Origin of the sequence: Metabacillus idriensis (assembly GCF_009674765.1) — a bacterium.
GTDB lineage: Bacteria > Bacillota > Bacilli > Bacillales > Bacillaceae > Bacillus_P > Bacillus_P idriensis.
Window position 1 is genome coordinate 1 of record NZ_WKKF01000012.1, and the last position, 56,801, is coordinate 56,801.

The 56,801-nt window shown below is 39.3% G+C and carries 63 protein-coding genes, 1 pseudogene and 1 riboswitch (1 of these 65 running past the window's edge); of the genes and pseudogenes, 50 read left to right on the plus strand and 14 right to left on the minus strand.

Going from position 1 to position 56,801, the window contains the following annotated elements:
• Positions 1-73: 73 nt before the first annotated feature.
• The 6 genes and pseudogenes from GJU41_RS20735 to GJU41_RS20755 form a co-directional block, all read left to right on the plus strand.
• Positions 74-448: pseudogene (locus GJU41_RS20735) on the plus strand (alpha/beta fold hydrolase); the annotation flags it as partial.
• 28 nt (positions 449-476) lie between these two features.
• Positions 477-929: an NUDIX hydrolase gene (locus tag GJU41_RS20740; RefSeq protein WP_154319460.1), complete on the plus strand. Its 453-nt coding sequence runs from the start codon at positions 477-479 to the stop codon at positions 927-929.
• 24 nt (positions 930-953) lie between these two features.
• A complete protein-coding gene (locus tag GJU41_RS25320; RefSeq protein ID WP_263596927.1) occupies positions 954-1,076 on the plus strand; it encodes a hypothetical protein in 123 nt (40 codons plus the stop codon).
• 249 nt (positions 1,077-1,325) lie between these two features.
• Positions 1,326-1,802: a DUF2975 domain-containing protein gene (locus GJU41_RS20745; RefSeq protein WP_154319461.1), complete on the plus strand. Its 477-nt coding sequence runs from the start codon at positions 1,326-1,328 to the stop codon at positions 1,800-1,802.
• Between the two features lie 9 nt (positions 1,803-1,811).
• The gene (locus GJU41_RS20750) at positions 1,812-2,039 is read left to right on the plus strand and encodes a helix-turn-helix domain-containing protein (RefSeq protein WP_070877790.1); all 228 of its coding nucleotides are present in this window, start codon (positions 1,812-1,814) and stop codon (positions 2,037-2,039) included.
• Positions 2,026-2,331, plus strand: coding sequence for a hypothetical protein (locus GJU41_RS20755; RefSeq protein WP_154319462.1), 306 nt, complete (start codon positions 2,026-2,028; stop codon positions 2,329-2,331). The genes GJU41_RS20750 and GJU41_RS20755 overlap by 14 nt, the downstream gene beginning before the upstream one ends.
• 339 nt (positions 2,332-2,670) lie before the next feature.
• Here GJU41_RS20755 and GJU41_RS20760 read toward each other — a convergent pair whose 3' ends face one another.
• A complete protein-coding gene (locus tag GJU41_RS20760) occupies positions 2,671-3,387 on the minus strand; it encodes a vanadium-dependent haloperoxidase (RefSeq protein WP_070877793.1) in 717 nt (238 codons plus the stop codon).
• A 58-nt stretch (positions 3,388-3,445) separates the two neighbouring features.
• Positions 3,446-4,366 (minus strand): S66 peptidase family protein, encoded by a 921-nt coding sequence (locus GJU41_RS20765; protein ID WP_070877794.1) that lies wholly within the window; start codon positions 4,364-4,366, stop codon positions 3,446-3,448.
• Positions 4,367-4,596: 230 nt separating this feature from the next.
• Here GJU41_RS20765 and GJU41_RS25495 point away from each other — a divergent pair, with 230 nt between their 5' ends.
• The 3 genes from GJU41_RS25495 to GJU41_RS20780 all read left to right on the plus strand — a co-directional run bounded on the left by GJU41_RS25495 (position 4,597) and on the right by GJU41_RS20780 (position 6,206).
• On the plus strand, positions 4,597-4,701 hold the full coding sequence (locus tag GJU41_RS25495; protein ID WP_170292872.1) for a DUF3953 domain-containing protein: 105 nt from the start codon (positions 4,597-4,599) through the stop codon (positions 4,699-4,701).
• A 24-nt stretch (positions 4,702-4,725) separates the two neighbouring features.
• Entirely contained in the window at positions 4,726-5,550 is an 825-nt protein-coding gene (locus tag GJU41_RS20775) for a sugar nucleotide-binding protein (RefSeq protein WP_070877795.1), read from the plus strand.
• A gap of 95 nt (positions 5,551-5,645) precedes the next feature.
• Positions 5,646-6,206 (plus strand): P-loop NTPase family protein, encoded by a 561-nt coding sequence (locus tag GJU41_RS20780; RefSeq protein ID WP_070877796.1) that lies wholly within the window; start codon positions 5,646-5,648, stop codon positions 6,204-6,206.
• Between the two features lie 341 nt (positions 6,207-6,547).
• Here the strand turns inward: GJU41_RS20780 and GJU41_RS25325 are convergent, their stop codons facing one another.
• Together GJU41_RS25325 and GJU41_RS20785 are read right to left on the minus strand one after the other, a co-directional pair.
• Complete coding sequence (locus GJU41_RS25325) at positions 6,548-6,670, minus strand: hypothetical protein (RefSeq protein WP_263596928.1); 123 nt, start codon at positions 6,668-6,670, stop codon at positions 6,548-6,550.
• A gap of 2 nt (positions 6,671-6,672) precedes the next feature.
• On the minus strand, positions 6,673-7,038 hold the full coding sequence (locus GJU41_RS20785) for a winged helix-turn-helix transcriptional regulator (RefSeq protein WP_070877797.1): 366 nt from the start codon (positions 7,036-7,038) through the stop codon (positions 6,673-6,675).
• A gap of 119 nt (positions 7,039-7,157) precedes the next feature.
• Between GJU41_RS20785 and GJU41_RS20790 the strand changes: the two genes are divergently transcribed.
• From GJU41_RS20790 to GJU41_RS20855, 14 genes are all read left to right on the plus strand, one after another.
• The gene (locus GJU41_RS20790) at positions 7,158-7,652 is read left to right on the plus strand and encodes a lactoylglutathione lyase family protein (protein WP_070877798.1); all 495 of its coding nucleotides are present in this window, start codon (positions 7,158-7,160) and stop codon (positions 7,650-7,652) included.
• 130 nt (positions 7,653-7,782) lie between these two features.
• Complete coding sequence (locus GJU41_RS20795; RefSeq protein WP_070877799.1) at positions 7,783-8,358, plus strand: class I SAM-dependent methyltransferase; 576 nt, start codon at positions 7,783-7,785, stop codon at positions 8,356-8,358.
• Between the two features lie 2 nt (positions 8,359-8,360).
• Complete coding sequence (locus tag GJU41_RS20800) at positions 8,361-9,047, plus strand: response regulator transcription factor (RefSeq protein WP_139149142.1); 687 nt, start codon at positions 8,361-8,363, stop codon at positions 9,045-9,047.
• The gene (locus GJU41_RS20805) at positions 9,044-10,114 is read left to right on the plus strand and encodes a HAMP domain-containing sensor histidine kinase (protein ID WP_154319463.1); all 1,071 of its coding nucleotides are present in this window, start codon (positions 9,044-9,046) and stop codon (positions 10,112-10,114) included. The genes GJU41_RS20800 and GJU41_RS20805 overlap by 4 nt, the downstream gene beginning before the upstream one ends.
• A 131-nt stretch (positions 10,115-10,245) precedes the next feature.
• Positions 10,246-10,324: riboswitch (ZMP/ZTP riboswitch) on the plus strand.
• A 62-nt stretch (positions 10,325-10,386) separates the two neighbouring features.
• On the plus strand, positions 10,387-11,586 hold the full coding sequence (locus GJU41_RS20810) for a phosphoglycerate dehydrogenase (protein WP_070877802.1): 1,200 nt from the start codon (positions 10,387-10,389) through the stop codon (positions 11,584-11,586).
• 443 nt (positions 11,587-12,029) lie between these two features.
• Positions 12,030-12,692 (plus strand): C40 family peptidase, encoded by a 663-nt coding sequence (locus tag GJU41_RS20815; protein WP_070877803.1) that lies wholly within the window; start codon positions 12,030-12,032, stop codon positions 12,690-12,692.
• Positions 12,693-12,945: 253 nt separating this feature from the next.
• Positions 12,946-13,617 (plus strand): HAD hydrolase-like protein, encoded by a 672-nt coding sequence (locus GJU41_RS20820; RefSeq protein WP_154319499.1) that lies wholly within the window; start codon positions 12,946-12,948, stop codon positions 13,615-13,617.
• Positions 13,618-13,725: 108 nt separating this feature from the next.
• Positions 13,726-14,157, plus strand: coding sequence for a VOC family protein (locus tag GJU41_RS20825; protein ID WP_070877805.1), 432 nt, complete (start codon positions 13,726-13,728; stop codon positions 14,155-14,157).
• 126 nt (positions 14,158-14,283) lie between these two features.
• Positions 14,284-14,598, plus strand: a complete 315-nt coding sequence (locus GJU41_RS20830; protein ID WP_154319464.1) for a hypothetical protein — start codon at positions 14,284-14,286, stop codon at positions 14,596-14,598.
• Positions 14,599-14,665: 67 nt separating this feature from the next.
• The gene (locus GJU41_RS20835) at positions 14,666-15,484 is read left to right on the plus strand and encodes a metallophosphoesterase family protein (RefSeq protein WP_224771457.1); all 819 of its coding nucleotides are present in this window, start codon (positions 14,666-14,668) and stop codon (positions 15,482-15,484) included.
• Between the two features lie 51 nt (positions 15,485-15,535).
• A complete protein-coding gene (locus GJU41_RS20840) occupies positions 15,536-16,351 on the plus strand; it encodes a lipid II flippase Amj family protein (RefSeq protein WP_070877807.1) in 816 nt (271 codons plus the stop codon).
• Between the two features lie 186 nt (positions 16,352-16,537).
• Positions 16,538-16,969 carry a MarR family winged helix-turn-helix transcriptional regulator gene (locus tag GJU41_RS20845; protein ID WP_175443528.1) on the plus strand — a complete coding sequence of 144 codons (432 nt, stop codon included), beginning with the start codon at positions 16,538-16,540 and terminating at the stop codon, positions 16,967-16,969.
• A 44-nt stretch (positions 16,970-17,013) separates the two neighbouring features.
• Complete coding sequence (locus GJU41_RS20850; protein ID WP_070877809.1) at positions 17,014-17,649, plus strand: nitroreductase family protein; 636 nt, start codon at positions 17,014-17,016, stop codon at positions 17,647-17,649.
• A 35-nt stretch (positions 17,650-17,684) separates the two neighbouring features.
• The gene (locus tag GJU41_RS20855) at positions 17,685-17,981 is read left to right on the plus strand and encodes a putative quinol monooxygenase (protein ID WP_070877810.1); all 297 of its coding nucleotides are present in this window, start codon (positions 17,685-17,687) and stop codon (positions 17,979-17,981) included.
• 67 nt (positions 17,982-18,048) lie between these two features.
• Here the strand turns inward: GJU41_RS20855 and GJU41_RS20860 are convergent, their stop codons facing one another.
• Positions 18,049-19,407 (minus strand): YfcC family protein, encoded by a 1,359-nt coding sequence (locus GJU41_RS20860; RefSeq protein ID WP_154319466.1) that lies wholly within the window; start codon positions 19,405-19,407, stop codon positions 18,049-18,051.
• A 400-nt stretch (positions 19,408-19,807) separates the two neighbouring features.
• Here GJU41_RS20860 and GJU41_RS20865 point away from each other — a divergent pair, with 400 nt between their 5' ends.
• The 11 genes from GJU41_RS20865 (at position 19,808) to GJU41_RS20915 (ending at position 29,997) form a co-directional block, all read left to right on the plus strand.
• On the plus strand, positions 19,808-20,560 hold the full coding sequence (locus tag GJU41_RS20865; RefSeq protein ID WP_154319467.1) for an ankyrin repeat domain-containing protein: 753 nt from the start codon (positions 19,808-19,810) through the stop codon (positions 20,558-20,560).
• 229 nt (positions 20,561-20,789) lie between these two features.
• On the plus strand, positions 20,790-21,569 hold the full coding sequence (locus tag GJU41_RS20870) for a sugar phosphate isomerase/epimerase family protein (protein WP_154319468.1): 780 nt from the start codon (positions 20,790-20,792) through the stop codon (positions 21,567-21,569).
• Positions 21,557-22,504 (plus strand): sugar kinase, encoded by a 948-nt coding sequence (locus GJU41_RS20875; protein ID WP_154319469.1) that lies wholly within the window; start codon positions 21,557-21,559, stop codon positions 22,502-22,504. The genes GJU41_RS20870 and GJU41_RS20875 overlap by 13 nt, the downstream gene beginning before the upstream one ends.
• 12 nt (positions 22,505-22,516) lie before the next feature.
• On the plus strand, positions 22,517-23,803 hold the full coding sequence (locus tag GJU41_RS20880; RefSeq protein WP_070877815.1) for an MFS transporter: 1,287 nt from the start codon (positions 22,517-22,519) through the stop codon (positions 23,801-23,803).
• 20 nt (positions 23,804-23,823) lie between these two features.
• Complete coding sequence (locus GJU41_RS20885; RefSeq protein WP_070877816.1) at positions 23,824-24,483, plus strand: bifunctional 4-hydroxy-2-oxoglutarate aldolase/2-dehydro-3-deoxy-phosphogluconate aldolase; 660 nt, start codon at positions 23,824-23,826, stop codon at positions 24,481-24,483.
• A gap of 97 nt (positions 24,484-24,580) precedes the next feature.
• Positions 24,581-25,573, plus strand: a complete 993-nt coding sequence (locus GJU41_RS20890) for a LacI family DNA-binding transcriptional regulator (protein ID WP_070877823.1) — start codon at positions 24,581-24,583, stop codon at positions 25,571-25,573.
• 276 nt (positions 25,574-25,849) lie between these two features.
• Positions 25,850-26,491: a 3-hexulose-6-phosphate synthase gene (gene hxlA, locus GJU41_RS20895; protein ID WP_154319470.1), complete on the plus strand. Its 642-nt coding sequence runs from the start codon at positions 25,850-25,852 to the stop codon at positions 26,489-26,491.
• A complete protein-coding gene (gene hxlB / locus GJU41_RS20900; protein ID WP_154319471.1) occupies positions 26,478-27,026 on the plus strand; it encodes a 6-phospho-3-hexuloisomerase in 549 nt (182 codons plus the stop codon). The genes hxlA and hxlB overlap by 14 nt, the downstream gene beginning before the upstream one ends.
• A 438-nt stretch (positions 27,027-27,464) precedes the next feature.
• A complete protein-coding gene (locus GJU41_RS20905; protein WP_224771441.1) occupies positions 27,465-28,004 on the plus strand; it encodes an RNA polymerase sigma factor in 540 nt (179 codons plus the stop codon).
• Complete coding sequence (gene spoIIP, locus GJU41_RS20910; RefSeq protein ID WP_070877820.1) at positions 27,994-28,902, plus strand: stage II sporulation protein P; 909 nt, start codon at positions 27,994-27,996, stop codon at positions 28,900-28,902. The genes GJU41_RS20905 and spoIIP overlap by 11 nt, the downstream gene beginning before the upstream one ends.
• Before the next feature lie 243 nt (positions 28,903-29,145).
• A complete protein-coding gene (locus GJU41_RS20915) occupies positions 29,146-29,997 on the plus strand; it encodes a nuclease-related domain-containing protein (protein ID WP_224771442.1) in 852 nt (283 codons plus the stop codon).
• A gap of 1,045 nt (positions 29,998-31,042) precedes the next feature.
• Here GJU41_RS20915 and GJU41_RS20920 read toward each other — a convergent pair.
• The gene (locus GJU41_RS20920; RefSeq protein WP_070875690.1) at positions 31,043-31,438 is read right to left on the minus strand and encodes an SET domain-containing protein; all 396 of its coding nucleotides are present in this window, start codon (positions 31,436-31,438) and stop codon (positions 31,043-31,045) included.
• 197 nt (positions 31,439-31,635) lie between these two features.
• Between GJU41_RS20920 and GJU41_RS20925 the strand changes: the two genes are divergently transcribed.
• The gene (locus tag GJU41_RS20925) at positions 31,636-32,214 is read left to right on the plus strand and encodes a hypothetical protein (RefSeq protein WP_070875689.1); all 579 of its coding nucleotides are present in this window, start codon (positions 31,636-31,638) and stop codon (positions 32,212-32,214) included.
• 19 nt (positions 32,215-32,233) lie between these two features.
• On the opposite strand, the gene ppc is transcribed toward GJU41_RS20925, so the two are convergent.
• A complete protein-coding gene (ppc, locus tag GJU41_RS20930) occupies positions 32,234-34,999 on the minus strand; it encodes a phosphoenolpyruvate carboxylase (protein ID WP_070875688.1) in 2,766 nt (921 codons plus the stop codon).
• Between the two features lie 209 nt (positions 35,000-35,208).
• Between ppc and GJU41_RS20935 the strand changes: the two genes are divergently transcribed.
• Positions 35,209-35,640: an NUDIX hydrolase gene (locus GJU41_RS20935; RefSeq protein ID WP_154319472.1), complete on the plus strand. Its 432-nt coding sequence runs from the start codon at positions 35,209-35,211 to the stop codon at positions 35,638-35,640.
• Positions 35,641-35,859: 219 nt separating this feature from the next.
• Positions 35,860-36,873 carry an STAS domain-containing protein gene (locus GJU41_RS20940; protein ID WP_070875686.1) on the plus strand — a complete coding sequence of 338 codons (1,014 nt, stop codon included), beginning with the start codon at positions 35,860-35,862 and terminating at the stop codon, positions 36,871-36,873.
• A gap of 20 nt (positions 36,874-36,893) precedes the next feature.
• On the opposite strand, the gene GJU41_RS20945 is transcribed toward GJU41_RS20940, so the two are convergent.
• The 3 genes from GJU41_RS20945 to GJU41_RS20955 are packed head-to-tail and all read right to left on the minus strand — an operon-like array spanning position 36,894 to position 39,170.
• A complete protein-coding gene (locus GJU41_RS20945; RefSeq protein ID WP_083328133.1) occupies positions 36,894-37,475 on the minus strand; it encodes a GNAT family N-acetyltransferase in 582 nt (193 codons plus the stop codon).
• Positions 37,468-38,091 carry a hypothetical protein gene (locus GJU41_RS20950; protein WP_154319473.1) on the minus strand — a complete coding sequence of 208 codons (624 nt, stop codon included), beginning with the start codon at positions 38,089-38,091 and terminating at the stop codon, positions 37,468-37,470. The genes GJU41_RS20945 and GJU41_RS20950 overlap by 8 nt, the downstream gene beginning before the upstream one ends.
• 41 nt (positions 38,092-38,132) lie before the next feature.
• Entirely contained in the window at positions 38,133-39,170 is a 1,038-nt protein-coding gene (locus tag GJU41_RS20955; protein ID WP_070875684.1) for an IS1595 family transposase, read from the minus strand.
• 308 nt (positions 39,171-39,478) lie between these two features.
• Here GJU41_RS20955 and GJU41_RS20960 point away from each other — a divergent pair, with 308 nt between their 5' ends.
• The 4 genes from GJU41_RS20960 (at position 39,479) to GJU41_RS20975 (ending at position 43,523) form a co-directional block, all read left to right on the plus strand.
• Positions 39,479-40,147 (plus strand): hypothetical protein, encoded by a 669-nt coding sequence (locus GJU41_RS20960; protein ID WP_070875683.1) that lies wholly within the window; start codon positions 39,479-39,481, stop codon positions 40,145-40,147.
• Between the two features lie 8 nt (positions 40,148-40,155).
• Positions 40,156-41,412: an efflux RND transporter periplasmic adaptor subunit gene (locus GJU41_RS20965; RefSeq protein ID WP_070875682.1), complete on the plus strand. Its 1,257-nt coding sequence runs from the start codon at positions 40,156-40,158 to the stop codon at positions 41,410-41,412.
• A gap of 162 nt (positions 41,413-41,574) precedes the next feature.
• The gene (locus GJU41_RS20970; protein ID WP_070875681.1) at positions 41,575-42,654 is read left to right on the plus strand and encodes a glycerophosphodiester phosphodiesterase; all 1,080 of its coding nucleotides are present in this window, start codon (positions 41,575-41,577) and stop codon (positions 42,652-42,654) included.
• A gap of 329 nt (positions 42,655-42,983) precedes the next feature.
• Positions 42,984-43,523, plus strand: a complete 540-nt coding sequence (locus GJU41_RS20975) for a GNAT family N-acetyltransferase (RefSeq protein WP_083328132.1) — start codon at positions 42,984-42,986, stop codon at positions 43,521-43,523.
• 74 nt (positions 43,524-43,597) lie between these two features.
• Here the strand turns inward: GJU41_RS20975 and GJU41_RS20980 are convergent, their stop codons facing one another.
• The gene (locus tag GJU41_RS20980) at positions 43,598-45,340 is read right to left on the minus strand and encodes an ABC transporter ATP-binding protein (protein WP_154319474.1); all 1,743 of its coding nucleotides are present in this window, start codon (positions 45,338-45,340) and stop codon (positions 43,598-43,600) included.
• Positions 45,341-45,654: 314 nt separating this feature from the next.
• Here GJU41_RS20980 and GJU41_RS25105 point away from each other — a divergent pair, with 314 nt between their 5' ends.
• The 4 genes from GJU41_RS25105 to GJU41_RS21000 all read left to right on the plus strand — a co-directional run bounded on the left by GJU41_RS25105 (position 45,655) and on the right by GJU41_RS21000 (position 50,093).
• Positions 45,655-46,023, plus strand: coding sequence for a hypothetical protein (locus tag GJU41_RS25105; protein ID WP_224771126.1), 369 nt, complete (start codon positions 45,655-45,657; stop codon positions 46,021-46,023).
• Positions 46,024-46,351: 328 nt separating this feature from the next.
• Positions 46,352-46,861, plus strand: coding sequence for a DinB family protein (locus GJU41_RS20990; protein WP_318261823.1), 510 nt, complete (start codon positions 46,352-46,354; stop codon positions 46,859-46,861).
• Between the two features lie 396 nt (positions 46,862-47,257).
• Positions 47,258-48,145: an N-acetylmuramic acid 6-phosphate etherase gene (murQ, locus tag GJU41_RS20995; protein ID WP_154319475.1), complete on the plus strand. Its 888-nt coding sequence runs from the start codon at positions 47,258-47,260 to the stop codon at positions 48,143-48,145.
• A gap of 28 nt (positions 48,146-48,173) precedes the next feature.
• Positions 48,174-50,093, plus strand: a complete 1,920-nt coding sequence (locus GJU41_RS21000; protein WP_154319476.1) for a glucose PTS transporter subunit IIA — start codon at positions 48,174-48,176, stop codon at positions 50,091-50,093.
• A gap of 502 nt (positions 50,094-50,595) precedes the next feature.
• Here GJU41_RS21000 and GJU41_RS21005 read toward each other — a convergent pair.
• The 3 genes from GJU41_RS21005 to GJU41_RS21015 form a co-directional block, all read right to left on the minus strand.
• Positions 50,596-51,918, minus strand: coding sequence for a (Fe-S)-binding protein (locus GJU41_RS21005; protein WP_070875674.1), 1,323 nt, complete (start codon positions 51,916-51,918; stop codon positions 50,596-50,598).
• Complete coding sequence (gene glcD, locus GJU41_RS21010) at positions 51,915-53,327, minus strand: glycolate oxidase subunit GlcD (protein WP_070875673.1); 1,413 nt, start codon at positions 53,325-53,327, stop codon at positions 51,915-51,917. Before glcD ends, GJU41_RS21005 begins: the two co-directional genes overlap by 4 nt.
• Before the next feature lie 88 nt (positions 53,328-53,415).
• On the minus strand, positions 53,416-54,543 hold the full coding sequence (locus GJU41_RS21015; protein WP_154319477.1) for a CdaR family transcriptional regulator: 1,128 nt from the start codon (positions 54,541-54,543) through the stop codon (positions 53,416-53,418).
• Between the two features lie 221 nt (positions 54,544-54,764).
• Here GJU41_RS21015 and GJU41_RS21020 point away from each other — a divergent pair, with 221 nt between their 5' ends.
• The 5 genes from GJU41_RS21020 to GJU41_RS21040 form a co-directional block, all read left to right on the plus strand.
• Entirely contained in the window at positions 54,765-55,118 is a 354-nt protein-coding gene (locus tag GJU41_RS21020; protein WP_070875671.1) for a VOC family protein, read from the plus strand.
• Positions 55,119-55,395: 277 nt separating this feature from the next.
• Positions 55,396-55,767 carry a DUF2089 domain-containing protein gene (locus GJU41_RS21025; RefSeq protein WP_070875670.1) on the plus strand — a complete coding sequence of 124 codons (372 nt, stop codon included), beginning with the start codon at positions 55,396-55,398 and terminating at the stop codon, positions 55,765-55,767.
• Positions 55,767-56,156, plus strand: coding sequence for a hypothetical protein (locus tag GJU41_RS21030; protein WP_070875669.1), 390 nt, complete (start codon positions 55,767-55,769; stop codon positions 56,154-56,156). The genes GJU41_RS21025 and GJU41_RS21030 overlap by 1 nt, the downstream gene beginning before the upstream one ends.
• Before the next feature lie 72 nt (positions 56,157-56,228).
• Positions 56,229-56,429 (plus strand): hypothetical protein, encoded by a 201-nt coding sequence (locus tag GJU41_RS21035; RefSeq protein WP_224771128.1) that lies wholly within the window; start codon positions 56,229-56,231, stop codon positions 56,427-56,429.
• A gap of 356 nt (positions 56,430-56,785) precedes the next feature.
• On the plus strand, positions 56,786-56,801 hold the beginning of the coding sequence (locus GJU41_RS21040) for a hypothetical protein (protein ID WP_070875667.1). 191 nt of this gene lie beyond the right edge of the window; the window shows 16 of its 207 coding nt (coding positions 1-16); its start codon is at positions 56,786-56,788; the stop codon falls past the right edge of the window.

Sequence of the window (56,801 nt, forward strand, 5' to 3'; positions counted from 1 at the left end):
TCTCTTCTTAAAGTTACCCAAAAATAAGACAATTACCAATTTAGAGTGGGAGCCTTGACAGTTTCGTTCATATCAGGTGGCTGGACTTATTTTAGTAGATTCTACTCCGGAGAATTACAAAGAAAGATTTCTTCCAACGATGCCAAAAGAATTTCAGGAAGCTTACTATAATCAATTCGTATACGAAGGTACATATGAAGAATTTAAGAATAGTCTCGATCAGCTTAAGGAAACTAAGAGAAATTTGGACATACCTGCAATCATTATATCCGCAGGAAAAAAAGCACATTATTCCATCCATTCTCAAGAGCTATGGAATGAGATGCAAAAAGAAATGCTGGATATCTCCATACAAAGTGAGATGATCATTGCCAGCAATAGTACTCATTACATTCAACATGATGAACCTGAAGTGGTGATAAATTCGATTAAACGATTGATTTGTTAGGTACAGGACATTCCTTAGAGGGGGAAACATGAAAACGGAAGGCTGCTTTACTATTATTGAAAACTCAGAAGGTGAAATATTATTAATGAAACGAAGAGATTATCCAATATGGGATTTGCCTGGCGGAAGATTGGACCATGGTGAAAGCTTGGAATTGTGTGCGATTAGAGAAACAAAAGAAGAAACGGGTTATCAAATCGCTGTAAAGTTGAAAATTGGAGAATATGAACAGCCTCAGCTGAATGATATACAGCATCTGTTTTCAGGTGAAGTCATAGGCGGAGAACAAATGAATGATGGACCTGAAACTTCAAAAGTATACTGGTTTAGACCTGATAGATTACCTGTGTTAATGGTGCCTAACAGAAAAAGACAGATAAAAAATTATTTAAGAAATAAAGATGCTTTTAATAATGAGACGCTGAATATACCGCTTATTTTCCGGTTGATAAACAATTTATATATACAAAAAAATAATTAAAGTTTTAGAACAAAGACTTTAGTTATGAGGCTGCATAATTTTACTCAAGCAGTGAACAAAATTGACTTCGGTATTGAACTAGCGGGTTCCGATAAGGAATATAAAAAAGCGATTGAAGCTGGTGCGGTGGAAGAGTTTTCGATGTAACCGCTAATATATGCAGAACAAAAGCTCCAGTCTAACTGGAGCTTTTGTTCTGCATAGAAAGTACCTTAACATCTAAATGACCAATGGACAAAGAAATCCCTGAGAAAGTAACTAAAACTACATTATTAAGTTGGATTTGAACGCTTATGATTCGATTGAAGTGTTATTTTTATATTTAACAACAAATATTTATTGATAAGCAATAAAACATCATTTATGATAAAGGAAAAGATTGGAATGAGGTGTTTTATGAATCGCGGAACCATTTTGTTTTTATATGCGGCTGTTTTTGTAATGGGTATAACCGTTTTATGCTTATGTCTTTTTTGGCTGCCGGGTCTTGCTGATTATACGGCGGAGTTATTCCCGGAGTTTGCTTATTTGAAATGGCCAGTTCTTGCAGGTGTCTATCTGACAGTCATCCCCTTTTATTATGCGTTGCTTCAAGCGATAAAGCTGCTGCGTTTTATTGATAATAAACAAGCTTTTACAGACCATGCAGTAACTTCTTTGCAGCAAATTAAGCTATGTGCGTTGATTATAACAATCATTTATACAGCCGGAATCATTGTGCTGAGCACTCAAAATGCGATGAATGCTGGGTTAGCACTTAAAGGATTCATTATTATTTTTGCAGCATTAACAATAGCCTTATTTGCTGCCGTTCTGCACGCACTCTTCAGCAGTGCTCTGAAAATGAAAGCAGAAATTGACTTGACCGTCTGAGGTGATGATGTGGCAATAATTATTAATATTGATGTGATGCTTGCAAAAAGAAAGATGAGTGTAACCGAACTTTCCGAAAGAGTGGGGATTACAATGGCAAACTTATCAAACTTAAAAAATGGAAAAGCAAAAGCCGTCCGTTTTTCAACATTAGAGGCAGTCTGCATGGCTTTGAACTGTCAGCCTGGTGATATTCTGGAATACAGCAAGGGAGCCGGTACAAATGGGATTTTATGATCCGCCTTTTGTGGCGATATTTCTATTATTGCTTGGCCTTATTTACATACCGGTCGCAATATATACTATTTCCAGATTCAAATTGAACGTAATTGGATATCTTCTGGCCGCTGCATCATTTGCCAGCTATTTATTGGTAGGAGCATATATGGCGGGGAGCGGTTATTATGCAGATGAGCACGCCACAAGATTATTCGGCCAGTTTGGTTTCTTAGAACTGATTCTTTTGTCGTACGCTTATATTTTTATAGGTTTATCGGTTGTTCTCGGGAAAAAAGGTGAATTACAGTGATGGAAAAGTATTCGGTATATCCTGTGGGCTTAAATCGAAATTATGGAGGTTTAAGTGAACCTTATTACCGTTTTCATTTTCTTTACTTATCTAATCATTACTGTTTTGTGGATGGCGAATTCAAGTCTATTATTTTCTGAAGGTGGAATAGCTGTTTGGATTCTTGCGTTACTTTTAGGGGGATTTGTTTATCGAAAGAAAAGAAACAGAATCATTTTAGTTTCTGCTTGTTTCATGACTTTTTTACTTAGTTTAACTATTTTGATTGAACTCATTACAAGTTCAATGCCATAAACTGCAAGATGAAATGTAAAAAAATAAAGGGTTCAATCTTTAATTCTACCGAAAATCACTGAGATTTTGTGCTTTCATTACCTTTACAGCCATATCCCCGATTTGCCTGCCTAATCTCAGCCCTTCATCATTATCTGCCTTAAAATGTGCACCTGCATACAAACGTGATAAAGCGCATTCTTCCATGATGTTTTTTATTCCTGATGCTTCTCTCGGAAAGAAATAACTTAATACCGATTCTGCACATCCTGCAACAGCGGCGTGTGCAGATGGATAGGCTGGAAAGCGCGGGGTAGCGAGCACAGCAGACAGGTTTCTGCCATATTGATTTGGACGTGCCACATCCCAAGCATATTTAAAATACCAGGACATCACAAAGGCATCATTTACAGCAGCGTGAAAATAAGCGAGGACTCTGGCAATATGCGGTGATCCCAGTCCGTATTTTTTGGCTAAACTGAAAATCATAGGAGTCATATTCTGGGTTGCTTCGACCGTTCCCCAGTAATTTGCGATGCGTATTTGCTGAGACGTCAGGAAAGATAATGTTTGTTCAACAATAAAAAGTTCTTTTCCCCAATCAACCTCTATAGGATTTCTAATTTGCCAGGTAATACGCTGCTGAAAGGGATCGAGGAATTCATTGCTGCTTTGCCTAATGATAAAAAACATAGGGAAATACGCTGGTGCTGAATAAGGTTTAGGAGGGGTTTGCTCTCCCTGGTAAGGATGTTCTGACCATCTTCTGTAAGTTGTTCTCATTTATCTCCCCCCTTGTTTTTAGGAGTAATCATCCTCGCTGCACAAAATCCATCTATCACTAAGAAACGCTTGGTTCAAGCACAGTCAGTGTATTATCTGTGGAATTAAGATTAACATTAGCACCTATTGGAATAGCAGCTTTATAGAACCCATGCCCTGTAGCAAGGTTGATGATCAGCGGTTTTCCTATTGGGACTAACAGGGAATTAATTAAATCTTCATAATCAGTATCATAAGATACCAGACAATTCGTACATTCTCCCATAATAATGCCAAGACAATCCTGAAACTTACCCGACATCATTAATTGAGTAAGATAGCGGAAAATCATAGTAGTAGGTGCATGGGTGTCTTCTAAAAAAAGGATTTTGCCTTGTGTATTAATTTCAAAGGGAGTACCAAGGGTATTGACTAAAGAAGTCATATTTCCACCCACAATTGGACCCGTAACATTTCCCGGCACTAAACTCTTCAGTAGAATGTCTGGCGGGTTCTGTATCATTCTTGGAGAATTCAATGTGGAAGTTGCTTCAAAGAATTGATTGAAATTATAAACGGGTGTTTCTATTCTGAAATCGATCAGCATAAGGCTATGGAACGTTATTAAATCACTAGATAGATATAAACTATTTAATAATACGGTTATGTCACTGTATCCAGATATAATTTTAGGGTTCTCTTTTATAACATTAAAATCCAGGAAAGGAAGAATGGTCTGAACCCCAGTCCCTCCTCGTGTGGATAGGATCATTTTGACGCTCGGATCTTTGAACATATCCATGACATCTGCGGCTCTTTGCTCAGCAGGTGCAGCTGTGATGCCCTCATAAGAATAAACGTGTTTACCGAAAACGACATTATAGCCCAAATCTTTCAAATATTGGACTCTGTCATTAATAAGTTTTGTATCAAGAGGGCTGCCAGGCGTCACCAGCCCAATCGTATCCCCTCTTTGCAGCAACGGAGGTCTTATTGCCATATTTTCCTCCCCCTGATTTCGCTTCAATTATAATTTACGATAATAAAAGGTATTAAAAGGTGCTTTAATATATGTCATATTCATGAAAACTACTGATTGAGCAATTGAGTTTCCAATCTTTTATTAACCTGGATTCTTATACAAGAGCAGGGTGTGCTGGAAGTATTAAAATCCTATTCTCAGTCATTACTTTAGGGATCGGCATAATCCCTTTAGCAGGTTTATTGTTATTGGCTGCAGGAGTATCTGAACTGAAAGCGAAAAAGAAGGAGACTGGCTTTATAGCGATTTTAGCGTCCCTATTTGTGCTCTATGTTTTTATAAAAATTTACTAACTGATTATCAGGAGGAGAATTCAAATGAAAAAGGTTCTGATACTTGGGGCAAGCGGATTGGTCGGAAAAGCGTTAATAGAAGAATTCGAGGATCGGTTTGAGGTATACGGGACGTATTGTTCCACAAAGACCAAACTTCCTGATACCAGACAGTTTCAATTAGAAATAAAAGATTTCGATAAAAGTATGACTCTAATTCAAATGATTAAACCGGATGTTATCATTTCTTGTTTAAGGGGTGATTTCGAACATCAATATGAAATACATAAACAAATAGCTTCTGAAATAAAAAGCATTAATTGTTCCCTCTATTATTTTTCCACAGCAAATGTATTTGATGGAGATTATTTGAAGCATCATGTTGAAACAGATTTGCCTGTCTCACAATCAGATTATGGGAACTTTAAAATAAACTGCGAAAACATGCTGACTGAGAAATTAGGAGATCATGCAAGTTTGATTAGAATTCCAGCAATCTGGGGCAAAGAGTCTCCCAGATTAAAGATGATTAAGGAAAGTATAAAAAATAATGAACTCATTGATGTGTACAGTAACCTCGAATGCAATTATCTTTTGGACAGGCACCTAGCCATACAAATGAGATTTATTATTGAAAAAGGATTGCAAGGCATCTTTCATTTAGGATCAACTGACATGAAGTCACATGGTGAATTTATTCAAGAAATAGTGAAAAAGCTAACCAGCAAAAAACACACTATAAAAAATAACACCTTATTTGAGAAAGAAAATACGTATTATTTTGGACTTCATTCGATCAGAACAGACATCCCTCATGAACTAAGATCTACCTGTGCAGAAATTATTCAGGAATTAGTAAATGTGAAATGAGCGTTCCCGTAAGAAATATGGGGCGCTTTTTCTAATGATCAGAAGGAAATCTCCAAACACGAAGCGAATAAATCTTGAACGAGGTGATTGAACAGTTGAACTTGAAAACTCCAAATAAAATACGGATAATCGGCTCCGTCGGCAGCGGAAAAACAACGCTCGCAAGAGAATTATCCTCTATATTGAATATTCCTTATTATGAATTAGATAACGTTGTCTGGATGAGGGATCAATCAGGTGATATCAAAAGAACAGATGCAGAAAGAGATTCCTATTTAAAATCGATTATCTTCTCTCGGACTTGGATTATTGAAGGGGTTCATAACGAAACATGGGTTTCTGCTAGCTTTCACCAAGCAGATTTGATCATTTTCTTAGATCCGCGTTATTCTGTGAGAACTTACCGGATTATGAAAAGGTTTTTCCTGCAAAAACTTCGAGTAGAAAAGTCAAACTATAAGCCAACGGTGAAAATATTTTTAAACATGTTTAAATGGAACCGTTACTTTGAAGAAAAGGGAAAACCCAATTTCCTTCATTTTTACGGAAAATATAGAAACAAACTATTAGTCATATCTACTAATCGTGAAGCAGCATATTGCTTGGACAGATTCAGAAGGAATACACAGGATTTATGCCGATTGTCACCAAAATAATGTTGGTTCGTCTAAAGTTATGCAAAAGACAGGAATGACAAAAGAGGGAAGAATCCCGGGGGATCTGAAGGTGCAGGACGGCAGCTGGAGGAATTCTTTTTTATATAGTATTTTGAAAGATGAATGGAAAGCCTGAAACAGACTCTCCATTAGATTTGCGGAGTTATGAAATTAATTCACGGGGTTTTAAATTTAATTGGCGGGGTTATGAAATTAATTCACGGGGTTTCCAATTTAATTGGAGGGGTTATGATATTAATTCGCGGGTTTCCAATTTTAATTGGCGCGCTTTCCGAAAATGCATTATTCCCCGCCGCTCGAATAACGGTTATCTCCCGTGGTCACATTCTTGTCTTCTCCTGGACGGTGACTGACAGCTTTTTGTTGAACGTATTCTTCCTTCTAACATCAACTGCAAATGCTAAACTTAATGCTCCAACCAATAAACCAATCAGCCAGGCCATTCTTATTCCTCCCCGGATATTTCAGATTCGTCCCAATGCGCTGTTCCCCACAAATGCATTTGCTCAAGGACTGGCATTAGTGTTTTTCCTTTTTTGCTCATAGAATATTCCACTTTGGGAGGCATCGTGTTATATTGCTTCCGCTCGATAAAACCATCATCTTCAAGCTCTTTTAATTGCCTGCTCATCACTTTGTGAGAGACACCGGTCAATAATCTGCGGAGCTCATTGTAACGCAGCGTGCCATCTTTTCCTAAATGCCACAGGATAACAGTTTTCCATTTTCCTCCGATCTTGCTTAATGTATATTCAATGGAGCACTTGAGCTTTCCTTCCTTATTTACAGGTATTGTCACCGAAACCTTCATTCCTTTCTTACCTCTATGATAGTAACTGACCTAAAAGTGCATACTTACATCATAGAAAATCATTCGTTACAATAAATGAGCTGGTGATTAAATACTACAGCCGAGGAGGAGTTTTATCAATGTTAACCTATCCTAGATCATTTTCTCATATAGGCCTTTCCGTTCCAGACCTGGACAAGGCAGTTAAATTTTATACAGAGGTGTTTGGCTGGTATGTCTTAATGGAGCCATCAAAAGTTGAAAATGATGATACAGCCATTGGCCATATGTGCCGCGATGTGTTTGGAGACGAGTGGGACACATTCCGGATTGCCCATCTTTCAACAGGTGACAAAATTGGAATTGAACTATTTGAGTTTCCTCATAACGAGAAACCAGAGAATAACTTCGAGTACTGGAAAACAGGAATCTTTCATTTCTGTATCCAGGATCCTGATATTGAAGGCATGGTTGAAAAAATCAAAGAACATGGCGGCAAACAGCGCATGCCGATCAGAGAGTATTATCCTAATGAGAAGCCATTTAAAATGGTTTATGTGGAAGATCCATTCGGAAACATTTTTGAGATTTATACACACAGCTATGAGCTGACGTATTCTGAAGGTGCATATTAATAGAAGGATAGTTTAGAGGGCCGGTTTCGGTCCTCTTTCTTTTGTTAAGGATTCTTAAGAATTTCTCCGGGTAAATGTTAAGATTTGACCTTTATGATCAAAGCATACCAATAAACACGGAGTGATGAAAATGAATTCTATAGCTTTTATCTTTCAATATATAAATAAACCGAGATCGGTGGGAGCCTTATTTCCGAGTTCTTCCAAGCTTGCGGAGCGGATGACAGAACATATTGATTTTCAAACTGCTGACTATATTATAGAATATGGGCCTGGTACGGGTATTTTTACAGATAAACTAATTGAAAAGCGAAGAAGAGAAACGCAGATCATTTTAATTGAACAAAATGCAGCGTTTTGCAGCATGCTAACAAAGAAGTATTTAAATGAGAAGAACCTGATTGTGATCAACGGATCCGCAGAAGACACAGGAAAATACATGAAACAGTATAAAATACCTGCTGCAGACTATATCATTTCCGGACTTCCTTTTGCCAGTCTGCCAAAGGATCTTACGCTCTTAATTCTGGATGAGACTAGACGAATCCTTGGAGGTAAGGGAACATTCATTACCTTTCAATACAGTCTTTTAAAAAAGAATTTAATTGGTCAGTACTTTAGTGAAATGAGCTGCCAAAGAGAATATCTGAATTTACCGCCGGCTTATGTGCTGAGCTGCAGCAACGGAATGAAGGAGAGTGAATGAATTTGGCGGGAAAGATTTTAATAGTAGATGACGATAAAGAGATACGAAAACTGATTTCTATTTATATTGAAAATGAAGGAATCACCGCGTTTGAAGCTGATAATGCGATAGAAGCACTTAAAATGCTGGATAAAGAAGTGTTTGACCTTATCATATTGGATATTATGATGCCTGAGATGAATGGAATCGAGGCATGCATGAAGATCAGAGAAGAAAGAAACATGCCGATTATTATGATTTCTGCCAAATCGGAGGATATGGATAAAATTCAAGGGCTGGCATCTGGAGCAGATGACTATCTGACGAAGCCATTCAACCCGCTCGAGTTGCTGGCGAGAGTAAAATCTCAGCTGAGAAGATATAAAAAATACAATGAAAAGGCAGAGGAAGACAGCCGAATCATTGAAATAGGAGATTTGCTCATCAACACTGACACTTGTCAGGTGCATGTCAGCGGAAAAGAAGTGAGGCTGACTCCAAAAGAATTTGATATTTTAACCCTGCTTGCCTTCAATAAAGGAAATGTGATGAACGTTCGAAAAATTTATGAATCCGTCTGGAAGCAAGATTTTTTCAAGTCCGATAACACGGTAATGGTGCATATTACGAAGATCAGAGAAAAAATAGAAGAAGATCCTAAACGCCCTTTGTACATAAAAACGGTATGGGGAGTAGGGTACAAGATATGAGCAAATTTTGGAACAGACTGAGTGTAAAGCTGCTTTTTGCCATCGCCGTCAGTTTTTTGATCTCACTTTTATCTTTATCCGTTTTCTCAAATATTTTAGTAAGGTACATCATTGTTGAACCGCTCGAAGAGATGAGTATTCTTCAGTATAATCTGTTGATTTTCATTACCTTCACAGCCATCATCATCCTTTTTATCGTATGCTTCTGGCTCTTAATCAGAAAAAAAATCGTCTATCTAAATTCCATTACTGAGGGAGTCCAAAGCATTGCAAACGGGAACCTGGGTTATGCCATAGAGGTAAAAGGAAAAGATGAGCTCTCGGATTTAGGCAAAAACATCAACCGGATGTCAAAAGAGCTGCAAACGAAATTTCTCCATGAGAGAGAAATCGAACGAACAAAAAACGATTTAATAACCAGTATTTCTCACGATGTCAGAACGCCATTAACTTCAATTATCGGCTATATTGAACTGCTGCGGCAAAGGGAAAGATTAAGTGATTTTGACCTCAGCACGTATATAGAGACCATTCATGCGAAGTCCCAAAATTTAAAACATTTGATCGATGAACTGTTCACATACAACAAATTAACAAGTCCCGATATTCAAATCAATATCGACGAGGTCGATTTAACAAGTGTCATTGATCAATTTGTCGGAGAATATATACCGATATTGGAAGCGGAAGGACTTCAAGTGGAAAAAACCATTTGTGAAGAAACTCTTCCAGTGGGGATGGATGTAGAAAAAATGATTCGGGTCTTCGACAACCTGATGACAAATGCTTCAAAGTACAGTATAAAACCTTCAACGATCAAAATTCGTCTGAAGCAAAAAGAAGACCGCGTTCTGTTTTCCATTTCTAATCAAGTAATAGAAGCACCTGCACAGGATCTTGATAAATTATTTGACCGTTTCTACCGGGCAGATCAGGCAAGAAAAGAAGATGGCGGGACTGGCCTCGGCCTTGCTATCGCTAAAAGAATTGTTGAACTGCACGGCGGTTCGATAGGAGCAGCATATGATGAGGGCTGGATGACTTTTACAGTGGAAGTTCCATTATAAAAGGGCAATCCGGCCGTGTTTTTATAGAGAATTATTAAGTGTTTATATAGACATTTTTATTAGAAAATTATAAATAAAAACATTTTTCGGTTGAAGGCTGGTTAAGAAATTGATAGAATGGAAGAAATCAAAAGACTATGTGTAACTGGCGAAACGCGGATAACCGCGGGGGAGCACATAGTGTCGCAGCCGTTCGCCTGGGCAGAGGTAAGGGATTTATCCCTTACCTCTTTCTGTTTATTAAAAAACTATTATAAAAAAAGGAGAAAAATATGAGCACAATTACATTAGACACAGTGAAAAAAATTAAAACATTAAACAATATTGCAGAAGGCGGTTTAAATGTATTTCAAAAGGATACCTTTATGGTCGATAATGATTGTGAAAATCCTGATGCCATTATGGTTCGCAGCTTTAATATGCATTCAATGGAATTCGGTCATCAATTAAAAGCAATCGCCCGGGCCGGGGCAGGAGTCAATAATATTCCTGTCGACAAATGTACAGAGCAGGGAATAGTGGTTTTTAATACCCCTGGTGCTAATGCTAATGCTGTAAAAGAAATGGTTTTAACCTCATTAATGGCTTCATCACGCAACCTATTTGCCGGTGTTTCATGGACAAAGACATTAGAAGCCGAAGGGGAACAAGTTCCACAGCTTGTGGAAGCAGGAAAAAAACAATTTGCAGGAAAAGAAATTAAGGGTAAGACTCTTGGTGTCATTGGATTAGGTGCAATTGGTGCACTTGTAGCGAATGATGCGATTGCTTTAGACATGGATGTGATTGGCTTTGACCCATTTATCTCTGTTGATACAGCCTGGAATTTATCACGTAATGTTCAACGTGCTTTAACCATTGAGGAGCTGTTTGCAAGCGCTGATTATATAACAGTACACACACCATTAACGGATGATACAAGGGGAATGTTTAACCAAGCGACATTCAGCATGATGAAACCTGGTGTTCATATTTTGAATTTCTCACGCGGGGAACTTGTGAATGAAACGGATATGGAAGCTGCTCTTGAATCCGGCATAGTGGGTCAATATATTACAGACTTTCCAAATGAAAATGTATTAAAAATGAAAAACACTGTGTGTACACCACATATTGGGGCTTCAACAAAAGAATCTGAGGAAAATTGTGCTATTATGGCGGGGCGCCAGATAAGGGATTTCCTGCAGACAGGAAACATAAAAAACTCTGTGAATTTTCCAAATGCCTGCCTTCCATATACAGGGAAGCAGCGTGTAGCAGCTTTCCATCAAAACGTTCCCGGCATGGTTGGAAAGCTTACCTCAGCCATTTCAAGCTATGACTTAAACATCGCAGATATGGTGAACAGAAGCCGCGGTGATTATGCCTATACAATGATTGACATTGATACTAATGTAACGAACAATATCATTCCCCATTTGGAGGGAAAAATCAACTTGATTGAAGGTATGATTACAGCACGTTTTATCTAAAAGATGTTTTACGAAGGCTCTTTGCGTAAAATTTGTTGCTATTAGACTAGATGTTAAAAACCCTTAGTGGATTGCAGCGGAAGGAACTTGACTCCTGCGGGAATTAGAGCAAATTGGGAGACCCCGCAGGCAACGCCGAGGAGGCTCCCATGCTCCCCGCGGAAAGCAAGTTCCTGGAGCGGAAAGGAACGGGCATCATTTGTAATGAAAAACAACAATCTATGCGAAAACAGCCATAATGAAAGACAATAGTTAAAAAGAACTTTCTGGATAGCCGGAGAGTTCTTTTTAAGTTAATTATAGTTCCAAAAATAGCGAATGCTGTATAATCTGAACATATTTTGTACTATTTTGTAAAATAACTGAAATATAAATCAAACATTGCTGTTACATAACAATGATAGTATTAAGAAAATAGTAATTTAGTAATACGGGGGTAAAGAATGAAAAAATTAATTGCATCGTTTGTCTTAACAGGCGCATTATTAAGCAGTCCAATTGTTGGCAGTGCTGCACTGGGAGATCAGACGTTAAAAAGCGGGATGTACCATTCGGATGTAAAACAATTACAAGAATCATTGAAAAAAAAGGGTTACTTTACTAATAAATCAACAACTACATATTTTGGTCCTATTACAAAGAACGCAGTTATTAAGTTCCAAAAAGCTAAAGGATTAAAAGCAGATGGAATTGCAGGAAAAAATACATATAAAGCTTTAGGGAAGCAAGCAAGTCAGCCAGTTGTTCAGAATAAGTCCAATATCGCAACTACTGCAAAAAAATATTTAAACGTACCCTATAAATGGGGCGGAATGTCTCCAAAAGGGTTTGATTGCAGCGGATACTTAAATTATGTTGTAAAAGAAAGCACAGGTAAAAAGCTTCCTAGAACAGTAGCTGATATTTATAAGCAGGGAGTAAAAGTTTCATCGCCCAAGGCAGGAGATTTAGTATTCTTTGAGACATATAAGACAGGGGCGTCTCACGCAGGTATATATATAGGGAATAATCAATTCATTCATAGTTCTTCTTCTAAAGGTGTCACGATTACTTCAATGAACAACTCCTATTGGTCTGAGAGATATTTAGGGGCTAAAAAATATTAATAGTTTTATCGCAATTGAATTTAATTCCCTTAAATGCTAGTCATCAATTTGATGGTTAGCATTTTTGTATCTATCTTAAACATTGTGCGCTTTCTTTTTCTTGCAAAAGTAAAAAAACTCCCTATCATTTGCCTTTTCTCTGATACTATTAAATGAGAAAATATAGGAAACTATACTGCTGTTTTTAACAGAATATAGGGGAAGTAAGAGTAAAGTGAATTCACAATTAAGAAAAGAAGCAGGAGTGTATGTGATGTCTTCAGCCGTTATTTTTGACATGGATGGAACCCTCTTTCAGACAGACAAAATCCTGGAATGGTCGCTTAATGAAACATTCCAGCTGTTAAGGGATCAAAAGAAATGGAATAAAGAAACACCGATTGAAGTGTACAGAAAGATTATGGGAGTGCCGCTTCCGGTGGTCTGGGAAACCCTTTTGCCGGAACATACACTGGAAGACAGGACGTTTGCCAATGAGGAATTTCATGAACAGCTGATCCTAACAATTGAATCTGGCAGAGGCGCTTTGTATCCTAATGTTCAAGCGCTGTTCCAAAACCTGAAAGCTGATCATCATCATCTTTTTATCGCAAGTAATGGACAAACAGAGTATTTGGAGGCTATTGTACGGCATTATGGACTGCAAGAATGGATTACGGAAACCTTCAGCATTCAGCAAATCCAGTCACAGAACAAGTCTGATTTAGTAAAACGTATTGCTGAAAAGCATCTAATTAAGGATGGTTTCGTTGTGGGTGACAGGCTCTCAGACATAATGGCTGCAAAAGATAATCAATTCATTTCAATAGGCTGTAAGTTTGATTTTGCTCAGGAAGAAGAATTAGCTCTGGCTGATTATGTTGTGGAAGACTTGCTTGAAGTTCATGCTATAACAAGCCTTATAACTATGCGTGTATTAGACTGATAAATTGATATATTTTTTGTCATGGAAAATTATCAGAAATCTTCCTGAAAAAGGTTGATGGGTGAAATAGAGCTAGCCAAAGATCCAGCTATTTGAGGGGGCAATCAAGTGAACGAGAAATTAGTAAGAATCGGAACAACGTACATACCCGTGAAAAATGCAGAACGGTCCTCAGAATGGTATGTAAACAATCTTGGTGCGAGAATAAACTACAAAGATGAGGATAAAGCTATTTTAGATTTGGCGAACCAAAGTATTTTTCTAGTAAAAGCTTCAGATGGACAAAGCTCTAATTTTTATGATCATTGTGGTCAAGAGCATTTTTCGCTTACTTTTGAGGTGAATGGGCTTGATGCATTAGAGCAAATTCACAGTGAATTCTTGGGAAAAGGGATGAGAGTCAGCAAAATTGAAAACAGAGGACACGCTGGAAAAAACTTTGTTTTTCATGATCCAGACGGAAATGCATTTGATGTTTGGAGTGAACTGAGTCCGGCATATAAAGCATTTTTTCAGTCTGAGCAGAAGCATAAAGCATGATTTTTTGAGTTCAGAATTTATATAAGTTAACTTTTTAGAATTAATGATAAAAAAGTTTGATTTTTCTGAAACTTAGTCACCCTCCAACCGTATATTTATTTAAGGATTGGATTGGAGGAGTGTTATATGCTTAGATATACACTTTTTGTGTTCATCACGTTAATAGTTGAAGCAGCATTAATTTTGGGAATTTCCTTTTTCTTTAAAACCGATTTTTTAACAACTATGTTTTTTGGCTCAGCTTTCTTTATCTTTTTTGCTTTTTTAATAGGATCTTCTGGGGATTTGCTTTCAAGAAACTCAGAGTTTGCAGCGTTTAATGCCATGGGAGGAAGGTATGAACCCAAGTATGATAAAGTAACGTTCAGAATCAGTCCATTCTTAATTGGCTCGATTTTGTGTATGATTCTCTATTTCTTGTTGTATTCCTTTTTGACTTGATAAAGTAATTTCTTTCATTCGCAAACTAAACTGGCGTTTCTTCATTAAGAAGGAACGCTATTTATTGATGGAAGCTTGCGAGTTTCTTGTTGAAGAAAAGAAGGAATTGGACAATCAAAAGTGGAAAGAGATTATGAATATTGTTTGCAGGGAGTCGATTCGCATTAAAAGAATTTTGGCAATCAGTGATCTTCACGGATGTTTCGATGAATTAATGAAATTAATAGAATTGATTAAATACAATCCCGAAAGCGACCAGTTAATCCTGCTGGGTGATTACTTGGATAGAGGGCCAAACAGCAGGGAAACGTTGTCCAAAGTCATGAGTCTGGCTGATGAAGGGGCCATTGCTCTGCGTGGAAATCATGATCAAATGTTTCTTGACTGGATCAGGATTGATAATGATCGAAACGATCTGCATTTTTTCAGAAACGGAGGTTATGCAACCATTTCAAGCTACGCAGGTCCTGGATGGTTTAAAGAAAGGGGCTATGAGGATCAGTTAGTAAAAAAAGCGAAACAGCATATTCAGAATCACAACCAAGCCCATTTAGAGTTTCTGGACAAGCTTCCATACTATTATGAAATAGATGATTATCTTTTTGTACATGCAGGCATCAATCCTTCTCTTAGAGATTGGAAAAGCACTGAAAATAAGGATTTTATGTGGATCAGAGATCACTTCCTAAAGAATGAGCATCATCATGCTAATACGATAGTCCATGGGCATACGCCAGCTTCACTTCTGCATCCTTCCAACGATATTTATTTTGGAAATAAGAAGATAGCCATCGATGGTTCATGTGCATATGGAGGTCAGTTAAATTGTTTGGAGATAATGGGGAATTCTGTGAAACAATATGATGTTAAAAGCTGCAAGAGTTGAAGATTGTGTACATAAGTCTCAACTCATCTTACATAAAAGCAGGTAGATCAAATGGACTTTATTTCAGACAGAGTCTTATTTATCTCTTTATTTATATTAATTATTCACTGTATTGAAACGCTGGCATACGCTGTACGGCTTTCTGGAGCCAGAGTGAAAATGATTGCCTCAGCTCTTTCTCTGTTTAATTTAATGGTGATCGTTTCAAGAATGGCAAATATGATGCAGCAGCCATTTACAGGAAGTCTTGTTGACCTTGCACCCAAGGAAAATACACTGCTCTATGTTGAAAATCAATATCGCATTCTTATTGCATCTTCTACGCTTGGAACCGTTTTAGGAATTGTATTATTGCCGACTTTCATTGCGCTATTTTCAAGAGCTATTATCCATTTGTCCGATGCCAGAGGATCGATCCCTCTTTTATTGAAAAGAGTTCTCTCTTTTGAGTATTTAAAAAGAGGAATCAAACATATTCAGCCGCCGAAAAAGAGTTATTTTATGACGATCAATATGAAACAGATTCCGATTAAACTCTTTTTTATTAATATGATCATTACGTCCATCTATACAATTGGCGTTTTATCTGCTTTATACGCAGCGCTATTAGTGCCAGATCGATCATCTACTGCGATCATGGCGTCAGGATTAATAAATGGAATAGCCACCATCTTGCTTGTTATCCTGATAGACCCTAAGATTTCAGTACTGGCGGATGATGTGGTTAATAATAAAGGAAGTTACACCAAGTTAAAAAGCATTTCCATCATGATGATCACCTCAAGGCTATTTGGAACGCTATTAGCACAGCTGCTGTTTATACCCGGGGCTCAATATGTAGCGTGGTTAACGAAATTTATTGTTTAAATACTGATGAATGCGGGCGTTTCTTATTAAAAGGGACGCTTTTTCTCATACGTAAAATATGCAGGAAATATCTTTATTGGATTTACATTCAAATCAATTTGTTTGACTTTAAAAAGCAATTCTATTATATTAGTTGATAGCTCAATGATTGACCCGTCAATTAATTAAAAAAGGAGGAGGATGCGTTTGTCCAACTCGTGCAATCTGGATGAAAAAATAGTCTATCGATTATATGAGATAAATAAGCTTACAATGCCTAAGTTTGAACGGTGCACAGGAATCAGCCAATCAAGGCTTGAGCTTTTGCATGAGCTTTATGAAGCAGATGAAATCAGCCAGACTGCCCTGCAAAAGAAAGTGAACATTGATAATGCGGCAGTAACGAGACATTTAAAGCAGCTCGAGGAAAAAGGAATGGTTGTGCGCAGGAAAAATCCTGCTGATAACCGTGTTACTTTTGTGAAACTGACAGAAGAAGGCCGATCGAAGATTATTGCTTATAAAGAAGAAAAGCAGCGATTCATTTCAAATGTTTTAAAAGACTTTTCAGAAGAAGAACGTTCCTCTCTGTTAAATATGCTGAGCCGTATTCAAGGAAATGTGGAGAAGATTCAGTAGCAGAAAACGAACGCATCATGATTGACATAAAAGGAGAATGAACCATGAATAAAACATTAGTAAACGACTTTAAGGAAATTGTAACGGGACGCCGTTCCATTCGCAGCTATGATCCAAATGTGAAAATCAGCAAAGAGGAAATGACGGAAATTTTAACTGAAGCTTCTCTTGCACCATCATCTGTTAACTTGCAGCCATGGCGTTTTGTTGTGATTGACTCGAAAGAAGGAAAAGAAACGCTTGCTCCTCTTGCCAGATTCAATCAAAGACAAGTTGAGACTTCTTCAGCCGTCATCGCCGTGTTTGCAGATATGAAAAGTGATTTATATCTTGATGAAATTTATAATAAAGCAGTTGAAGAAGGGCACATGCCTGCTGCAGTAAGAGATCAGCAAGTGCCTGCAATAAAAGGTTTCTTTGAAGCAATGACGTTTGAGCAAACAAAAGAAATGAATCTGATTGATGCAGGTCTAGTATCGATGCAGCTCATGCTAGTGGCCCGTGCTCATGGTTATGACACGAACCCAATCGGCGGTTTTGAAAAAGATCAAATTGCGGAAGCCTTTGACTTGGACAAGAACCGTTATTATCCTGTTATGCTTCTCTCAATCGGAAAAGCTGCTGATGCGGGGTACAAATCAGTGCGCCTGCCGATTGATGCTATTGCAGAGTGGAAGTAAGTTCAAAAATTAATGATTGAAATGGGGAAAATAGAATGATTATTATTCATGCTGGATTTAAAGTAAATGCCGAAAAGGAAAATGATTTTTTAAACGAAATCCGCACGTTAGTTGCAGCTTCAAGAGCTGAAAGCGGCAATATCTCATATGATTTAATGAAAGATACAGAGCAGGACGGTGCTTATACGATGGTAGAGGTTTGGGAAAGTGCTGAAGCAGTTGCGGCACACAACTCTAGTGAGCACTTTACTTCTTTTGTAGGCAAAGCCCCGCAATTTCTGGCAGCTCCGCTTCAAGTGAAAATGTTTAATGGTAAACCGATTGAGAAATAAATGTTGATTAAAAAAGCCCCATTCCAAGCAACTCGAATGGGGCTTTTTTATTGAAATGAAATTTATCTTATAATGGCCCCCAGTTTAATAAAGTCGCTATGGTCAGCATGATAATCGCAATAACAACCCAAATGAAGAAGAGGGGAAGCATCCATTTAGCCCACTTTATCCAAGGTACTCCAGCAACTGCCAAGCTTGCCATCAGCGGTCCTGAAGTAGGAAAGATGCTGTTTGTAAAACCATCTCCAAACTGAAACGCCTGAACGGCCACCTGCCGGGGAACTCCCGTCATGTCAGAAAGAGGTGTTAGGATAGGCATTGCAATCATGGCTTGTCCGCTTCCGGAGGGGACAAGAAAATTAAGAATAGCATTGGAGAAGAACATTCCTAATGCAGCGAAGACAGGAGACAAATTTTCAAGCGGCACTGAAAGGGCCTGTACCATTGTGTCGAGGATTAAGCTGTTTTCAAGGATGACCAAAATAGCTCTGGCAACGCCTATGATTAAAGCGCCGTAAACAAGTTTTTGGCACCCTTCCAGAAAAATTAATGTCAGTTCATTGTATTTGAAACCTGCAATGATTCCGCAAATAATGCCGATTAGGATAAAAAAAGCGGCCATATGGTCAATTGTCCATTGAAATTCAATGGTGGAATAAACAAAAAAACTGAATGCCAGCAGCACAAACCCCAAAATCAATTTATGTCTGACAGTGAATGACTCTGAGAGAAGCGATGTTTCATTTTTTTCTTCCAGTATTCCAACAAGGCTTTTATCTGGGTCATTAAGGACTTTTTTTGCGTAGCTCCAAGTATAGAAGATGGTTGCACCGACAATAACAGTAAAAGCAGCGATTCTTAGTCCCATTCCTGAGAAAAGTGGAAGATCTGCAATCGAATGAGCAATTCCCACTGTATATGGATTTAAAAAGCCTACATTAAATCCGGCAAAGGTTGCTCCAAACGTTATGGCCACAGCTACAAGCGCGTCAAGCTTGATGGCTCTGCATATAATCAGTCCTATTGCAACAAATGGAATGACCGAATTTGCAACAGCACCGATGGCTCCTCCTAATGAAAAAAGGAGAGAAACAGTTGCAATCAATAAAAATTCTTTTCCTTTTGTTTTATTTACTGCTTTTAATATTCCGCTTTTTATTGCACCTGATCGTTCAATCACTTCAAAAGCGCCCCCAGCGAACAGCACTAAAAAGATGAGTCCGGCTGAATCAATCATTCCCTGCTGAAGAGCAAGAAAGATATCCATAAATTCTGCAGGGCTTTGTTCTGCGTTTGAATAAGTGCCTGGAATAACTCTGCTGACACCGTCAATTGTCTCTCTTTCAAAACTGCCTGCAGGTACTAAATAAGTAACAAGGACACAGATCAGAAGAATGACAAACAGGATGACATAGGTATCAGGCATTTCCCATTTTCTTTGTTTTCTTTTGGCTTGGTTTGTTTGAACAGCAGCAGGATCCATTGTAAATTCTTTCGACCTCCTAAATAAGATTTGTTGATAACTATACAATAATTCTGAATATTATGCAAAAAAATATTTGTGTCAATAATCAATGATGGAATTGAAATCGATCATAGAAGTTGATGTTTTAATTATTTTGAATTTATTTTGTATAAAAAAGAAATAGCGGGAGATCGATTATTGGACATTTATGGTAAAATAGAAATATCCTTATGTTTCTGCAAGTTTAATAGGTTTTGTGTAAATATATTTAACTCTAATGCAACTGTAATTACAGGACAGTGCGATCGGTCTGTTTTGAGCAGGATTGTTACATAAAATAATTATAGTGAGGAGAGCTGGGATGGACATTATTTTCGAAGATGAGGCGCTGGCCATCGAAGTTGTCAAGGCAATCCATACTGGCGATGTCCTATCGCTGAAGCGGATGCTTGCTGATAATCCAGGTCTGGTCACGGCGAGAATTGTCAGAAGAGATTATGATGAAAAGTGTAATCGCTTGGGAATGTCGCGGACACTGCTACATGTGGTGACCGACTGGCCTGGTCACTTCCCAAGCGGTGCGGAGACAGTGAAGCTGTTGGTTCATGCCGGCGCTGAGGTGAACGCCCGATTCACCGGCCCGCACACAGAGACGCCGCTTCATTGGGCTGCGAGCAGTGGTGACATTGAAGTGCTTGACGCTCTTCTTGCTGCCGGTGCAGACATTGAGGCTCCCGGAGCTGTCATCGCAGGCGGCACTCCGCTGGACGATGCGGTGGCATTCGCGCAGTGGCATGCAGCGCGGCGGCTTGTCGAACGAGGGGCACAAACCAAGCTCTGGCACGCTTCTGCACTCGGGCTGATGGATCGCGTCAAAGAACGCTGTGAAGGCAGCAAATTACCCGCTCCCGACGAAATCACAGAAGCTTTCTGGCTAGCGTGTCATGGCGGACAGCTAATGGCAGCCGAGTACCTCTTGGAGCAGGGGGCTAATCTCAATTGGATCGGCTATGATGAACTTACACCCCTTGATGCTGCACACCGCAGCAGCGCCGATGAACTGGTCCACTGGCTGGGTAGCAGGGGCGCCAGATCTGCCAGTGAGATGGGATGATCTCAAGGGTTATCAATAAAAGTAAAACAATATGGTTTTTCGAGAACAAGAAAAGCGTTTTTTTTGATGAAGTAAAAAGTTGAATTTAACTGGTAAACTAGAAAAACAATGGACTGTTTCGGCAGTTCATTTTTTTTTTGATAAAAGGGTTGTAAAACGCTTTCACACGCATTATAATTCAAATAAACCGATTTACTAAACCGATTTAGTAAAAGAAAGGAGCATTTTTTTGAATCATGTAATCATTCCGCTTAATGCTTTTGATAGAAAAGAAGTTTTAGAGAATGGGCAGCTTTCGTATATCAGCATGATTAAAGAATCAGGAGCTTACGGCGCAGAAATCAGAAGAGAATTGTTTTCTGAACAACAATTACCCTTGAAGCAGATGAGGGAAGTGAGGGAAGGTTCCTTATTTACCGTCTATTCAGCGCCTGTTGAACTGTGGAAAATGAACGGAAGTCTTAATGAAGATGAAATTCTGGAAATTAATGAAGAAGCCCTTTTGCTTGGTGCGAGGTGGGTGAAGGTATCGCTGGGACATTACATAAAAGGTGTATCAGACTTAGAAAAACTGAATCAATTACTGAAACAATTTGATTCGATGGAACTGCTGATCGAAAACGATCAAACCGTGCATGGCGGAAACGCTGAAATTCTTCGTTCTTTTTTTGAAAGCGCTTGTATTGCGGGAGTACCAGTTAAAATGACATTCGATACAGGAAATTGGCTCTATACGAATGAAAACCCGATTGAAGCGTTTGGAATGCTGAAAGATTATATTGCATATCTGCATCTAAAGAATGTGGTGCCATCTGGCAATGGATTTATTTCCACTGAACTAACAAACAGTGAAACAGCTGATTGGAGAAAGATAGCAGAGCAGCTGCCGGTAAATCTCCCAAAAGCACTGGAATTTCCGATACATCCTATCAGCCGTTTGAAAGAATTTATAGAAATGGTTCATCCCAATAAAACAAATAGGAAAGGTGAGGCTGTATGCAAAAGTTAGATGTAGTTACGTTCGGGGAAGCAATGGCACTGTTCATGGCAGAAACTCCAGGACCGTTAGATGAGGTCAGGCACTTTACGAGGGAGCTTGCAGGCGCTGAAACCAATGTCGCGATTGGGCTAGCAAGACTCGGGCTGAAATCAGGATGGGCAAGCAAGGTGGGAGCAGACGCTTTTGGGACTTTTATTATGAAAAGGCTTGCAGAAGATAACGTGAATGTAGATCATGTTTTTAAAGATGACTGCTATCCAACGGGATTTCAGCTCAAAGAAAAAGCATTGAAGGGAGATCCTGCGGTTCAGTATTTCCGCAAAGGCTCTGCCGCAAGCTTTATGAGTGCTGATGATTTTCAAAAAGACTATTTCAGCGGGGCCGGGCACCTTCACATGACTGGTATACCACTTGCTATTTCAAATCATACTCGTTCGTTTGCCGAAAAAGCCTTGACTCATATGAAAGATTTGGGGCGCACAGTCAGTTTTGATCCTAACTTGAGACCGACATTATGGAATACCCAGCAGGAAATGATTGAGGTAGTAAATGAGTTTGCTTTTAAAGCGGACTATGTCCTTCCCGGCATATCAGAGGGGGAACTTCTTACTGGATACAGCAATCCGAGTGATATAGCTTCCTTTTATTTAGAAAAAGGAGTCAGCCTTGTTGTCATTAAGCTTGGCGAACAAGGTGCATTTTATAAAAATCATGCAGAAGAAGGAACCGTAAAGCCATTTGAAGTTAAAAAAGTGGTTGACACAGTCGGAGCGGGTGATGGATTTGCGGTTGGACTGATCAGCGGCCTGTTTGAGAATCTGCCGCTTAATGAAGCTGTATTAAGAGGAAACGCTATTGGTTCTTTGGCTGTTCAATCACCTGGTGATAACGATGGATATCCAGATCGAGAGACATTAATCAATTATATGAATTTACCTATTTAAGGAGGATTTACGATGAAGCAACCATTAGCAAAACAAAGATGGCTCCGGTTAATACCAGTTGTTTTTATCACATACAGCCTTGCCTACCTGGACCGGGCGAACTATGCGTTCGGCGCTGCAGGCGGAATGGCGCAGGATTTGCAGATTACACCTGCTATTTCCTCGCTGCTTGGATCTCTATTCTTTTTAGGGTATTTCTTTTTCCAGGTTCCCGGAGCACATTATGCCGAAAAGAAAAGTGCCAAAGTCCTGATTTTCTGGTCGCTGATCGCTTGGGGAGCTCTTGCGACGGCAACAGGAATGGTTTCAAATGTAAATTTCTTATTTATCATCAGATTTATGCTTGGTGTTGTAGAAAGCGCCGTCATGCCGGCAATGCTTGTCTTTTTAAGCCACTGGTTCACTAAAGCAGAACGATCACGTGCTAACACATTTCTTATCCTTGGTAATCCGGTAACGGTTTTATGGATGTCAATCGTTTCAGGTTATTTATTGGAAGCGTACGGCTGGAGATGGATGTTTATTATTGAAGGACTTCCAGCGGTAATTTGGGCATTTTTATGGTGGAAGCTTGTGTTCGATCATCCTAAAGATGCAAAATGGCTCAGCGCAAAAGAAAAAGCGGACCTTCAGGCTGCCCTTGAAAAAGAACAGGAAGGAATCAAGCCTGTTAAGAACTACCGTGAAGCGTTTAAATCGAAAGTCGTTATTTTACTCGCAGCGCAATATGCTCTGTGGAGTGTCGGACTTTACGGATTCGTTATGTGGCTTCCTTCTATTATAAAAGCAGCACCGAATATGAGCATTGTTCAAACAGGATGGTTATCCGCCGTCCCTTATGTTTTAGCTGTCATTCTTATGCTTACCGCTTCACATTTCTCAGATAAGCTGCAAAAACGGAAAGAATTTGTCTGGCCGTTCCTGTTTATCGGTGCGATAGCCTTTTATGCATCGTACTTGATTGGACCGGATCATTTCTGGATCAGTTTCGTCCTGCTTATTATAGCTGGAGGCGCAATGTACGCGCCATATGGACCGTTTTTCGCCATAATCCCAGAGATTCTGCCTCGAAATGTAGCTGGAGGAGCAATGGCCTTAATCAATTCAATGGGTGCACTTGGTTCATTTGTAGGGTCATATGTAGTTGGGTATTTGAACGGTTCAACTGGCGGTTTTGCAGCATCATACATCTTTATGGCAGGTTCATTGCTGCTGTCAGCTATCTTAACTATTGTTGCGACGAAACAGGCAAAGGAAAAGCATATCAAACAGCCGAACCTTAATACCAATATTTCATAATAGAATGAGGAGTGGAGAATATGGGAGTAACTGAAATTAAAAACCGCGGGGTTGTAGCTGTTATAAGAGGAGCAACGCCTGAATCCATCATTTCAATCGGAAATGCTTTAAAAGACGGAGGGGTTACGGCTCTTGAAATCACGATGGAAACACCTCGAGCAGCGTCTGTTATTGAGGCTGCAGCGTCATACTTTGGAGACGATGTGCTTGTTGGAGCAGGGACCGTCCTTGATCCGGAAACGGCCCGAATGGCCATTCTTTCAGGCGCAAAATTCATTTTTTCACCAACGGTGCGAAAAGAAACGATCACAATGACTAAACGCTATGGCGTTATTAGTGTTCCAGGGGCATTTACACCGACAGAAATTCTAACAGCCTATGAATATGGAGCAGATATGATTAAAGTGTTCCCGGCTGATGCTTTCGGACCTTCCTATTTAAAAAATATTGCTGGCCCGCTGCCTCACATCCCGCTGATGCCGACTGGCGGAGTTGATCTTCATAATACAGCTGAATATATTAAAGCAGGCGCTGTTGCAGTCGGGGTAGGGAGTACTCTAGTGAATACAAAAAAACCATTAACGGAAGAAGCCCTATTTAATATGAAAGAAAAAGCTGCAGATTTTATAAACGAAGTAAAGAAAGCAAGAGAAGAAATTCAAATGGCCGCTCGAGTATGAGCGGCCCTGCATTTTTAGCTGATGAAGAGGAGAGTGGATTAATGTCTGTTTATCCGATAAAATGATTGGTACGAACAGATTGGAAAGAGTTGATAAGATGGCAAGAGTGACGATGGCTGACGTGGCTAAAGAAGCAGGAGTTTCTAAAAGCACGGTTTCTCAATTTATAAATAAACGCTATGAATATATGGGCGAAGACACGAAGAAAAAAATTGATGAAGCAATTAAATTTCTCGGTTATCAGCCCAACTATCTGGCTAGAAGCTTAAAGCAGAAACGGACATCGATGATCGGCATTATCGTCGGAAACATCATGCACAGACTCTCGACAGAGGTCAGCCGTTCAATAGAGGATTATTGTCATAAGCATGACATTCATGCCATTCTCTGCAATGCCGATGACAATCCTGAAAAAGAGCGCAAATATATTGAAGTTCTTCATGCGAAGCAGGTGGACGGACTGATTATTTTTCCGACAGGACAGAACCTGGACCTGTATCAGAAGCTGATAGATGAAGACTACCCGGTCGTTTTCATGGATCGAAAGATTGAAGGATTAAAAGCCAATTATGTCGTGGCAGCGAACCGTGATGCAACGGAAGAATCCATTAAGCACCTGATTTCCCGAGGACATACTAAAATTGCCATTGCGACACAGCCGCTGATGATCAGTCCTAGGATTGACAGGCTGAAGGGTTATAAGCAGGCGCTGAGTGAAGCGGGTATCCCGCTCATAAAAGAGTATATGATTCATGCTGAACGGGAGCAGATAAACCATGAATTGGAAAAGCTCTTTGCCCTTAAAGAGCCGCCAACTGCCCTTTTTGCCGGAAACGATTTAGTTTTCATCGAAATTCTTGAATTTTTTAAAGACAAACAGATGAAAATCGGGAAAGATGCCGCGTTAATTGTGTTCGATAATATTCCGCTGGCTCATTTAGCTGAAACACAAGTGACCACCATTGCCCAGCCAGGCTATGAAATGGGGCAAAAAGCAGCTGAAATCCTGCTGAAGCAAATTAAAAAAGAACAGGACGGAGTTCACGAGCATGTTTTCCCGTGTGAACTTATTATCAGAGAATCATCGTAAGCGATTCTCTTTTTAAAGGCTCTTTTCGTAAATATTGTTGCTAAAGACTAAATATTTTTAACTCTAAGTGGATTGAAGAGGAAGGAACTTGACTCCTGCGGGAAATAGAGCAAATTGGAAGACCCCACAGGCAACGCCGAGGAGGCTTCCATGCTCCCCGCGGAAAGCAAGTTCCTGGAGCGGAAAGGAACGGGCAACATTTGTAATGAAAAACAACAACCTATGCGAAAACAGACTTTTTTAAACATTTACTAAACCGGTTTAGGGAGTGGTTTGATGAAAATTCAACTGGCGCTTGACCGTTTATCAATTGATGAAGCCATTAAGATAGCCGGACAGGCAGAACAATACATAGACATCATTGAAGTCGGAACTTCTCTGATTAAGGAATTCGGGGTTATCAGTATATCGAGGCTGAAAGAAGCTTTTCCAGATAAACTGATTTTAGCGGATATGAAAACGATTGATAATGCCTTGTATGAATTCAATTTATGCTTTGAAGCTGGGGCAGACATCGCCACTGTCATGGGAGTAAGTCCGCTTCAGACAATTGAAACGTGTCTCGAAGCTTCTGCAAAGCATCAGAAAAAGACAATGATCGATTTATTAAACACAACGGCAGAACAAAAAGCAGCTCTTTTTCCTTATACCGAGGCTATTTTTTGTGATCATGTCAGCAAAGATGTGCAGGAAAAGTCTGGATTGAAAAATACAGCTTCAGCCGCTTTTGATCCCACATTGGAGTGGGCAATAGCAGGGGGTATTACAGGAGAATCGATTCAAAATATGGCAGGACCGCTTCCTGACATCGTTATTATCGGATCAGCGATTACAAAATCCACACAGCCTGAAAAAGCAGCTGAAGCATTGCGTGAAATCATAGAAAGAAAGAAGGCGAAATCAAATGAACCAGCTTGAAACTATTTTATCTGAAATAGAAACAGTCCTGAAAAGAAGCAGCACACAGCAGATTGAGCCGATTGTCTGCGAGCTTTTAAAAGATCAGCGGATATTCGTCATCGGCGAAGGGCGGTCGGGGTTAATGGCAAAATCCTTTGCCATGCGCCTGATGCATTTGGGAGCAGAAGTCTTTGTTGTAGGAGAAACCATCACACCGAGTATATCAGAGAGTGATAGTTTAATAGCCGTCTCAGGGTCCGGCACAACAAAAAATGTTGTCTGGACGGCGGAAAAAGCAAAATCACTCGGGTGTACGATTATCGCTGTAACTGCTGATGCTGAAGCACAGCTCGCAGCACTTGCCACCCATATCCTTCACGTACCGGCAGCAACCAAATATCGCAAAGAAGGCGAACAGCCGACAATACAGCCATTGGGATCGTTATTTGATCAATGTGTTCACATTCTCTTTGATGGAATTTGCCTGCAATATGCAGAAATGAAAAATATCAGCAATGAACAGGCTTTTCAGAAGCACAGTAATATGGAGTAGGAAGATAATGAAGAGCTTGGGTCCACACTGACCCAAGTTCTTTTTTCTTTATAAAGTAAGCATGGCAATTGGCTCATCAAAAGTTGAATCAATCGTTAGTTACGATTCTTTTTGTGTAACCATATGTACCTCCAATTTGAAAGATTAGATCAAATGAAACTGACATTAAGGTGATTTTTCTTGCCCAGATGGACAACAACTGCCTAATGTGATGAATCTCATGAGCAATAATTTAATACATGATTTTTCCTTAAGTAAAGGATAACATATCAATCTTTTATAATCATTCCTGTAAGAAAGATAGATTGATATTAACTTATTTTTACATTAATTTGATAAAATTTATATAAAAGGAAAATTCATAGACATTAAAAAATTGTAACTTTTCCTATGGTTCAAACGAATAATAACTGAATGCCTAGTCTAGGGGGGAGACATTTGTTTGAATCAGAGCAGTTAGAGAAAAACATAAGTGATATTTATAATCAGCATTACTTAGATGTCTACAAATTCCTTATTTGTTTTACAGGTAATCAGCATGATGCAGAAGATATGACACAAGAAGTTTTTATCCGAGTATTAAAACAATTATCTAGCTTTAATCATACTAGCAATATGAAAACGTGGATTTTTTCTATAGCTAAGCATATCGCCATTGATCACTACCGCAGAAATAAGTTCACTTCTATTTTTAAAGAGGGATTTTTTCATCAAATACGATCCAATCAAAAGCCTTCAAATGAGGTTGTTGAAGAAAATGAACTGAAGAAAACTGTTCATATGGCTATTTCTAAATTAAAACCAACATTCAGAGCGGTGGTCATAATGAGAGGGATAAACGAATTTTCGATAAAGGAAACATCGAATATTCTGGGGTGCAGTGAATCTAAGGTCAAAGTGGATTACCATCGTGCCTTGAAGGAATTGAAAACAAAATTACATGTTGATGCATCGGAGGTTATGAAAAATGCAAAGTGATAAAGAACTAATTAATTTATTAAAAGAATCATACCCTCTGGAACCAAGTTCGGAATTTATTTCAAATACAGAAATTAAGCTTAAACACAAAGCAAGAAAGATGAGCAGAAATAAAAGAATTGGGCAATTTTCAATGGCCACTGCGGGAGTATTATTGGGAGCAATGATACTGACATGGTTCTTTATATTTAGCGGGAATGATGTTATTTTGAAAACAGTTTCCTATACAAAAGATCAACAGGCACCACCTTCATATCAACAAGAACCAGCTGTATTGATTTATAGTACACATAACCATGAATCATTTATTCCGGAGATAGATGCAGAAAATATAAATGAGGCTTATCACGAAGATATTAATGTTTTAAAAGTTGGAAAGAAACTGACTCAATTACTGGAAAATAAAAAGATCAATACGATTATTGATGATACGGATTTTATGGGAGAGATGAAAAAAAGAAACTTAACGTTTCAAAAAAGTTATCAGGTTTCAAGAGAGAGTGTTAAAAATGTTCTGATTAAAAATAACCGTATACAAATGGTATTTGATATTCATAGAGATGCACAGAAACGGGATGTTACTACACTAAATATCGAGGGAATGGATTACGCAAAAATCGCTTTTACTATTTCTTCTGACAATAAGAATTATGAGCAAAATAAAATATTTGCACAGCTCTTAAACGATAGGTTGGAAGCGAGGTACCCAGGAATATCAAGAGGGGTATTTCTTAAATCGCAAACAGCCTATTCTACCTATTCATATAACCAGGATCTCCATGAACAATCCGTGCTGCTAGAAATAGGCGGAGCTGAAAATACAATTGAAGAAGAATATCGAACAGCTGAAGCACTTTCAGAAGTGATAAGTGATGTCATTAAAAATGATGGTAACTGAATTTTAGGTAAGGTGAAGAAAACTATGAATATATAAATCTATGAAGTGGCCAATTTGGGGTTAACAGAAGTGCTAATAACCTCGAGTTGGTCTAATTTAATGGGAAAATTAAATTTTGTTGATTTGCTGATATTTATTATTCGCATTAATATTAAGAAAAAGTGAAAGGTGATAGGTATGTTGATCATGAAGTCCCGCTGTGAATCATTAGAATTGCGAATCTTGAGGAGTTTAAATGCTAGAATGAATTTGCCTGCAAAAGATAAAAATCACCTTGACTATCTGAAAAAAGGGTTTGAGGGAGAGTTGATGTTTGACGAATGGATGACGGACAAAGCTCATAATGGGCTTATTTTAAATGATTTGTTATTGGAGACAAATCGTTCCTTATACCAAATCGATTCTTTATATATCTCATTAAACAAGATTTTTCTTTTTGAAGTTAAAAACTATGAAGGTGACTATTTCATAGAAGGGGATCAATGGTTTTCATCTTCCAGTTTAGAAATAAAAAATCCCCTGCATCAATTAAAAAGAAGTGAATTGTTATTTCGCCGATTGCTCAAGGAACATCATTTCACCTTTTCAGTTGCAGCATATCTTGTTTTTATTAACCCCGAATTTCAGCTCTATCAAACTCCTCTTAACCTTCCAATTATTTTCCCGTCTCAATTAAACCGCTTTGCAGATACATTGGAAAAGAAATCTAATCCACTAAAAGAAAGTCATTCTGGCCTCGCACATAAATTGTTATCTCTCCATCAAGATGATTCACCATATAGCCGCTTACCGAACTATAGCTACGATCAACTTAATAAAGGGATACTTTGTCCAAAGTGTTTTTCATTTTATACCCCTTTGACCAAAATGCGCTTGATATGCAAAAACTGCAAGGGGATAGAGGGTCAGCAAAGCGCTGTCTTACGCAGCATAGAAGAATTCAAGATACTCTTTCCAAAATCCAACATTACTACGAACCAAATCTATGATTGGTGCAGCGTCATAGATACTAAAAAAACCATTTGGAGAATTCTTTCGCAGAAATTTAATAAAGAAGGGCATGGAAAATCTGCTAATTATGGGGAACTTCTTTGACCGCCTAAATTTTAATTAGAGATGAGGCAGAGCTGGATCAAACGCGTGTTATGATTGCACAATCTATGGAATGAGCGTAGAAAGTGGAATCAAAAGGGTGCTATGATTCCACAATTTATGGAAGGAGCGTTGAAAGTGGAATCAAACCGCTGGTATGATTCCGCAATTGATGGAAAGAGCGTGAAAAGTGGAATCAAAAGGGTGCTATGATTCCACAATTTATGGAAGGAGCGTTGAAAGTGGAATCAAACCGCTGCTATGATTCCGCAATTGATGGAAAGAGCGTGAAAAGTGGAATCAACCGCATGTCATGATTCCACAATCTATGGAAAGAGCGTGGAAAGAGGAATGAAATCGCTGCTATGATTCCGCAATTGATGGAATGAGCGTGAAAAGTGGAATCAACCGCATGTCATGATTCCACAATCTATGGAAAGAGCGTGAAAAGTGGAATCAACCGCGTGTTATGATTCCACAATCTATGGAAAGAGCGTGGAAAGAGGAATGAAATCGCTGCTATGATTCCGCAATTGATGGAAAGAGCGTGAAAAGTGGAATCAACCGCATGTCATGATTCCACAATCTATGGAAAGAGCGTGAAAAGTGGAATCAACCGCGTGTTATGATTCCACAATCTATGAAATGAGGCTGAAGAGTGGAATCAGAGGCGTGCAATGATTCCACAATCTATGAAATGAGGCTGCAAAGTGGAATCAAAAGCGTGCAATGATTCCACATTTTATGGAATGAGGCTGAAGAGTGGAATCAAAAGGGTGCAATGATTCCACAATCTATGAAATGAGGCTGAAAAGAGGAATCAACCCGCTGCGTTGATTCCCCTTTTTATGAAATGAGGCTGAAAAGAGGAATCAACTCGTTGCTATGATTCCACAATCTATGAAATGAGGCTGAACAGTGGAATCAATCGCGTACTATGATTCCACAATCGATGGAACTAGCCTGAAAAGAAGAATCAACCGCCTGCTCAGATTCCACAATCTAAAATAACAACAAAAAAACTGACTCACCACGAGTCAGTTTTCCCTTATTTACCTTCTTCTTCATCTTCCCGGTCAAACCAAAGCAGCTCCTGATCTTCTTCGTCGCCGTTGTAGTTGATGAGAATTTCTTCTCCAGCTTTTATGTCTTTGTACGCGCTGAAGATAAAGGTATGGTTCTCGAAGCTGATTTCATAAGTGGCATTTGGTGTGTAGGAATGGTTGAACAGCATGCCGTAGCCCAGCAGGATGGCTGTGTGGTTCTGGCCATATTCAAATGCGTAATCAGCAAGTGTTGTTTTTTCAATATGTTCGTGCTCGGCATTTGGATAAGGAATTACCGGAGCTTCGTGGATAATTTCACCTTTTGCGATGTCGCGAGTAGCGAATACGCCTCTATTAAATTCCCCGTCGCTGAGGGAAGATGTTTTAATTTCAATCATTTGGTCACCTGTATAATCTTTCCTGTTAAGTTTTTTTCTTTATCTTAGCTTGACAGTTCAGTGGGAGAAAAGCAACTGTTTTCACCGATTGTTCTCATTTTTTTAGTTGGAAATCCTTAAGTTGAAAACATCTGAAGTTCAGAACTAGAGCATAGAATGGTACATTAAATGAAAAGCAACGAACTGGGGAGATGAAAATGGACAGAATCCGGAACTTTTCAGAATGGTTTTATTCGCGGGCTGGATGGAAGACACTAATAGCTTCAATCGTCATCTTTTTCTTGTTCATGCTGTTTGTGCTGCCGAGCGTCGCTGAAACGACGAAAGATATGACTGGTACAAGTGAATCCCCGGATGGATCCTATTTTTATTCTTCTGCAGATTTGTATAAAATAGCTGATGAGTATGGGGAGAAAGGGAGAGTGTATTACATTCAGTCAAGATTTACGTTTGATGTAGTCTGGCCGCTTGCATATTTGTTTTTTCTGGCTGCCGTTTTGACGGCAATTTATCGTGTGCTGCCAACGGGAAGTTCATTTCGGTTAGTTAATCTCATCCCGTTCGGCGGAGCGCTCTTTGACTATCTTGAGAATGCAGCATCTTCCGCTGTGATGTCCAGATATCCAAAGAAAACACCTGTGATTGCGGAACTTACTCCGATTTTTTCGTTTGTAAAGTGGAGTCTGATTTATGCAAGCTTTGGCTTGCTGTTTCTTGGAATATTTATAAACATTGTCTTCTATATAAAAACACGCAAAAAAAAATCGGACACCTAACATGTCCGATTTTTTTACATCAACCTGTGTTACGAAGTCCTGCAGCAATTCCATTAATCGTCAGGAGCACTTCACTTAAGAGCTCTTCATTAGGGAGATCATTTCCGGCTTCACGGAGTTTGGAAATCACTTCAACTTGGAAAAAGCTTAGTGGGTCCACATACGGGTTGCGGAGCCTTACAGATTCCTGGATGTTTGGAATGTGATCCATTAACTCTGTCTGCCCGGTTATGTGGAGCAAAATTTCTTTCGTTCTGTTATATTCTGCCGTGATATCGTTAAAGATCCGTTCGGCTGCCTGCGGATCGTCAACCATGGCGAGGTATTCTTTTGCCGCCATTAAATCGGCTTTTAATAAAGCCATTTGCAGGTTGTCGATGGTTGAACGGAAGAACGGCCAGCTTTTGTACATCTGCTGAAGGCGTTCAAGGTTTGCCGCATCTTTTATCCCGCTTTGTAATCCAGTTCCGGCTGCATACCATGCAGGGAGGAGCTGACGGCTCTGTGTCCATGCGAACACCCAAGGGATGGCGCGCAAATCTTCAAACCGCTCGCTTCCTTTTCGGCTCATTGGACGTGATCCTATATTGAGCGCCCCAAGTTCAGGCAGGGGAGTTGCTTGTTTAAAATAATTCAAGAAGTCCGCATCTTTAAAGACTAGCTCCTGATATTTCTTTAGAGAGACAGCTGATATTTGATCCATCGCATCTTCCCAGTCATTCGTGCGGATATCTGACTGTTCCGCTTCGTTTGAAACGTGTGCGGCAGCTGTAAGGAGTGTAGACGCTGCCTGTTCTAAACTGCGGTAAGCAATGTCGTATAAACCATAGCGTGAGGAAAGAACCTCGCCCTGCTCGGTAATTTTCACTCCGTCTCCAAGTGTTTCAGCCGGCTGTGAAAGAAGACTGCGGTTTAGAGGGCCGCCGCCGCGTCCAAGTGAACCGCCGCGTCCATGGAAAAATTTCAGGCGAATGCTGTATTGCTTGGCCATATCATGAATTTCCTGCTGAGCTTTGTAGAGCTTCCAGTTAGCTGTCAGCGTGCCGCCGTCCTTGCTTCCATCCGAATAGCCAAGCATGATTTCCTGAAGGTTATTTTGCTCCTCCAGATGCTTGCGGTAGAAATCCAATTGAAACAGCTGCTCCATAATTTTTGGGCCTGCAATCAAATCATCGATCGTCTCCAGCAGGGGAGCGACATTAAGCTTGCTTTCCATCCGACCATCAGGATGCAGACGGTAAAGTCCTGCTTCCTTGGCAAGAACCATCACTTCAAGAAGATCACTTGCTGATTGCGTCATACTAACCAAGTACACTTCAATTGACCGCTCGCCAAATTCCTTGTGTGCGCTCCGGATCATATGGAACACATCTAAAACATTCTGTGTTTCCTTTGAGTAATCCTCTTTAAAAGAAACAAGAGGTCTTGGATCCTGCAGAACATCTCCAAGCAGCTTCATTTTTTCTTCCTCTGGCAGGCTGGAATAGTCCCGAGCAAGCTTTACGGAATGGAAAATCTCTTTAATTGCCGCCTCATGCTCGCCGCTGTGATTGCGGATATCCAGGGTTGCAAGATGAAAACCGAACAATTCAACCTGGCGAATCAGCTTCTGGAGGCTTTTCAGCTCATAGCCTTTAGGGTGATGAAGCTTGACGCTTTGCTGAATCAGCTTCAGATCATCTGAAAATTGCTGGGACGAATTGTAGCCAAACGGACTCTGCGGATCCAGCTTTTTAAGCATAATTGTTAATTTGCAGCGATACACTTCATGCTCAACTTGCCATCTTTCCTTTTTACTTAAAAGAGAAACTTCATCGCGGACCGAATCAAGGAGTTCATCACTGACAGTCACTCTTTTTGTAGACTGGCTCAGACGTTTGCGCAAGTATTTTAAAGACTCTTTATATTTGCGGACAGCAAGCGTTCTGTGTTTATTCAGCGTTTTCCAAGTGATATCTGCGGTTACATTTGGGTTGCCATCGCGGTCTCCGCCGATCCAAGATCCGAAGCGGAGGAAATTCGGAACCTGCCATTCGCTCTCCGGATAGTTAGACTGCAGACAATCTTCTAATTCCTGATGAATTTGAGGGAGCACTTCAAATAGAGTTTCATCAAAATAATACAATCCATTTGCGACTTCATCCATAACAGTAGGCTTACGGTCACGCAGCTCATCTGTCTGCCACAAAATCACGACTTCATTGAATAGACGATCCTCAAGTTCGGCACGTTCACGCTTAGTATGAATCGGCTGATCCAGACTATTAAGCAGTGTGGCGATCCGCTTATGTATTTCAAGCACACTTCGTCTTGTCGCTTCTGTTGGATGAGCAGTAATAATAAGCTCAAGTGAAAGAGTTTTGAGCAGATTCTGAATGACATCCGCAGCAACGCCATTCTCTTTTAAAGAGGCAACAGCATTTTCCAATGAACCTGGCTGCTTCACAGACTCTTCCTGAAATTGATAATCGCGTCTTCTTCTGATGCGATGATTTTGCTCTGCAATATTAACTAGATGAAAATAAACCGCAAATGCTCTGATAACCTGCTTTCTCAGCGGAGGCTCAAGCGTACTTATTTCACTTTTTAAATCGGCATATATAGATTCATCCGAATTGCTGCGAAGCGATTTTGTCATCTCCCGGATTTTTTCTACCTTATCTAACAGGGGATGGCCGCCCTGGTGGACTAACACATCTCCCAGCATGTTTCCAAGGAACTTTACATCACGGCGCAGTGCCGCGTTATGATCACGATCTTGTATGGTTTCTGTTTTTACCGTCATTCTATGCACCTCTTTTACTGGAATGGATTCCATCTTTTTAGCAGTTGTTATTTGAAAATTAAAATAATGATAAGTTTACCATGAATCGTATAAAAATGCATAGTATTCGCTTTTATATTGTTCTAATTTTTAGAATCTTCATGTTAAAATATTGTCATACTGCCCACATTTATATGGACGGGATTACTGGTTTAAGGTGATGAAAGGAAATGAAAAGAGTAAATGTAGTTTACGTTCTTTTATATCATGATACAACTAATAAGATTTTAATGGTTAAAAATAAAGGCAAACGCTCTTCCTCTTATTATACATTGCCGGGCGGCGCAGTGGAGGATGATGAAACACTTGATCACGCTGCAATTCGAGAGGTTAGGGAAGAAACGGGGTTAGAGGTTTCTGTCCATGGAATGATTAATATCAGTGAAGCATTCCTTGAAGAAAGAGGACATCATGCCATTTTCTTTACTTTTCTCGGCAGAATAACCGGCGGAAAACAGGAAATCATCATGCCCGGAGAAATAGAAGAAATCACCTGGATGGATACTGAACAGGCGTCAAAATATCTTCATTTCGAAGCTGAACAGGATGGACTCACAAATCAGAGTACTGCCATACCATATAAGTTCTTAAGAAATCTGTAGAGGAAGCCTCATTGCAAATTTGAGCCTTTCTTTCTTTAATGCAGTTTTTAAAAATGTGAGAGAAATGCTTTTGCAGCTGCCTTAAACAAAGCATCCATTTTGATGATTAAGATAGCAGAGTTTTGTAATAATGATTCATCTCTGCACTAATTCACAAGGTGTATGCTATTATATTGATTACATATATATTTATGGTACTTTTTTGAAAAGGAGAAAACTATGAACTCTTTTATTAATATAGGCGGTCTTGAATTCAAATGGGACTTGGAAAACGGTCAATTTTTATTCGAGGAAGAAGATGCTGTGCTATTCTGGATTTCAAGTGCGATGAAAACGTTCTTTGATACAATTGAAGAAATTTCTGGAGAGGAAGCATCAAATCTAGTTTTTGAGACGACAGGATTCAGACAGGGATTAGTGGTGGGAGAATACTTTTCTAAATTGAAAAATGTCAGTATATTAGAAGCGACAGAGTTAATTACAAATACTTATGCTTCAGCTGGCTGGGGCCGTACCGAAGTGAAAGATTTTCATTTAGATATGAAAACACTGACAGTCGAGCTTAAAGACAGCTGGGAACATAAAATTAACATAGCGCAAAGGAAGACCAAGGGAGGAAATTTTCTTCCTGCACACTATGCTGGAATATTTACAGGACTTTTTGGCGTGAATATTTGGTATAAAGTCCTACATTATCAACTAGAGGGGCACGATCTCAGTGTCATAAAATACTTTCCATCAGACATTTCGATAACAAATAACATTCACCAATTAGCCCGAAAAAAAGAAACTGAACAAATTATGCAGCTAGAAGCTTTAGTAGAAGACAAAACAAGGGAATTGAAGGTACTTGTTAAACAGCTTTCTTCTCCTATCATCCCCGTTCTTGAGGGAATAGTCGTGGTGCCGTTGATTGGAAAATACGATGAAGAACGTGCGGAAGAACTTGCAGATAAAACATTAATGAATCTTCCATCACATAAAGCTAACTATCTGATTCTTGATTTGACAGGCATTGATAACGATCTTAGTCAGCATACAACTAGTTTTATCTCAAAAATTGGATATGCAGCAAATCTTTCTGGCACAAAAACAGTTCTTGTGGGAATATCTCCTGAATTAAGTATGCAAATTACTGAATCAGAAATAGATTTCACTAAATTTGATGCTTTTCAAACTCTTCAGCACGGAATTCTTTATGCTTTAGGGCAAATAGGACGTCAGGTTCTTTAACTATAAAGCTTTGTTAATCTTTAATGTTGATATTTAGTAAAAAATAAGAGAAGTTTCTTGAATGAAGAAGCTCTCTTGTTTTTATTTAAGCGAACGTTATATATTACGGCGATATCTGCAAGAAATATAGTCTTCGCTTTCATTATTATCAAAGCTGTCTTGCTCTTTTCAAACTGAAAGCCTCTTGCCTCATAAAAAGGAATGCCTTTCATATTCCCTTTTGAGACAGAAACCCACTGTTCAGTTGCTCCTTTGCTTTTTTGTAATTCAGTAAGGACTTGTAAAAGCTGAGTTCCTATTCCTTCTCCTCGCCGATTAGGGTCTAAATAAAGTACGAATACCTCGCCCTTATCTTTATCAATTAATCCTCCACCTATTGCTCCAACTACTTTTTCACCTTCTAAAGCTATAAAATAACCATTCCAACCATCATTAGAATGTAAAACCTCTTTATGAACTCTATCATAATTATAAAATTCACTTATAATTCTTTCTATGTATTCAAATGAATGTGTATTAATATAAGTAGCCCTATAACCGTCTGAACAAACTTTAATGATACCTTCAATATGTTGTATATCTGCTTTTTTTACTTCAATCAAAAATTGCACCCTCTTTCTGAGTATTTCTGACTAATGGCATTGCACTATTTTGAACAAAGTTACAAAGCTCAGGGTTAGAAAGCAAATTTGACAACTCCAATAAATATAAGTAATGGTCATCACTTGAATCTCCTTCAATATGAATACCTTTATCAATCATTTCTAACAAAAAAGATGAAAGAAGAATTTCAACGGTGAGATTTTCCGTTTCTTCAAAATACTTTACGTTAAAACCAGCAAAAACTTTTTGCTTGATATCTTTAACATTCTGTATAACGTGTTGTAATTTTGACATTGGAATATTAATCTCCATTAATTTATGGCAGTATTGATCAGGGTTTTCTACTACCTTCCTACCTTTATAATCATAAACGTAGTAGTTTTCCTGGTCGTCTAAATTTTGTAACACCTTGGTCAATAAGTAGTATTTATCAGTAAGTTCTGTTGTTAATTGCGACTTTTCCTTTCCGACTAACAGTGTTAGATTAATCGGATTAGGGATGGTGATAGAGTGAATAGAGAGAGCTAAAGATGTTATTTTTGTTTTAACAATCGGATTGTTTAAATACTCATCTTGTAGTGCTCCTTTATAAATGGCAATCAAATAATGATTCATTCGTAAAAACTCCTTTCCCTTTTAAGGTAAACCAAAATGAATTATTTGGTAAATTCTGATAATCTAAGTTTATCAAAGGTCGCATTCATCGAGAATAAACAACTTTCAACAATCATTTTACTTACCGTTGTATCACCATTTTTATGCTTAATCTGATCCAGAAATTGAAACCAACTCAAATAATGGTCGAGGTACTTCGTTGCCACGCCATTAAATCGGTTTAACCAACCCTTTAGACGACTGTGATAACTATTTACATTTTGAATATGATAAACCCCTCGAACTCGTTCCTTACCATCTGATTTAAATCGGTAATGCTCAAGTCCTTTTTCTTTTGCATAAGTCATAAATGCCCGCCAAGCATCTGTACAGAGAACATTGGTAGGAGTAAGTTTAGAACCGATTGCTGCTTCCAACCGAGTTTTTACAATCCGTCCCTGACCAACCACTTTCGAGTTAGCCTTCTGGCGGTCTCTTGCCACAAGAACACAGACTTGTTCTTTACTGATGCCTCGTTGCGAAGACGAACCACCTCGTTTTCGAGCTTTTCGACCTTCCACTTTACGTTTTCCTTTTTCAGAGTACAGAAAGTAAGTCTCGTCCATTTCTACGATACCTTCAAATTGATCAAAGTCCATCTCTTTAATGGCTGATAGGAGTTTATGCCTCCAATAGAACAAAGTTACATAGTGAACCTTTAAAAGCTCTGCCGACTTACGTAATGAATAGCCTTCAATCATACATTGAACGAACTCCAACCATTTGTGAGGAAGGTGAGTATGATATAGAGGGGTATTTGTCACATCAGTAAACGTCTTCCCGCACTCTTTGCAACGATAACGTTGACGTTCAAGAGTGCGGCTTCCCATTTTGACATAATATTTACCGAAACGAACGGCGTTATTGGAATGACAATGAGAACAAGTAAATCCATCTTTATGTTTTCTTTCAGAAACCTCTTTAAATACTGGTTCACTTGTAGAATAGGAAGCAAGAGATTTAGTGAAGAATTCTTTTAGACGGTATTGGTCTGCTGTACTTAACTTAGCAATCTCTTGGATGATATCCTTCAGTGCCATTCTTAACAACTCACTCTCATTCTAATTTATATTTATTATAGAACAAGAGTTCGCTTTTTTCAAATAACAACAGAGTTGTTTAACATAGCTAACTATAAAAAAAAAGATATGCAAGACTTCGAAAAAAGAAGACTTGCATATCTTTTTTTATTTGCAGATCCTTCTCATATAAATTCAATTTTATATATATCTAAAATAAGATTAATTTTTATTTTTCTCAAGATATATTCCGTAAGTAACTGTTATTAAGTGTGAAAATATGCTATAAATTTCTAGTAACGTTTTTTATTTTTGACAGGAGGACGATCATGCACCAAGTTCGAATACTCGAAGGCTTACTGAACCCTTTTGCCTATTTTGAAAAGCTTCATGAATCAGAAAAAGAAAAAGGTCTCTTACTCAGAATAGCTGCACTTATAGGATTAAGTCTGCTGCTTGCTGCAGGCAGCGCTTATTTAGGCATACATACGGAAGAAATCATGAAGCTGATGGATACAGTTGGCAGAGAAAAGCTGGAATCCGCTAAACTTCTTTTCGGGATTGGCGGGCTTTTATCCGGGTTACTTTCTCCTGTGTTTACAATTTTATTTTTCACATTTGTTTTTAGAGTGTTTTTTTATGATATAGGGTGGAGCAAGCTTTTTACGATAGGGCTGTTTCCTGCCATTCTATTATTTATTCAAAAAGCGCTGAACTTCCCGCTTTTTTATTTTTTAGGAATCAATTCTGAATCCTCGCCTTTCGGTTTTGGAGTTCTGATTCAGTTAATGACAGATCAGGCTTTCCTTGTGAATGCACTAAGTCAAGTTACGGTTTTTTTAATATGGAGTACGTGGATCCAAATGGCAGCTCTGAAAAAGATGTCGGATAAAACGATGAAATCGATCATAAGCATTGTGATATTTGCTCATTTTATCTTTATATTGGTCACTGCTGCATTCGTTTTATTGACGCAAAACTTGGGAATTTTGCTGTAGGGGGACATATGAAAAAGCAAACGTTGATCGGAATTATTACTACTATAAGTCTAGTATTCGTCATAATTAATATATCTATCATATTGAGCTCAGATCGCATAGAGCGTTCTAAAGCATTACATTCCTACTCCAATGTAGAAAACGGTGACTTAAAGAAACTGCTTTCTACTAAAGGAGTCGTGATTCCTTCTTCAAACTACTCCATTCAATATAATAAATCGTTAGGTGCAATTAATGAAGTATTGGTTTCTGAGGGAGATGCGGTTTTGGCAGGCGACATCCTCTTTGACTATCAAACTGGACACATCGAAGCTGAAATTGAAGAACTAGAACAGCAGATCAGCAGATTGACTGCACGGATTAGTTCTGCTGAATCTGAATTGTCATCGCTTGAGCAGCAGCTGAGCGATGCACAATTTGACTCCACAGCTGATTCATTTGAAAATGACCCAATTGATGCAGAAACAACTATTCAAAACGATAACAGTGAAGAAATAATAAGCAATCAAATTGGCGACAAGCAGGATCAAATTGAGGATCTCAACTTGCAGGAGGACGGAGTGAATCAGAGAATCGCCCAGCTGCAGGGAGAGAAAGCGAAATATACGGTTACCAGCAAGATGGATGGAACAGTCACTGAAATCAATCCATATGCACAAACTGAAAATGACGCTGTAGTCTCCATTCATTCGAATCAGCCTTTCCTGATTGAAGGAAAGCTTTCAGAAAAACAAGCGGTTAAAGTGAAAGAAGGTCAAAAAGTAATAGCAGCCGCAAAGGTTCTACCTGAATTGAAGAAAGAAGGCACGGTAAAAGAACTGAAAATGGAGCCAATCGGTGTTCCAACCGTTGATGAGAAAGAAACCTTTTATCCATTTCGGGCTGAATTGATTGAAGCCGTGGAGACTTGGCATCACGGATATCACATCAATCTTGATATCGTCCTTGAAGAGCGGAATGGAGTTGTCGTCATACCTGATTCTGCTATTCAAAAAAAGGCAGGAAAAACCTTTGTTTACGTTATTAAAAATGGAAGGCTTGAAAAAAGAGAAATAAATCTTGGACTTGTGGTAAACAACCGCAACGAGGTACTGCAAGGAGTAGCACAGGGTGAGCGAATCGTCAGTTTTCCATCGGGTGATTTAAGAGATAAGATGGAGATATTCATGCCAATTCATCATCGTTATGTTGAAGAGAAAACGCTGAAAGCATTTACTGGTGAACAGATAATCCGGTTGATTTTAAGAGGGATCGTTCATAAATAAGAAGAATAAGAGACGGAAATGACATTGAGGGCAAAATGTCATTTTCGTCTCTTTTCTTATGGCATATCTTCATAATTTCTTATTATTCCATTTAACTTGAATTAACAAACTCTCTTTATACTTTTTAGGTAGAAGCAGAAAAAGGATAAAGGAGATGGGCAGATGAAAAGGAAGAAAATTTTATGTGCAGCAATGGCAGCCCTAATGATGGGAAGTGCCGCTTCAGCTGGCAATGGACAAACCGTTTCAGCGGCTGAGTGGACTATCAATGGATCAAATGAATTTGATCTTCAGGCACACCGGGGCGGCATGGGACTTACAGTGGAATCTACGATTGCATCATTCTCTAAAGCTCTTGAACTCGGAGTGAACACTCTTGAGCTGGATGTGCAGATAACGGAAGATCATCAGGCTGTTGTGACACATGACCGCCAGATTTCTGGAGGAAACTGTCAGGATACCGGTCCTGCATTCGCTGATGATCCTGAGTATCCCTACGTTGGGAAATACATAAAAAACCTTACGCTTGAGCAAATCCGCACTCTTGACTGCGGTTCGAAAACGAAGCCCCAATATCCGGGACAAGAGACCAGTCCAGGTGCTAAAATGCCGCTGCTCATAGAAGTTTTTGATCTGGTTAAACGGTACAATGCTAAGAAAGTTCAAATGAATATTGAAACAAAGGTAGAAGCGGGTGCTCCTCATGAAACCGCCCCGCGTGAGGAATTTGTCCAAATTGTAGCCAAAGAAGTCCGCGAGGCAGAGATGCTTGATAGAGTTACAATTCAAAGCTTCGATTGGGGTTCACTGATGCGCATGCGTGAAGTTGAACCAAGTCTTCCGATCGTAGCGCTTACGAATGGTCCGCAATTTTTGCAGCCAGGCCAGCCTGGAGCATCTCCATGGCTAGGAGGAATAGACATAGATGATTTTGACGGGGACTTAGTGGCGGCAGCCCAGTCATTTGGTGCAGATGCCATCTCGCCAGTACACGGATTTCCCCAAAACGGCAAAGTCACCGATGAAAACTACGAACCGTATGTAACAAAACAAATGGTGGAAGATGCACACGCTGCAGGAATAAAAGTGATTCCCTGGACAGTAGATGACATCCCGACTATGGACAAGCTGGTAGAAGATGGTGTTGACGGAATGATCACTGATTATCCCGATCGTTTGAGGGAAGTGATGTCACTGCATGGGTTTAAAATGCCTAAAGGGTATAAAGCGCCAAAAAAATAACTGGAATTTTGATTTAAGTGCAATCCCAATAAGAGGGATTGCATTTTTTAATTACATTCTATTAAAAGACCATAAAAAAATCAGCCTTTTTTTATGGTCGATATGGTATGGTTGAGTAGGAAATAAAAGGATTTTCTTGTATGTATTTAATGTGAAAAACTAGTGTGAGGAGACTATGAGTATGAACACAATTAAGAGGATTTTAAAATACTTAAAGGGCTCAGGAAACGGGCGATAAAGGTTTCTGTAAGCAGGAGGTAAATTGATTGTTTTTATAAAATGTTTTTTCTCAAGTTTCATAATAAAACTATTAAAATGGGGTCATAAAATTGAATAATAGTTGGGAAGGGAAATTAGTTCGGCTGAGACCCGTTCAGCTGTCTGACTGGGAGAAATTTCACAATGATGGCTTAGATTCAGAAATAGCAAGGTTAAATGATGCAATATATGGGCCGAGATCAGAAGAGGGAACTAGAAAATGGACAGAGGAAGAGACAAAGAAAGGCTGGGATGGACATCATGTCAGACTTGCTATCGAAAATTTCGATGGGGAATTAGTCGGCAGTTTAAATACCGACAAATGTGACCCTCGAAACGGGACGTTTAGTTATGGTGTCAGTCTTTTCCGTGAGCATTGGAAAAAAGGATACGCAAACGATGCAATAAAGGTTTTATTGCGATATTTTTTCAATGAACTCCGTTATGAAAAAGTAAATGCCTATGTTTACAGCTTTAATGATGATTCGATTCGGCTTCATAACCGGCTTGGTTTTAAGGAGGAAGGGCGTTTGCGTCATATGGTTTATACAAAAGGAAGACACTGGGATATGCTGGTTTTTGGTTTGACAAAACAAGAATATATTTCTTAGTGAAGTAGTATACACATTTATCTGAATGTAAGCAGAGGAGCTGCCCTCCATTAATCAGGGCAGCTCCTCTTTGTCTAAACTGATAAATCAAATTGTTTTGCATAAAGGTGTGAATAAGCTCCGTTAAGTGCCAGCAATGATTCATGAGTACCTTGTTCAGCGATGCCATTTTCATTTAAGACAACAATTCGCTTCGCATTGCGGATTGTTGAAAGACGATGGGCAATCACAATAGTTGTACGTCCTTTTGCTAACCACTCCAATGATCCCTTTATAATGCTTTCACTTTCGTTATCAAGTGCACTTGTTGCCTCATCTAAGATGAGAATAGGAGGATTTTTCAGAAATACACGTGCAATGCTTAGCCGCTGCTTTTGGCCTCCAGAGAGTTTGACACCCCGTTGTCCGATTTCCGAGTGGTAGCCATTTGGCAAGCTCATGATAAAGTCATGTGCATTGGCAAGCTTAGCTGCCTCAATAATTTCAGTGTCGCTCGCTGCAGGATCTCCGTATCGGATATTTTCCATTACTGTTCCTGAAAAAAGGTAAACATCCTGCAGTACAACACCAATGTTCTTTCTTAATGACTGCAGATCAATATCGCGGATATCGATTCCGTCTATTAAAATGCTCCCGCCAGTTACATCATAAAAGCGTGGGATGAGTGAGCATAAAGTCGTTTTTCCAGCACCAGATGGACCAACTAGCGCAATGTATTCTCCAGGCATAATTTGAAGAGACAGGTTCTCTATGACATTGTTCAAATTTTCTTCGTAACGGAACGATACTTGATTGAATTCAATTTCACCAGATATTTCTGACAAGGTCACAGGATTCGGTTTATTTTCAATGGCAGGCTTCAGATACATGATTTCCATAAAGCGCTGAAAGCCAGTGATTCCTTCCTGAAGCTGAGTGCTCATATGAGTCAATCGCTGAATTGGCTCAATCATAAAGCTGATATACAGTAAAAAAGTGATTAAATCCGCTAAATCTAATGTTTTGTTCACGATACTGGCACTGCCGAATATTATCACTGTGATTGTAATCAGCTGGATAATTGTTTCAAAACTATTGTATAACAATGCCTCAGCCTTATAAGTGTTTTTTCGGCTGTCAAGAAAACGATTATTTTCCCGGTCGAACTTTTCAATCTCTATTTGCTCATTGGCAAAAGATTTTACTGTGCGTATTCCAGATAAACTATCTTCAGTCTGTGCATTTACGTCTGCGATTCTTTCTTTGTTGTTACGCAATGCCTTGTTCAGCATTTTATTAAAATATAAAGCAAAGACACCTAAAAATGGCAAAAAACAGAAGACAGCAATCGTCAATGGAGCGTTTATAAAAATCAATATCACAAATGCTCCAATAAAACGGACAACGTATTTAACGTAGTCCTCTGGACCATGATGGTAAAGCTCGGATAGAAGCAGCAGGTCATTAGTTATTCGGGACATAAGCTGTCCTGTCTTTTCTTTATCGTAAAAGCTAGAGGAAAGCTTCTGCATGTGGGCAAACAGCTCACTGCGCATATCACTCTCCATCCGCGCACCTATTTCATGACCTTTGTAGTCTACAAAATAGTTTCCGAGATTCTGAATGGCGGCTAACACAAGCATGAGCCCGCCGATCAAATACACTTTATTCAGCGCAATAGACAAGTTACCTTCCAGAACATCCTTCGTAATATACCTGACAAGAAGCGGAAACACCAAAGTCACAGCTGATACGATAAAGGCGCATGCCAATACTGAAAGAAACAGTGTTAAATAAGGTTTATAATAGGAGAAAAATTTTTTTACTGGAAAACGCATGATTTACCCCTTTTTTGTGTTATTTAAATACACATATAAGGGGAGGGAACACCGTTTACATTAAGAAAGTGTTTCACCCTCATATGCTGGTGCTGTTTGATTGGTCATGTTTTTCATTTAAATTTCCTCCTTGTATGTTAGTACTATTATTGTAAGCGATTTTATGGAGAAATGAACTAAAAAAGTATTTTATTGGTTCATAAGTCAAGGATCAATCATTATTCGATATCTATATAAGGACATTCACCCATTCCCTTTTTTAAGAATACATTGCAGCATATTATTTCTTTTTAATTTCTAAGGAGGACAGTTTAATGTATTATCATTACACACCAGTTCCGTACAGCGGATACAATGATTTGAGCGCAAATCATACGAGTCTTTATGGAGACGAAAGGCAAGCGCCGACATTTCCGCCGCCGCAGCAATTTGCGCAGCAAGTTCCTCAAACTTTTTTTTCTAATTTCTTGCCGACGAATCAAATCCGGTCGGCGATGTGTCAATGCATAGGAAGATGGGGCTTACTCGGATTAAGGTTTCAAAGTCCTTTTGGAAGAGATTTATGGTTTTTTCCTACAGAGATTAGGCAAAATAGTGTTTCAGGGTACACATGGCAAGGCGGCCTCAGTCAAAGAGCCCGTTATAATTATTCAGAAATCAGAAATTTTATCTGTTCAACATGATTCTTTAGCTGAAAACAGGCATTAGAGATGCCGTAAAGGGAAATTTCAATATACAAGCCATATGGAAAGATAAAGAAGCACCATTTAGGATGGTGTTTTTTGTTATTTCCAAAAATATAAAAAAAACTTCACATTATGAAATTTTAGATTCAAAGGAAAAAAAATTGAGTCACTTAAAGAAGTTTCTTGAAAATAAAAGGATTCTTAAAAGGAAAAGAGAATTGTTCAAATTTAAACCTGCGAGAAGACAATTTTTTGAAACTGCTTTTAGCAGAAGAGTTCCGACATAAATCGTCAATAAGATCTAAAAATGAAAGATTTAAAAGAGGTGTTCATATTGAAGAATGATCAAGTAATTGAAATCTACAAAGATCGTCTGCAGCACTATTCGGAGGTACAGTTAAGGCATATTTCTGAAGAAGGGACTTGGTCTATCGGCCAAATGTATCTCCACTTGATTGAGGTTGCGTTTGAGTATCTTGAAAATGTTGAAGCTTGTGCAGAAGCAACTGAAGAGCAAAAACTAGGGAAGACCGAAGCGGGTGAGAATTTGTTCGAACGAGGCGGTTTTCCACCCATTAAAATCAAATTGCCTGATGATCCTGAAAACACACCAAGCAATAGCAGAAGGAAAGATGACCTAATGCAAGGACTCATTCAAGTAGAAGAGAAAATGGGAGAGTGGGAAGGGAAGGTAGATGCGATTAATCCAAACTTTAAAGTAAAACATAGGGGATTTGGCTGGCTCAATGCAAGGGAATGGTTCGAGTTGGTCGACATGCATTTTCGTCACCACTTCCGTCAAAAGACAGAATTAGAAGAAAAGGTTGGGCTATGAACACTGAGAGGAATGCGAAATGGGTAAGTGAGAAGAAGGTGGAATATTATTTAGCTGTCTATGATCTGGTGTGAAATTGTAAGTATGACCCATGAGATAAGAACGATAACGCCCATTCATTTCGTTAAATTGAATGGGCATTTTTTTGACTTAAAACGGAATATAATCGATAAGAAATGATGGAAAATGTTCCCAACATTACCGTTTCACGATTAAACCCATAATAAAAATATGTGCTAAACGTTGATAACACTGCTTTTTTGATTTAATGAAAAACATCGATATATAATTTCATAAATTTAATATATATATTGAAATTATATTTCAGTTTGTGTTATTCTCTTCCTGAGAACGATTTCAGGAACCGATTTCAATTCATAGATAAGGGTGATCATCATGCTTGAACATTTAACAACCGAAACTCGTAATGAGAAAACAATGAACTTAGATGAAATGTCTACAATTGAACTTTTAACAGTAATGAACGAAGAAGATGAGAAAGTGGCTAGAGCTGTGAAGGCGGAGCTTCCGTCCATTGCAAAAGCGGTGGATGCCATCATTCATGCTAAAAAACAGGGTGGCCGACTGATTTACATGGGTGCAGGAACAAGCGGACGAATCGGGCTGCTGGATGCGGTTGAGTGCCCTCCCACGTTTGGAACGGACCCAGGTGAAGTGATCGGGCTGATTGCAGGCGGAGAGAAAGCGTTTATAAAAGCCGTTGAAGGAGCCGAAGACAGTAAAGAACTTGGAGTCGGCGACTTAAAGGAAATTCAGCTAACAAGCAGTGACATTGTAGTGGGAATTGCAGCAAGCGGCCGAACTCCATATGTCATTGGCGGTCTTGAGTATTCAAACTCAATCGGTGCAAAAACGGTAGCGGTCTGCTGCAACAAAAGTTCAGAAGTCGGAAAAACAGCTGAGATTGCAATTGAAGTAGTGAATGGACCTGAAGTTCTGACAGGATCAACACGTTTAAAAGCGGGCACTTCACAAAAACTGGTCTGCAATATGCTTTCAACTGCCTCAATGGTTGGGATTGGGAAAGTGTATGGCAACTTGATGGTGGATGTTCAGCAGACAAATCAGAAACTTGAAGAGCGGGCAAAACGCATTGTAATGGAAGCGACATCTTGCTCGTACGAAACAGCTGAGGAATATTTAGTCATTGCAAAGGATAATTCCAAACTTGCGATTCTTATGATCTTAACCAACCTTACTTATGAAGATGCTTTAGACAAACTGAATGTTTCACAGGGATTTATCAGAGAAGCCATAAAATAACAATTTTCCAACTGAGAGGGGAGCTACCATGAGTAAGTACCGTAAAATGGCCGATGAGATTTTGACGGCTCTTGGAGGCAGTTCAAATATTGCTTCTTATACAAACTGTATGACACGCCTTCGCGTAACGCCAGTGAACCGAGGGAACATTAACGAACAAAAAATAAAAGAAGTCGATGGAGTAGTAGGAACGGTCGATGATGAAACATATCAAATTATCCTTGGCCCGGGAGTTGTCACAAAAGTAGCAGACCAGTTCGGCGCAGCGATCGAGGAAACAAAAGGACAAGGAAGTGCATCTAATTATGAAGCAAAAGGTGCTGACATTAAGCAGGAGTTAAAAAAGAAAAACAGCACTCCGTTTAAAACGTTCCTGCGTAAAATCGGAAGTATTTTCATTCCGCTCATCCCGGCATTTGTTGGAGCTGGCCTGATTGCCGGTATTGCATCGATTCTTGCAAACAATATAACAGCTGGAAACTTATCAGAGGAAACTTGGCAGCAATATGTCACGATTTTAAATGTTATTAAAAATGCGATCTTCAGTTATTTGGTCATTTACGTTGGGATTAATGCAGCAAAAGAATTTGGCGCAACACCTGCACTGGGAGGTGTCATTGGAGGCGTTACACTCTTAACTGGCGCGACGCCGGAAATGCCTATCACCAATATCTTTACCGGTGAAGCATTATCCGCAGGACAGGGTGGAATTATTGGGGTTTTAATCGCGGTGTACCTTCTTGCTATGGTTGAGAAGTTCCTGCGCAGGTGGATTCCAGATGCCATTGACATTATTGTCACGCCAACTATTGTTCTTTTACTCATTGGATTGTTAACAATCTTTATCATCATGCCTTTTGCCGGCCTGATTTCAGACAACCTGATTGGAGCAATCAATTGGACACTTGATCGTGGAGGCGCATTTGCGGGATTTGTCCTTGGAACAACTTTTCTTCCGCTCGTCATGCTGGGTCTCCATCAAGTATTAATTCCCATTCATATTGAGATGATTAACATCTCAGGCATGACAGTGCTGCTGCCGATCCTTGCGATGTCAGGTGCTGGACAAGTCGGTGCCACTCTGGCACTTTGGATCAAGTGCCGCAAAAACACTCAATTAACGAATTTGATTAAAGGTGCTCTGCCTGTAGGCGTGCTTGGCATTGGAGAGCCGCTGATTTACGGTGTTATCCTGCCTCTGGGGCGTCCATTTATTACAGCATGTATTGGCGGAGGAATCGGTGGAGCGGTAGTAGGTATTTTCGGAAATATTGGTGCAATTGCTATTGGTCCTTCAGGTATGGCATTGATTCCGCTGATTGCTGACGGAATGTGGTTTAAATATATTCTAGGGCTATTAGCTGGTTATGCAGGAGGATTCATTCTCACTTATTTCTTCGGTGTTCCGAAAGAAGCTATGGTTAATACGGCAGATTCTGCTGAAAAGGAAGTTGAAATAGAAGCAGAGAAAGGTTTCTCAATCTCTGATAAAGGTGCAGTGGTTATGCCTTTTGAAGGTGAAGTAAAACCTCTTGAAGAAGTGCCGGATGCTGTATTTTCATCAAAGTTGATGGGAGACGGATTTGCCATTGAGCCGATTAATAATACATTGGTTTCACCTATTGACGGAGAAGTTGTGAGCGTTTTTCCTACGAAGCATGCAATTGGATTAAAATCAAATGATGGCTTGGAGCTATTAATTCATGTAGGTCTTGAAACGGTGTCCCTAAAAGGAGAAGGCTTTACGTCTCTTGCTAAAGAGGGTCAAGAAGTAAAAAAGGGAACGCCTCTTCTTAAGATTGATCTGGACTATATTAAAAAGCATGCAGTGTCAACAATTACACCGGTTATCTTTACAAATTTAGCAGAGGGAACTAGTGTAAAGCTGCTGAAAACGGGCTATCAGGAACAAGGCAGTGCGGGTGTGATTGCCTTAGAGCTTCCTTAAAGGAGTTTGGTTTTTAAATAGCTGACTGAAGCGAAATCCATTTAACTTGCCGCTGCTATCATAGACAAGCGATTTGGAATGTAAAAAAAGCACCATTTAGGAGACTAGATGGTGTTTTTTGTATTTACCAAAATTTGATGGAACTTTATAATCCAAGGAGAAGGTGATATTTAACATTTGGATGTTCATCCGTGAAAATAACTAAAAACAGAACGATCGTTGCAATCTTATCAATCATTCTGTCTCTGCTTGTTTTTCCGCTCATACATAGGATAGAAGACAGAAAGTCACCGCTACTATGAGCAATACATAGAAAGTATCCTTCTCATTTGGAATCAGGAATGGGAATAGGTGACAGAGGACATGTTGCTAATTGGCTAAAAGTGAAACACTATCAGCTAAAGACTGCAGTGAGCAGCTCAACGTAAACGAATGACGGTGCTGTATGGAACCATAATGAAAAAGAGGCTGAGAATGAACTCAGCCTCTTTTTCTATTCTTCTTAATTTTGAACTGCTTCTAGCAGCAAGTCAGCAATATGAACAGCACGCACCTTGTCTGACAAGCCTTCCCGCTCAATTCCAAGTTTCATTTGCAGCAGGCACCCGGGGTTTGCTGTTACGATGGTTGCGGCATGAGTGGCTTTTGCGTTTTTCATTTTGGTATCTAGAATCTGCATTGACATTTCTGATTCGACGATATTGTAGATTCCGGCTGAACCGCAGCAGCTGTCGGCGTTTTTCATTTCACGGTATTCAATGTTTCCGATTGCTTTTAAAAGCGTACGGGGTTCTGCGGATGTTTTCATGACATTTCTTAAATGACAAGAGTCCTGATAGGTGACTGCCTGTTCAGGCAGTTTTAGCTTCATCTTAAAGAACTCAAGTTCAACCAGAATGCTTGATAGGTCTTTGAGCTTGCTTGAGAATGTTTTAGCCCGCTCTGACCATTTTGCATCGTCTTTAAGAAGATGATCGTAATCAATTAAAAAGGCTCCGCAGCCTCCTGCGTTTGTAATAATGTAATCAACCTGCAGGTCTTCGAATGCTGTAATGTTTCGTTTGGCAAGGTCTTTAGCAGCGTCTTTTTCACCACTGTGCCCATGCAAGGCTCCGCAGCAGGCCTGGTTTTCAGGTATGACAATTTCACAGCCTGAAAGCTGAAGCAGCTTCATAGTTGCGTCATTTGTTTTCATAAACATCGTGTCCATCAGGCAACCGGAGAAGAAGGCAACACGTTTTCGTTTTTCCGGTTTAGCAGGCAGATAGGTCGGCCGGTTTTTCATTTCCTTCAATGTTGGGATTACCGGAAGCACTTTTTCCATGGAGGATAAACTGTCAGGCAAAAGCTTCATCATGCCTGAAGAACGAACGGCGCGCTGCAAGCCAGAACGCTGGTAGAATCCAATTAATCCTGTTAATGTACGCATGCGTTCCTGATGAGGGAACAATCCTTCAAAAACGGCTTTACGGACCGTTCGTACAGGCAATGAATGCTTTTTGTTCTGATTAATAATATCGCGCGCCTCTTCAAGCAAGTGGCCATAATTTACTCCTGAAGGGCAGACAGGTTCACAGGCTCTGCAGCCCAAACACATATTGAGAGACTTTTCTACGTCTGCATCAGGTTCTACAATTCCTTCTGCAACTGCTTTCATCAGTGCGATTCTGCCTCTCGGAGAATGAGATTCCTGAAACCCTGACTCAATATAGGTCGGACAGGTCGGCAGGCAAAATCCGCAGCGCATGCAGTTAAGAAGTTCATCCTCGTTCATCCGTTCCTTAAATTGCTCTTGAATGGTTTCGCGTTCCTTTACAGTTGTCATCTTGAGACCACCACCCGTTTTCGCGAGTCTTTGGCAAACATTTTGCCTGGGTTCATAATGTTATTTGGGTCAAGTGAATGCTTAATGGCTTTCATGGCGGCAATCCCTTCTTTGCCTGCCTTCAGCTCAAGGTACGGAGCTTTCATAACGCCGACTCCGTGTTCGCCTGTAATGGTCCCGCCAAGCTCGATTGCTTTTACGAATATTTCTTCGAACGCTTTTTCAACGCGCTCTACTTCTTCATGATTTCTCACATCAGTCAAACACGTTGGATGGAGGTTCCCATCTCCTGCATGACCAAATGTGCAAATCGTGAGCCCGTATTTTTCCGCAATTTCATTTGTGGCCAGCACCATTTTTGCGATTTCTGACCGGGGCACAGTTGCATCTTCCAGTATCGTTGTCGGTTTTAGTCTGGCTAATGCAGAAAGGGCGGAGCGGCGTGCCGTCCGGAGACCATCTGCTTCTGCTTCGGATTCTGCTACCTTAACCGAAACGGCTTTTTCCTCTTCGCAAATGGCAGCCATTTTTATCATATCTCTTTGGACAACGTCAGTAGGTCCGTCCTGCTCAATTAAAAGAACTGCTTTAACATCGGTCGGCAAACCGATTTGAGCAAAATCCTCAACTACTTTTAAGGTAGGCTGATCAAGGAATTCAAGTGTTGTCGGAATGATTTTATTTGCAATGATTTTTGAAACGGATTTTGCTGCTGCTTCTAAATCCTGATAGAGAGCAAGCATCGTCATTTTATCCTCCGGCACAGGAATCAGTTTAAGAATGGCCTTTGTTACAATTCCGAGAGTTCCTTCTGATCCTACGAAAAGACGGGTTAAATCATATCCTGCTACGTCTTTTGCGAGTTTTCCGCCGGTTTGGATAATATCTCCGTTTGCCAGAACTACTTCCAGTCCCATGACATAGTCGCGTGTTACACCATATTTCAGACCGCGGAGACCGCCTGAGTTTTCATTGATGTTTCCGCCTATAGTAGAGATTTTCATTGAGCTTGGATCAGGCGGATAGAACAGGCCTTTTTCCTCGACAGCATGAATGAGGTCAAGGGTGACGACTCCAGGCTGAACAGTTGCAGTAAGGTTTTCCTCATCAATTTCTAGAATGGCATTCAAATGTTTAAACAAAAGGACAATTCCGCCTTCAGTCGGGCAAGTGCCTGCGCATAGATTGGTGCCGGACCCTCTAGGGACAAGCGGAATTTGCTGCTCATTGCAAATTTTTACGACTTTTGAGACTTCTGCTGTATTTCTTGGAGCAATAACAGCGTCAGGAAGTGATTGAAACTGCGGTGTTGCATCGAAGGAATACACGAGTCTCCCTGCTTTTGAATCATCATAGTTTTCAGCTCCAACAATGGATTGGAGCTTTGCTTTTATTTCTGCGGGTATCATCCAGTTCTACCTCCCTATTCATGTGAAAAGTACTTCCTTTTATCATAAATAAAAGACGAAGGATAAACTATGGATAATCCTACAAGGTTTAAAGGGTATTTGGTTCATTTTTTGGATAATCATCTAAAAAGAAAAAGGCAAGAAACAAAGCAGTCAGGTCTTCAGAATGTCTCGGGTTTAATCCTGTAAGCTGCTCAATACGCTTTAAACGGTAGTGAAGGGTGTTGATATGAATATGAAGATGATCTGCCGTATGTTTGAAGGATTGGTTATGGTTAAGAAATGTCTTTAAAGTATCCAGTAATTCCCGATCTAGTATGATCGGTGCGATGGTCCGGCTCACAAACTCTTCTCTGGTATCTTTTTTGATGTCCTTCAGGAGCATTTCCAGACGCAATTCCTCATCAAAAACAATTGAATTCGTGTTCTTGGCTACTGTTAAAGCACGGTCAGCCTGTTCAAATGAACGATAAACTTCTGCTGCTGCAGAGTGTTGCCCAACCCCCATGGAGATCTTAAGCTGATATCTTTCACTTAAATAACGGCTGATTTGGATGGCAAATTGCCGGGTGCGTTCTTTGTTCTCCTTTGCCGCCTGCAGGATCACAAAGCGGTCATTGCCCCAACGGACAAACACATCTGTACTCGCGTTCATGAATGTCTGCATGATGTCATTCAAAATTTCCTGGCTAATCAGCGCATCTTCGCGTCCTGTACAGTGGCCAATCATGACCTGCCTGTCCGCAGACAGGTCAATTCCAAGGAGTTCTGCCTGATTCAAAAATGCCTCAGACCATTCGGACTTTTGGATCCAGTCAAAAACGAAAGCTTCAAGAGCCCTGGTTCGCCATTCAAACTGCTCAGAATAGTACCGTTCATTCATAAGAAGCTCGGTCATTTTTTTCAGAATTTCTCCAAATGGGGAAACATTGTCCGGATCTCCGGTAATCCCGATGACTCCTGCAATTTGATTCTGGAAGAAAACTGGCAAATTAATACCTGATTTGACCCCGGCCAGCACTTTATGATCTTTCTCTGTAATAATGAGCTTCCGTTGTTCGCGGCAGCAAATAAGCGCTCCTTCATGAAACGTGCCTACTCTGTTTTCATCTGTACTTGCGATGATCGTCCCGCTTGTATCTGCCACAATTAACTCTTCATCTATAAGGTGGTTCATTTCTGAAATGATGCTTTTAGCTAACGAAGGTCTGATCAAAGTGCTTCCTCCAGTATTAATTGGTGTGTATATTTTAGCATGTTTAAAGTGTTTCATGAGTATGAAAGGAATTTTGAAAGGGAGTGGGTAAATAGTTCAACTATACAAGGAGCAATTGTATGGTTAATCCCTTTTTTCAAAGTTATTAGCAGGCTAGTTGAATAAAATAGCGAATGTAATAGATTAGTGCACATTGAAAAATAATTATGGAGGTGTCTTATGTGAACAGCCCTATTTTAAATCAAATCGGAACGGTCTTTATTCCAGTTAGAAACATCGAGAAAGCACGAGATTGGTATTGTGATCTTTTAGGTTTAGAAACTGATGGAGAAATACAGTTCGGCCATATTTACGTAATGCCTATGAAGAGTACTGGGATCGTTTTAGACAGCAAGATTTATTCAGAACAAAACATAATAAAAACTCCCTTATTTCATTTCAATACAGAAAATATTGAGGAAGCCTATACCTATATGAAGAAAAAGAAGGTTGATGTTATATCTGAAATTGAACATCATCATTATTTTAATTTCAAAGATCCAGATGGAAATCATTTGATGATTTGTAAGTGTTAATTGATATCAACAATCGGGCCATTAAATTGAAGAACCAGCTTATCGAAGAACTTTTCTTAAGTGTCAACTAGGCTCTTATCCCTTTCTCGACAATCAGACAGACTCTCCAGTGAGTCTGTTTTTTACTTTAATTTAAATGAACAATAAATTAAATTATTTAATGTGTAAGTTAACTTATTGAATAAAAATATAAATTTTAATAAATAATTTTAAATGATTATTTAAAAATTGAAAGGTATGGTGTAAGATATGATTAAACGAAAGAAAGGAGAACAGTATGGCATATCCTTTACTCACTAATTGTCCTGTTTGCAGGAAGGCGCTTAAAATTACTAAGCTGCAGTGTAACCATTGCCAGACAACGGTAGAAAATGAATTTGAAGTTTCAAGACTGGCGGCTCTCGGTCAGGAACAGCTGCATTTTATTGAGATTTTTCTTAAATGCCGTGGAAATATTAAAGAGGTCGAGAAGGAGCTCGGAATTTCCTATCCGACTGTCAGAGGAAAATTAGATGAAATTATCTCTGCTTTGGGATATTCCTCTCAAAAGAAACCGGAAGTGGATAAGAAAAAAATTGTATCGTTATTGGAAAAAGGCAAAATTACGGCAGAGAAAGCCATTCAGTTATTAAAAGAGGGGGAAGAATAATGAAGGATGAAATTTCGAGAGTCTTAACGCTGATGGAGGAAGGAAAGATTGATAAGGAAAAAGCAAGTGAATTAATTACTATTTTACAAGGTAAAGATCAGCCGGAGCCAGTGACAATAAAAAAAGAAGTCCCATATGGATATAAAATGTTAAAGATTCGTGTGACCTCCGATGAAGGTGATAATGTAAATGTGAATTTACCGATTAATCTGGTAAAGGCTGTTTTAAAAGTAGGTACAAATATTGCTGAAAAAATACCTGAGGCAGAAAAATATGTAAAAGATATTAACGTTGACCTGCTCATCGAAGCAATTGAAAACGAATTGGACGGACAGATTGTTGACATCAACTCGGCCAATGGTGATAAAGTTTTTGTGGTAATTGAGTAGATTATGTTAAAAGTCAGGGTGAAAGTAAAGGATAAACGATTCTCCATTCCCGTTCCCTATGAGGTTTTAAATTTGGCTAGTTTTATTATTACATCAAAAAGGATTATTCGCCTAATAAATAGAGCAATTGAAAAGGATGGCAGCAAATTCATCTTCCCGGAAATTGAAAGAAATGATTTGAAGCCGCTGCTGCAGGGATTTTCAAAGCACAGTGGAGTTATCCTTTTTGAAACGAAATTGAAGGATGGAACAGAGGTAGAAGTAAAGCTTTAACTAAAACTTCTACATCGCATTTTTTAATGGAAACAGCTTCGTCTTTTTGTGCCTAATCTATAGGATTAGAAATAGCATTCAGCCAATATAAGAAACTAACAGTGTTTTTCTGATTTTCTGTTCAGTACCAATACTGACTATAGCACCCATTTTCCACTAAAGGTCGCTTTTCTTCGATAAGACAAGATAGATGATATTCAACAATTGGAGGCGTTAGTCCAAGAAGGGAGTGACGCTCTTTTTATTGAATTCTATTTTATACTCTTAATAATGGCTGTAATTTGTTGAGGTGATATAAGTGGTGACGTTACGAATAAATGTCTCCCGCAGAAAGTTAAAATGAAGGAGGCGTTAGTATGACAATCACATTTG

Excerpts from the sequence above, each read along its gene's own strand:
- GJU41_RS21000 (WP_154319476.1), top strand. The coding sequence starts at position 48,174 with ATGAGTAAGTACCGTAAAATGGCCGATGAGATTTTGACGGCTCTTGGA.
- GJU41_RS20810 (WP_070877802.1), top strand. The coding sequence starts at position 10,387 with ATGAGCACAATTACATTAGACACAGTGAAAAAAATTAAAACATTAAAC.
- GJU41_RS20745 (WP_154319461.1), top strand. The coding sequence starts at position 1,326 with ATGAATCGCGGAACCATTTTGTTTTTATATGCGGCTGTTTTTGTAATG.
- GJU41_RS20815 (WP_070877803.1), top strand. The coding sequence starts at position 12,030 with ATGAAAAAATTAATTGCATCGTTTGTCTTAACAGGCGCATTATTAAGC.
- GJU41_RS25325 (WP_263596928.1), bottom strand. The coding sequence starts at position 6,670 with ATGGCCTGGCTGATTGGTTTATTGGTTGGAGCATTAAGTTTAGCATTT.
- GJU41_RS20875 (WP_154319469.1), top strand. The coding sequence starts at position 21,557 with ATGCAAAAGTTAGATGTAGTTACGTTCGGGGAAGCAATGGCACTGTTC.
- GJU41_RS20775 (WP_070877795.1), top strand. The coding sequence starts at position 4,726 with ATGAAAAAGGTTCTGATACTTGGGGCAAGCGGATTGGTCGGAAAAGCG.
- GJU41_RS20765 (WP_070877794.1), bottom strand. The coding sequence starts at position 4,366 with ATGGCAATAAGACCTCCGTTGCTGCAAAGAGGGGATACGATTGGGCTG.
- hxlB (WP_154319471.1), top strand. The coding sequence starts at position 26,478 with ATGAACCAGCTTGAAACTATTTTATCTGAAATAGAAACAGTCCTGAAA.
- GJU41_RS20785 (WP_070877797.1), bottom strand. The coding sequence starts at position 7,038 with ATGAAGGTTTCGGTGACAATACCTGTAAATAAGGAAGGAAAGCTCAAG.
- GJU41_RS20855 (WP_070877810.1), top strand. The coding sequence starts at position 17,685 with ATGATTATTATTCATGCTGGATTTAAAGTAAATGCCGAAAAGGAAAAT.
- GJU41_RS20840 (WP_070877807.1), top strand. The coding sequence starts at position 15,536 with ATGGACTTTATTTCAGACAGAGTCTTATTTATCTCTTTATTTATATTA.
- GJU41_RS21030 (WP_070875669.1), top strand. The coding sequence starts at position 55,767 with ATGAAGGATGAAATTTCGAGAGTCTTAACGCTGATGGAGGAAGGAAAG.
- GJU41_RS20890 (WP_070877823.1), top strand. The coding sequence starts at position 24,581 with ATGGCAAGAGTGACGATGGCTGACGTGGCTAAAGAAGCAGGAGTTTCT.
- GJU41_RS25320 (WP_263596927.1), top strand. The coding sequence starts at position 954 with ATGAGGCTGCATAATTTTACTCAAGCAGTGAACAAAATTGACTTCGGT.
- GJU41_RS20760 (WP_070877793.1), bottom strand. The coding sequence starts at position 3,387 with ATGAGAACAACTTACAGAAGATGGTCAGAACATCCTTACCAGGGAGAG.
- GJU41_RS20935 (WP_154319472.1), top strand. The coding sequence starts at position 35,209 with ATGAAAAGAGTAAATGTAGTTTACGTTCTTTTATATCATGATACAACT.
- GJU41_RS20820 (WP_154319499.1), top strand. The coding sequence starts at position 12,946 with ATGTCTTCAGCCGTTATTTTTGACATGGATGGAACCCTCTTTCAGACA.
- GJU41_RS21025 (WP_070875670.1), top strand. The coding sequence starts at position 55,396 with ATGGCATATCCTTTACTCACTAATTGTCCTGTTTGCAGGAAGGCGCTT.
- GJU41_RS20940 (WP_070875686.1), top strand. The coding sequence starts at position 35,860 with ATGAACTCTTTTATTAATATAGGCGGTCTTGAATTCAAATGGGACTTG.
- GJU41_RS20980 (WP_154319474.1), bottom strand. The coding sequence starts at position 45,340 with ATGCGTTTTCCAGTAAAAAAATTTTTCTCCTATTATAAACCTTATTTA.
- GJU41_RS20885 (WP_070877816.1), top strand. The coding sequence starts at position 23,824 with ATGGGAGTAACTGAAATTAAAAACCGCGGGGTTGTAGCTGTTATAAGA.
- GJU41_RS20915 (WP_224771442.1), top strand. The coding sequence starts at position 29,146 with ATGAATTTGCCTGCAAAAGATAAAAATCACCTTGACTATCTGAAAAAA.
- spoIIP (WP_070877820.1), top strand. The coding sequence starts at position 27,994 with ATGCAAAGTGATAAAGAACTAATTAATTTATTAAAAGAATCATACCCT.
- GJU41_RS20835 (WP_224771457.1), top strand. The coding sequence starts at position 14,666 with ATGGAAGCTTGCGAGTTTCTTGTTGAAGAAAAGAAGGAATTGGACAAT.
- ppc (WP_070875688.1), bottom strand. The coding sequence starts at position 34,999 with ATGACGGTAAAAACAGAAACCATACAAGATCGTGATCATAACGCGGCA.
- GJU41_RS25105 (WP_224771126.1), top strand. The coding sequence starts at position 45,655 with ATGTATTATCATTACACACCAGTTCCGTACAGCGGATACAATGATTTG.
- GJU41_RS20865 (WP_154319467.1), top strand. The coding sequence starts at position 19,808 with ATGGACATTATTTTCGAAGATGAGGCGCTGGCCATCGAAGTTGTCAAG.
- murQ (WP_154319475.1), top strand. The coding sequence starts at position 47,258 with ATGCTTGAACATTTAACAACCGAAACTCGTAATGAGAAAACAATGAAC.
- GJU41_RS20830 (WP_154319464.1), top strand. The coding sequence starts at position 14,284 with ATGCTTAGATATACACTTTTTGTGTTCATCACGTTAATAGTTGAAGCA.
- GJU41_RS20950 (WP_154319473.1), bottom strand. The coding sequence starts at position 38,091 with ATGAATCATTATTTGATTGCCATTTATAAAGGAGCACTACAAGATGAG.
- GJU41_RS20955 (WP_070875684.1), bottom strand. The coding sequence starts at position 39,170 with ATGGCACTGAAGGATATCATCCAAGAGATTGCTAAGTTAAGTACAGCA.
- GJU41_RS20920 (WP_070875690.1), bottom strand. The coding sequence starts at position 31,438 with ATGATTGAAATTAAAACATCTTCCCTCAGCGACGGGGAATTTAATAGA.
- GJU41_RS20850 (WP_070877809.1), top strand. The coding sequence starts at position 17,014 with ATGAATAAAACATTAGTAAACGACTTTAAGGAAATTGTAACGGGACGC.
- GJU41_RS20965 (WP_070875682.1), top strand. The coding sequence starts at position 40,156 with ATGAAAAAGCAAACGTTGATCGGAATTATTACTACTATAAGTCTAGTA.
- glcD (WP_070875673.1), bottom strand. The coding sequence starts at position 53,327 with ATGATACCCGCAGAAATAAAAGCAAAGCTCCAATCCATTGTTGGAGCT.
- GJU41_RS20790 (WP_070877798.1), top strand. The coding sequence starts at position 7,158 with ATGTTAACCTATCCTAGATCATTTTCTCATATAGGCCTTTCCGTTCCA.
- hxlA (WP_154319470.1), top strand. The coding sequence starts at position 25,850 with ATGAAAATTCAACTGGCGCTTGACCGTTTATCAATTGATGAAGCCATT.
- GJU41_RS20925 (WP_070875689.1), top strand. The coding sequence starts at position 31,636 with ATGGACAGAATCCGGAACTTTTCAGAATGGTTTTATTCGCGGGCTGGA.
- GJU41_RS20795 (WP_070877799.1), top strand. The coding sequence starts at position 7,783 with ATGAATTCTATAGCTTTTATCTTTCAATATATAAATAAACCGAGATCG.
- GJU41_RS20970 (WP_070875681.1), top strand. The coding sequence starts at position 41,575 with ATGAAAAGGAAGAAAATTTTATGTGCAGCAATGGCAGCCCTAATGATG.
- GJU41_RS20755 (WP_154319462.1), top strand. The coding sequence starts at position 2,026 with ATGGGATTTTATGATCCGCCTTTTGTGGCGATATTTCTATTATTGCTT.
- GJU41_RS20860 (WP_154319466.1), bottom strand. The coding sequence starts at position 19,407 with ATGCCTGATACCTATGTCATCCTGTTTGTCATTCTTCTGATCTGTGTC.
- GJU41_RS20880 (WP_070877815.1), top strand. The coding sequence starts at position 22,517 with ATGAAGCAACCATTAGCAAAACAAAGATGGCTCCGGTTAATACCAGTT.
- GJU41_RS20805 (WP_154319463.1), top strand. The coding sequence starts at position 9,044 with ATGAGCAAATTTTGGAACAGACTGAGTGTAAAGCTGCTTTTTGCCATC.
- GJU41_RS21005 (WP_070875674.1), bottom strand. The coding sequence starts at position 51,918 with ATGACAACTGTAAAGGAACGCGAAACCATTCAAGAGCAATTTAAGGAA.
- GJU41_RS20960 (WP_070875683.1), top strand. The coding sequence starts at position 39,479 with ATGCACCAAGTTCGAATACTCGAAGGCTTACTGAACCCTTTTGCCTAT.
- GJU41_RS20740 (WP_154319460.1), top strand. The coding sequence starts at position 477 with ATGAAAACGGAAGGCTGCTTTACTATTATTGAAAACTCAGAAGGTGAA.